Origin of the sequence: Streptomyces sp. NPDC091371 (assembly GCF_040684275.1) — a bacterium.
Lineage (GTDB): Bacteria > Actinomycetota > Actinomycetes > Streptomycetales > Streptomycetaceae > Streptomyces.
Window position 1 is genome coordinate 1 of the sequence record NZ_JBFBFP010000036.1, and the last position, 55,238, is coordinate 55,238.

General features: G+C 74.0%; 49 protein-coding genes and 1 pseudogene (1 of these 50 running past the window's edge). 26 read left to right on the forward strand and 24 right to left on the reverse strand.

What is annotated here, in order from left to right:
• Positions 1-105 precede the first annotated feature (105 nt).
• Complete coding sequence (locus AB0O21_RS29465) at positions 106-1,224, reverse strand: DUF3533 domain-containing protein (protein ID WP_365175892.1); 1,119 nt, start codon at positions 1,222-1,224, stop codon at positions 106-108.
• A 200-nt stretch (positions 1,225-1,424) separates the two neighbouring features.
• On the opposite strand from AB0O21_RS29465, the gene dnaE reads away from it, so the two are divergent.
• From dnaE to AB0O21_RS29485, 4 genes are all read left to right on the forward strand, one after another.
• Positions 1,425-5,195 carry a DNA polymerase III subunit alpha gene (gene dnaE / locus AB0O21_RS29470; protein ID WP_365175893.1) on the forward strand — a complete coding sequence of 1,257 codons (3,771 nt, stop codon included), beginning with the start codon at positions 1,425-1,427 and terminating at the stop codon, positions 5,193-5,195.
• A gap of 60 nt (positions 5,196-5,255) precedes the next feature.
• The gene (locus AB0O21_RS29475) at positions 5,256-7,289 is read left to right on the forward strand and encodes a HEAT repeat domain-containing protein (protein WP_365175894.1); all 2,034 of its coding nucleotides are present in this window, start codon (positions 5,256-5,258) and stop codon (positions 7,287-7,289) included.
• Between the two features lie 299 nt (positions 7,290-7,588).
• On the forward strand, positions 7,589-8,575 hold the full coding sequence (locus AB0O21_RS29480; protein ID WP_365175895.1) for a hypothetical protein: 987 nt from the start codon (positions 7,589-7,591) through the stop codon (positions 8,573-8,575).
• 179 nt (positions 8,576-8,754) lie between these two features.
• The gene (locus AB0O21_RS29485; RefSeq protein ID WP_365175896.1) at positions 8,755-9,615 is read left to right on the forward strand and encodes an alpha/beta fold hydrolase; all 861 of its coding nucleotides are present in this window, start codon (positions 8,755-8,757) and stop codon (positions 9,613-9,615) included.
• Positions 9,616-9,619: 4 nt separating this feature from the next.
• Here AB0O21_RS29485 and AB0O21_RS29490 read toward each other — a convergent pair whose 3' ends face one another.
• From AB0O21_RS29490 to AB0O21_RS29500, 3 genes are all read right to left on the reverse strand, one after another.
• Positions 9,620-10,642, reverse strand: coding sequence for a lytic polysaccharide monooxygenase (locus AB0O21_RS29490; protein WP_365175897.1), 1,023 nt, complete (start codon positions 10,640-10,642; stop codon positions 9,620-9,622).
• A 241-nt stretch (positions 10,643-10,883) separates the two neighbouring features.
• Positions 10,884-11,369: a DUF402 domain-containing protein gene (locus AB0O21_RS29495; protein ID WP_365175898.1), complete on the reverse strand. Its 486-nt coding sequence runs from the start codon at positions 11,367-11,369 to the stop codon at positions 10,884-10,886.
• Complete coding sequence (locus AB0O21_RS29500; protein WP_365175899.1) at positions 11,366-12,304, reverse strand: GNAT family N-acetyltransferase; 939 nt, start codon at positions 12,302-12,304, stop codon at positions 11,366-11,368. The genes AB0O21_RS29495 and AB0O21_RS29500 overlap by 4 nt, the downstream gene beginning before the upstream one ends.
• 71 nt (positions 12,305-12,375) lie before the next feature.
• Between AB0O21_RS29500 and AB0O21_RS29505 the strand changes: the two genes are divergently transcribed.
• Positions 12,376-12,762 (forward strand): GntR family transcriptional regulator, encoded by a 387-nt coding sequence (locus tag AB0O21_RS29505; protein WP_365175900.1) that lies wholly within the window; start codon positions 12,376-12,378, stop codon positions 12,760-12,762.
• A 169-nt stretch (positions 12,763-12,931) separates the two neighbouring features.
• On the opposite strand, the pseudogene AB0O21_RS29510 reads toward AB0O21_RS29505, so the two are convergent.
• Positions 12,932-14,025: pseudogene (locus AB0O21_RS29510) on the reverse strand (DUF5925 domain-containing protein).
• Positions 14,026-14,244: 219 nt separating this feature from the next.
• Here AB0O21_RS29510 and AB0O21_RS29515 point away from each other — a divergent pair.
• Positions 14,245-15,048: an SGNH/GDSL hydrolase family protein gene (locus tag AB0O21_RS29515; RefSeq protein WP_365175955.1), complete on the forward strand. Its 804-nt coding sequence runs from the start codon at positions 14,245-14,247 to the stop codon at positions 15,046-15,048.
• Between the two features lie 8 nt (positions 15,049-15,056).
• On the opposite strand, the gene AB0O21_RS29520 is transcribed toward AB0O21_RS29515, so the two are convergent.
• Positions 15,057-16,721, reverse strand: coding sequence for a serine/threonine-protein kinase (locus AB0O21_RS29520; RefSeq protein WP_365175901.1), 1,665 nt, complete (start codon positions 16,719-16,721; stop codon positions 15,057-15,059).
• Positions 16,722-16,982: 261 nt separating this feature from the next.
• On the opposite strand from AB0O21_RS29520, the gene AB0O21_RS29525 reads away from it, so the two are divergent.
• Positions 16,983-17,252 carry a hypothetical protein gene (locus tag AB0O21_RS29525; RefSeq protein ID WP_076046471.1) on the forward strand — a complete coding sequence of 90 codons (270 nt, stop codon included), beginning with the start codon at positions 16,983-16,985 and terminating at the stop codon, positions 17,250-17,252.
• A gap of 95 nt (positions 17,253-17,347) precedes the next feature.
• Here AB0O21_RS29525 and AB0O21_RS29530 read toward each other — a convergent pair whose 3' ends face one another.
• From AB0O21_RS29530 to AB0O21_RS29540, 3 genes are read right to left on the reverse strand one after another with little or no spacing between them, the layout of a single operon-like run.
• A complete protein-coding gene (locus AB0O21_RS29530; protein WP_365175902.1) occupies positions 17,348-18,559 on the reverse strand; it encodes a CaiB/BaiF CoA-transferase family protein in 1,212 nt (403 codons plus the stop codon).
• Between the two features lie 51 nt (positions 18,560-18,610).
• Positions 18,611-19,411 (reverse strand): ABC transporter permease, encoded by an 801-nt coding sequence (locus AB0O21_RS29535; protein ID WP_365175903.1) that lies wholly within the window; start codon positions 19,409-19,411, stop codon positions 18,611-18,613.
• Positions 19,408-20,370 (reverse strand): ATP-binding cassette domain-containing protein, encoded by a 963-nt coding sequence (locus tag AB0O21_RS29540; protein WP_365175904.1) that lies wholly within the window; start codon positions 20,368-20,370, stop codon positions 19,408-19,410. Before AB0O21_RS29540 ends, AB0O21_RS29535 begins: the two co-directional genes overlap by 4 nt.
• A 74-nt stretch (positions 20,371-20,444) precedes the next feature.
• Between AB0O21_RS29540 and AB0O21_RS29545 the strand changes: the two genes are divergently transcribed.
• Positions 20,445-21,173, forward strand: coding sequence for a TetR/AcrR family transcriptional regulator (locus AB0O21_RS29545; protein ID WP_365175905.1), 729 nt, complete (start codon positions 20,445-20,447; stop codon positions 21,171-21,173).
• A gap of 12 nt (positions 21,174-21,185) precedes the next feature.
• Here the strand turns inward: AB0O21_RS29545 and AB0O21_RS29550 are convergent, their stop codons facing one another.
• Positions 21,186-22,310 (reverse strand): type ISP restriction/modification enzyme, encoded by a 1,125-nt coding sequence (locus AB0O21_RS29550; protein ID WP_365175956.1) that lies wholly within the window; start codon positions 22,308-22,310, stop codon positions 21,186-21,188.
• Positions 22,311-22,454: 144 nt separating this feature from the next.
• On the opposite strand from AB0O21_RS29550, the gene AB0O21_RS29555 reads away from it, so the two are divergent.
• On the forward strand, positions 22,455-22,619 hold the full coding sequence (locus AB0O21_RS29555) for a hypothetical protein (protein WP_365175906.1): 165 nt from the start codon (positions 22,455-22,457) through the stop codon (positions 22,617-22,619).
• A 19-nt stretch (positions 22,620-22,638) separates the two neighbouring features.
• On the opposite strand, the gene AB0O21_RS29560 is transcribed toward AB0O21_RS29555, so the two are convergent.
• Together AB0O21_RS29560 and hmgA are read right to left on the reverse strand one after the other, a co-directional pair.
• Positions 22,639-23,388 (reverse strand): GntR family transcriptional regulator, encoded by a 750-nt coding sequence (locus tag AB0O21_RS29560; RefSeq protein WP_365175957.1) that lies wholly within the window; start codon positions 23,386-23,388, stop codon positions 22,639-22,641.
• Positions 23,389-23,442: 54 nt separating this feature from the next.
• Positions 23,443-24,756, reverse strand: coding sequence for a homogentisate 1,2-dioxygenase (hmgA, locus tag AB0O21_RS29565; protein ID WP_365175907.1), 1,314 nt, complete (start codon positions 24,754-24,756; stop codon positions 23,443-23,445).
• Positions 24,757-24,958: 202 nt separating this feature from the next.
• Here hmgA and AB0O21_RS29570 point away from each other — a divergent pair, with 202 nt between their 5' ends.
• From AB0O21_RS29570 to AB0O21_RS29610, 9 genes are all read left to right on the forward strand, one after another.
• A complete protein-coding gene (locus AB0O21_RS29570; RefSeq protein WP_365175908.1) occupies positions 24,959-27,097 on the forward strand; it encodes a right-handed parallel beta-helix repeat-containing protein in 2,139 nt (712 codons plus the stop codon).
• The gene (locus tag AB0O21_RS29575; RefSeq protein WP_365175909.1) at positions 27,094-28,017 is read left to right on the forward strand and encodes a hypothetical protein; all 924 of its coding nucleotides are present in this window, start codon (positions 27,094-27,096) and stop codon (positions 28,015-28,017) included. Before AB0O21_RS29570 ends, AB0O21_RS29575 begins: the two co-directional genes overlap by 4 nt.
• A gap of 178 nt (positions 28,018-28,195) precedes the next feature.
• Positions 28,196-29,497 carry a hypothetical protein gene (locus AB0O21_RS29580; RefSeq protein ID WP_365175910.1) on the forward strand — a complete coding sequence of 434 codons (1,302 nt, stop codon included), beginning with the start codon at positions 28,196-28,198 and terminating at the stop codon, positions 29,495-29,497.
• Between the two features lie 55 nt (positions 29,498-29,552).
• Positions 29,553-30,173: a TetR/AcrR family transcriptional regulator gene (locus AB0O21_RS29585; RefSeq protein ID WP_365175958.1), complete on the forward strand. Its 621-nt coding sequence runs from the start codon at positions 29,553-29,555 to the stop codon at positions 30,171-30,173.
• A 188-nt stretch (positions 30,174-30,361) separates the two neighbouring features.
• Entirely contained in the window at positions 30,362-32,596 is a 2,235-nt protein-coding gene (locus tag AB0O21_RS29590) for a molybdopterin oxidoreductase family protein (protein WP_365175911.1), read from the forward strand.
• Positions 32,597-32,669: 73 nt separating this feature from the next.
• Positions 32,670-34,121: a citrate:proton symporter gene (locus AB0O21_RS29595; RefSeq protein WP_365175912.1), complete on the forward strand. Its 1,452-nt coding sequence runs from the start codon at positions 32,670-32,672 to the stop codon at positions 34,119-34,121.
• Between the two features lie 98 nt (positions 34,122-34,219).
• Complete coding sequence (locus AB0O21_RS29600) at positions 34,220-35,632, forward strand: aldehyde dehydrogenase family protein (RefSeq protein ID WP_365175913.1); 1,413 nt, start codon at positions 34,220-34,222, stop codon at positions 35,630-35,632.
• A 17-nt stretch (positions 35,633-35,649) separates the two neighbouring features.
• Positions 35,650-36,729: a Zn-dependent alcohol dehydrogenase gene (locus AB0O21_RS29605; protein ID WP_365175914.1), complete on the forward strand. Its 1,080-nt coding sequence runs from the start codon at positions 35,650-35,652 to the stop codon at positions 36,727-36,729.
• A 24-nt stretch (positions 36,730-36,753) separates the two neighbouring features.
• Positions 36,754-37,428: a TIGR04222 domain-containing membrane protein gene (locus AB0O21_RS29610; RefSeq protein ID WP_365175959.1), complete on the forward strand. Its 675-nt coding sequence runs from the start codon at positions 36,754-36,756 to the stop codon at positions 37,426-37,428.
• A gap of 361 nt (positions 37,429-37,789) precedes the next feature.
• Here AB0O21_RS29610 and AB0O21_RS29615 read toward each other — a convergent pair whose 3' ends face one another.
• Entirely contained in the window at positions 37,790-38,449 is a 660-nt protein-coding gene (locus AB0O21_RS29615; RefSeq protein WP_365175915.1) for a TetR/AcrR family transcriptional regulator, read from the reverse strand.
• 78 nt (positions 38,450-38,527) lie between these two features.
• On the opposite strand from AB0O21_RS29615, the gene AB0O21_RS29620 reads away from it, so the two are divergent.
• Positions 38,528-39,679, forward strand: a complete 1,152-nt coding sequence (locus AB0O21_RS29620; RefSeq protein WP_365175916.1) for an acyl-CoA dehydrogenase family protein — start codon at positions 38,528-38,530, stop codon at positions 39,677-39,679.
• 40 nt (positions 39,680-39,719) lie between these two features.
• Here AB0O21_RS29620 and AB0O21_RS29625 read toward each other — a convergent pair whose 3' ends face one another.
• Complete coding sequence (locus AB0O21_RS29625) at positions 39,720-40,412, reverse strand: HAD-IA family hydrolase (RefSeq protein ID WP_365175917.1); 693 nt, start codon at positions 40,410-40,412, stop codon at positions 39,720-39,722.
• Positions 40,413-40,528: 116 nt separating this feature from the next.
• Here AB0O21_RS29625 and AB0O21_RS29630 point away from each other — a divergent pair, with 116 nt between their 5' ends.
• Positions 40,529-40,846: a YiaA/YiaB family inner membrane protein gene (locus AB0O21_RS29630; protein ID WP_365175918.1), complete on the forward strand. Its 318-nt coding sequence runs from the start codon at positions 40,529-40,531 to the stop codon at positions 40,844-40,846.
• Positions 40,847-40,907: 61 nt separating this feature from the next.
• Positions 40,908-41,543: a TetR/AcrR family transcriptional regulator gene (locus AB0O21_RS29635; protein WP_365175919.1), complete on the forward strand. Its 636-nt coding sequence runs from the start codon at positions 40,908-40,910 to the stop codon at positions 41,541-41,543.
• On the opposite strand, the gene AB0O21_RS29640 is transcribed toward AB0O21_RS29635, so the two are convergent.
• The gene (locus AB0O21_RS29640; RefSeq protein WP_365175960.1) at positions 41,534-41,995 is read right to left on the reverse strand and encodes a MaoC family dehydratase; all 462 of its coding nucleotides are present in this window, start codon (positions 41,993-41,995) and stop codon (positions 41,534-41,536) included. The genes AB0O21_RS29635 and AB0O21_RS29640 overlap by 10 nt on opposite strands.
• Positions 41,996-42,090: 95 nt before the next feature.
• Between AB0O21_RS29640 and soxR the strand changes: the two genes are divergently transcribed.
• Positions 42,091-42,534 carry a redox-sensitive transcriptional activator SoxR gene (gene soxR / locus AB0O21_RS29645; RefSeq protein WP_365175920.1) on the forward strand — a complete coding sequence of 148 codons (444 nt, stop codon included), beginning with the start codon at positions 42,091-42,093 and terminating at the stop codon, positions 42,532-42,534.
• On the opposite strand, the gene AB0O21_RS29650 is transcribed toward soxR, so the two are convergent.
• The 4 genes from AB0O21_RS29650 to AB0O21_RS29665 all read right to left on the reverse strand — a co-directional run bounded on the left by AB0O21_RS29650 (position 42,515) and on the right by AB0O21_RS29665 (position 46,671).
• A complete protein-coding gene (locus tag AB0O21_RS29650) occupies positions 42,515-43,288 on the reverse strand; it encodes a 3-keto-5-aminohexanoate cleavage protein (RefSeq protein WP_365175921.1) in 774 nt (257 codons plus the stop codon). The genes soxR and AB0O21_RS29650 overlap by 20 nt on opposite strands.
• The gene (locus AB0O21_RS29655; RefSeq protein ID WP_365175922.1) at positions 43,285-43,878 is read right to left on the reverse strand and encodes a hypothetical protein; all 594 of its coding nucleotides are present in this window, start codon (positions 43,876-43,878) and stop codon (positions 43,285-43,287) included. The genes AB0O21_RS29650 and AB0O21_RS29655 overlap by 4 nt, the downstream gene beginning before the upstream one ends.
• Before the next feature lie 100 nt (positions 43,879-43,978).
• Complete coding sequence (locus AB0O21_RS29660) at positions 43,979-45,301, reverse strand: serine-threonine protein kinase (RefSeq protein WP_365175923.1); 1,323 nt, start codon at positions 45,299-45,301, stop codon at positions 43,979-43,981.
• A 134-nt stretch (positions 45,302-45,435) separates the two neighbouring features.
• A complete protein-coding gene (locus AB0O21_RS29665) occupies positions 45,436-46,671 on the reverse strand; it encodes a DUF1343 domain-containing protein (RefSeq protein ID WP_365175924.1) in 1,236 nt (411 codons plus the stop codon).
• A gap of 98 nt (positions 46,672-46,769) precedes the next feature.
• Here AB0O21_RS29665 and AB0O21_RS29670 point away from each other — a divergent pair, with 98 nt between their 5' ends.
• The 3 genes from AB0O21_RS29670 to AB0O21_RS29680 are packed head-to-tail and all read left to right on the forward strand — an operon-like array spanning position 46,770 to position 50,158.
• On the forward strand, positions 46,770-47,534 hold the full coding sequence (locus tag AB0O21_RS29670) for an SDR family NAD(P)-dependent oxidoreductase (RefSeq protein ID WP_365175925.1): 765 nt from the start codon (positions 46,770-46,772) through the stop codon (positions 47,532-47,534).
• Positions 47,519-49,501: an AMP-binding protein gene (locus tag AB0O21_RS29675; RefSeq protein WP_365175926.1), complete on the forward strand. Its 1,983-nt coding sequence runs from the start codon at positions 47,519-47,521 to the stop codon at positions 49,499-49,501. The genes AB0O21_RS29670 and AB0O21_RS29675 overlap by 16 nt, the downstream gene beginning before the upstream one ends.
• 48 nt (positions 49,502-49,549) lie before the next feature.
• On the forward strand, positions 49,550-50,158 hold the full coding sequence (locus tag AB0O21_RS29680) for a TetR/AcrR family transcriptional regulator (RefSeq protein ID WP_365175927.1): 609 nt from the start codon (positions 49,550-49,552) through the stop codon (positions 50,156-50,158).
• Here AB0O21_RS29680 and AB0O21_RS29685 read toward each other — a convergent pair.
• Positions 50,097-51,269 (reverse strand): alkene reductase, encoded by a 1,173-nt coding sequence (locus AB0O21_RS29685; protein WP_365175928.1) that lies wholly within the window; start codon positions 51,267-51,269, stop codon positions 50,097-50,099. The two genes, AB0O21_RS29680 and AB0O21_RS29685, sit on opposite strands and share 62 nt — an antisense overlap.
• Positions 51,270-51,322: 53 nt before the next feature.
• Here AB0O21_RS29685 and AB0O21_RS29690 point away from each other — a divergent pair, with 53 nt between their 5' ends.
• A complete protein-coding gene (locus AB0O21_RS29690) occupies positions 51,323-51,679 on the forward strand; it encodes a MerR family transcriptional regulator (RefSeq protein ID WP_365175929.1) in 357 nt (118 codons plus the stop codon).
• On the opposite strand, the gene AB0O21_RS29695 is transcribed toward AB0O21_RS29690, so the two are convergent.
• From AB0O21_RS29695 to AB0O21_RS29710, 4 genes are all read right to left on the reverse strand, one after another.
• Positions 51,657-52,289, reverse strand: coding sequence for an acetate uptake transporter (locus AB0O21_RS29695; RefSeq protein WP_365175930.1), 633 nt, complete (start codon positions 52,287-52,289; stop codon positions 51,657-51,659). The genes AB0O21_RS29690 and AB0O21_RS29695 overlap by 23 nt on opposite strands.
• Positions 52,290-52,756: 467 nt before the next feature.
• A complete protein-coding gene (locus AB0O21_RS29700) occupies positions 52,757-53,989 on the reverse strand; it encodes an acyl-CoA dehydrogenase family protein (protein ID WP_365175931.1) in 1,233 nt (410 codons plus the stop codon).
• A gap of 13 nt (positions 53,990-54,002) precedes the next feature.
• On the reverse strand, positions 54,003-55,055 hold the full coding sequence (locus AB0O21_RS29705; protein WP_365175932.1) for a phosphotransferase family protein: 1,053 nt from the start codon (positions 55,053-55,055) through the stop codon (positions 54,003-54,005).
• A 132-nt stretch (positions 55,056-55,187) separates the two neighbouring features.
• Positions 55,188-55,238 carry the 3' portion of an MBL fold metallo-hydrolase gene (locus AB0O21_RS29710; protein WP_365175933.1) on the reverse strand. The gene runs 861 nt beyond the window's last position, so the window shows 51 of its 912 coding nt (coding positions 862-912); its start codon lies off the right edge, out of view — the gene reads right to left on this strand; it ends in the stop codon at positions 55,188-55,190.

Sequence of the window (55,238 nt, forward strand, 5' to 3'; positions counted from 1 at the left end):
CCGGGCTGGTCTCAACCCGGCTAGTGCTGATCTTGTAAGACCTGCCACCTGCTAGGTGCCAGGCAAAGTGAGCTAGGAATCCCCTCCCTTCAGGGAGGGGAGGCTTCAACGGGCGTCCGTTCCCTCGCCGGCGAAGCGGGGGACGGAGGGCGCGTCATCGGGGAGCCCGCTGCCCACCGCGGCTCCCGGCCGGCCCTTGCGGAAGACCGCGCAGGCCAGGGTGACGGCCGAGCCGAGCACCGCCCAGCCGGCCAGCACCAGCATCGGGCCGCCCGCGCCGTTGCCCTGGAAGTACGAGATGGAGCGCGCGGCGTACGTACCGGCCCCCGGCGGCAGGGCCGGGCCGATGGCGCTCCAGAACGGCGGCAGCAGCGGGTACGGGTAGGCGCCGCCCGCGCTCGGGTTGCCGAGCACCACGACCAGCAGGATCGCGAGGCCGATGCCGACCACGCCCGCCAGCCCTTGGAAGGCGAGGGTGATCGCGCCGACCGCGAAGACGACCAGGGTGCCCAGTCCCCACAGGGGCATGATGCCGCCGGGCAGCGCGTCCAGGACCGGGCCCGCGATGACCGTGCCGAGCAGTCCGGCGGCGATGGAGTACAGGAGCAGCGCGCCGAGCCGGATGACGGCGCGGGCGGAGTTCGCGGGCCGGGCGCCGGCGCTGATCGCGAGGATCGCGGCGCACAGGTAGCCGCCCACGCACCAGCCGATGACCAGGTAGAAGGAGCTCAGGCCGCGGGCGTCGCCCTTGTCGGCCGGGGCCACGTCGGTGACCTTGAGGGAGCGCCCCTGGGCCTTCTCGACGAGGCCCACGACCTCCGTCAGGGCCTGGGAGAGCGAGGCGCCGGCGCCGGAGGCGACCAGCAGCTCGTCGGTGGTGCCGGCCGGGTTGACGATCAGCGCGCCGTCCACGTCCCGGTTCTGGATCTGCTCGGTCGCGGCCGCCTTGTCCGCGGCCGCACGGGCGTCCAGCGGCTTGCCGGGCAGGGCGTCGAGCTGCTGCACGGTCCGGTCGGTGAGCTGCTCGACCGGGGCGGCCACGGCGATCGGGATCTCGCTGGGTTCGGGGTGGTGGAAGGCCCCGATGTACGAGGTGATGAAGGCGAGCTGGAGGGCCAGCACTCCCAGGACCAGCAGGGCTGCCCGGGTGGTGACGGCGTCCTTGATCTCGGCGAGGAAGCCGCCGGACGGGCCTGCGTCGCTGTTCTCGGTGCGCTGGGTCATGCCCCCACGCTCTGTGTGGCGGGGGTGGGTCGCAGCAGGGGTGGGCCGAACGGATGACCTCCGCTTGGAGAGTCGAACAAGTGTTTCGCACGGATATTCGAATTGCTCTATGGTGGAGACGGGGGAGGTGTTCAAACGATCGAAGCTGGAGGCCGCGGGTGCCTGGTTTTACGCATCTGCACACCGTTTCGGGGTTCTCCATGCGTTACGGAGGCTCGCACCCGGAACGGCTGGCGGCACGTGCCGCCGAGCGGGGCATGGACGCCCTCGCCCTGACGGACCGCGACACCCTGGCGGGTGCGGTGCGGTTCGCGAAGGCGTGCGCGAAGGAGGGGATCCGGCCGCTGTTCGGCGCGGACCTGGCCGTGTCGCCTGCGGCGGGCTCGGCAGGTCTGGGTGGGGGCGGTACGGGTGGCTTCCGCCGTGCGGGCTCGCCTGCGGCGGGCTCGGGCGGGCCCGGTGCTGCGGGGCCGGCCGGGTCGGGGGGCTCGGCCGGCTTCCGGCCGGGCGGGTCGGGCTTCGGCTCGGGCTCGGGCGGGTCCGGTGCGGCCGGCTTCGGTGAGGCCTCGTACCGGCGGCGGACCCCCGTCAAGGGCGGGGCCTTCGTCGACGAGTCCGCCGCGCGGGCCGTCTTCCTCGCCCGGGACGGGGCCGCCGGGTGGGCCGAGCTGTGCCGGATGATCACCGCCGCCCACGCGGGGCCCTTCGGGGGCGCGGGCGGAGACGGCGCCGCGGGCGCGGCCGGTCCGGGCGGCGGCCTGGCCGGGTCCGGGGGTGCCGGTGGCCCGGGCCGGTCACCGCTCGCGCTCGGGGCCGACGGCTCCGGGTGGGCCGGGGGCGGGCCTTTCGTACGGGACGCGGGCCGGCAGCCCGTGGTGCCCTGGGAGGCGCTCCGCGGGGAGGGGCTCTTCGTGCTGCTCGGGCCCGGGTCCGACGTGGGGCGGGCCCTTGCGGCCGGGCGGCCCGACCGGGCCGCGCGGCTGCTCGCGCCCTGGCGGGAGGTGTTCGGGGACGCGGTCCGCCTGGAGGCCGTCCACCACGGCCGCACCGGCACCGGCTCCGGCTCGCTGCGGCTGGCCGCCCGTACGGTCGGCTTCGCCGCCGAGCACGGCGTCCCGGCCGTGCTGACCAACGCCGTCCGCTACGCCGACCCCGGCCAGGGACCGGTCGCAGACGTCCTCGACGCGGCCCGCCGGCTGGTCCCCATCGACCCCCGCGGGCCCCTCGACACCGGCGAGCGCTGGCTCAAGGACCCCGCCGCCATGGCCGAGGCCGCCGACCGGATCGCCCAGGCCGCCGGGCAGCGCCCCGCCGACGCCCGGCGGCTCCTCGCTGAGACCCGGCGCACCGCGGACGCCTGCTTCGTGGACCCCGAGGACGACCTCGGCATCGGCTCCGTGCACTTCCCCGAGGCCCGGCTCGTCGGCGCCGCCCACCGCACCGCCCAGCGGGTCCTCGCCTCCCGCGCCTCGGCCGGCATGGTGCTGCGCGGCTACGCCGACGACCCCGCGTACTGGGAGCGGATGCACCACGAGCTCGACATCATCGCCCACCACGGCTACGCCTCGTACTTCCTGACGGTCGCCCAGGTCGTGGACGACGTACGGGAGATGGGCATCCGCGTGGCCGCCCGCGGCTCCGGCGCCGGCTCCCTCGTCAACCACCTCCTCGGCATCGCGCACGCGGACCCCGTCGAGAACGGCCTGCTGATGGAGCGGTTCCTGTCCAAGCGCCGCCGCGTCCTGCCCGACATCGACATCGACGTGGAGTCCGCCCGCCGGCTGGAGGTCTACCGGCGGATCATCGGACGGTTCGGCGCCGAGCGCGTCGCCACCGTCTCCATGCCCGAGACCTACCGGGTCCGGCACGCCATCCGCGACGTCGGCGCCGCCCTGTCCATGGACCCGGCCGCCGTCGACCGGCTCGCCAAGGCCTTCCCGCACATCCGGGCCCGCGACGCCCGCGCCGCACTGGAAGAACTCCCCGAACTGCGCGACGTACGCGGGGAGTCGTACGGGCGGCTGTGGGAGCTCGTCGAAGCGCTGGACGCGCTGCCGCGCGGGATCGCCATGCACCCGTGCGGGGTGCTGCTCTCCGACGCCTCCCTGCTCGCCCGCACGCCCGTCGTCCCCACCAGCGGCGAGGGCTTCCCCATGTCCCAGTTCGACAAGGACGACGTGGAGGCGCTCGGGCTGCTCAAGCTCGACGTGCTGGGCGTGCGGATGCAGTCCGCGATGGCGCACGCGGTCGCCGAGATCCGGCGCGGCACGGGGCGGGAACTCGACCTGGACGACCCGGCGCAGGTCCCGCCGGGGGACCGGGCCACGTACGAACTGATCCGCTCGGCCGAGACGCTGGGCTGCTTCCAGATCGAATCCCCGGGCCAGCGGGACCTGGTCGGGCGGCTCCAGCCGTCGACCTTCCACGACCTGGTCGTCGACATCTCCCTCTTCCGGCCCGGGCCGGTGGCCGCCGACATGGTGCGGCCGTTCATCGAGGCCCGGCACGGGCGGGCGCCGGTGCGCTTCCCGCACGAGGACCTCACGGACGCACTGCGCGAGACGTACGGGGTGGTGGTCTTCCACGAGCAGATCATCGAGATCGTGCACGTCATGACCGGCTGCGGGCGGGGCGAGGCCGACCGCGTGCGGCGCGGGCTGTCCGACCCCGATTCGCAGGGGCGGATCAAGGCCTGGTTCGCGGCGACGGCGCGGGAGCGCGGCTACCCGGCGGAGGTGATCGCCCGGACCTGGGAGATCGTGGAGGCCTTCGGCTCGTACGGCTTCTGCAAGGCGCACGCGGTGGCCTTCGCCGTGCCCACGTACCAGTCGGCGTGGCTCAAGGCGCACCACCCGGCGGCCTTCTACGCCGGGCTGCTCACGCACGACCCGGGCATGTACCCGAAGCGGCTGCTGCTGGCGGACGCGCGGCGGCGGGGCGTGCCGGTGCTGCCGCTGGACGTGAACCGGTCCGCGGTCGCCCATCGCATCGAACTGGTGTCCGATGGGTCGTCCCGCGAGGTGTGGGGGCTGCGCCTCGGCCTGTCCGACGTCCACGGCATCAGCGGCGCCGAGGCGGGCCGGATCGAGTCCGGGCAGCCGTACGCCTCCCTGCGCGACTTCTGGGAGCGGGCGCATCCTGGACGTCCGATCGCCGAACGGCTCGCGCAGGTCGGTGCGTTGGACGCGTTCGGCGCCAACCGCCGTGACCTGCTGCTGCACTTGACGGAACTGCACGGCGCGCAGCGGGCCGCCAGGGTGCGCGGCGGGGGCCGTGGCGGAGCCCAACTCCCGCTGGAGGGCGGCCGGTCCACGGCCTCCGTCGGGCTGCCGGACCTCTCCGACGCGGAACGGCTCAGCGCCGAGCTGGGCGTCCTCGGCATGGACGCCTCGAGGCACCTGATGGCGGACCACCACGCCTTCCTGGCCGAACTGGGAGCGATCCCGGCGCGGCGGCTGCGGGACACCCGGCACGGGCAGACCGTCCTGGTCGCGGGCGCCAAGGCGGCCACCCAGACCCCGCCGATCCGGTCCGGGAAGCGGGTCATCTTCACGACCCTGGACGACGGCACGGGCCTGGTCGACCTGGCCTTCTTCGACGACAGCCACGAGCGCTGCGCGCACACCGTCTTCCACTCCTTCCTGCTGCTGGTGCGGGGCGTCGTGCAGCGGCGCGGCCCGCAGAGCCTGAGCGTGGTCGGGTCGGCGGCGTGGAACCTGGCCGAACTGGTCGAACTGCGGGCCGCGGGCGGCCTGGACGCGGTGGCGGCCCGCCTGGCCGCCGCTGCCTCCGGCGGGGACGGCGACGGGGACGGCGGCGGTGGCGGTGCGGCGGACGAGCAGGGCTCCGGCCGCCGGATCCGCATGTCCACGGGGTACGAGATGAACGCCTGGGCCGACCTCCAGCCGCCGGGCGAGGGCCCCGCGACCGGCCGCAAGCTGTGGCACTCCAGCCCCGGTTCAGCGGGCTGAGCCGTAACCGGAGGGAGGTGGAAGGAATTTCGGGCGACAGGACGGCCGCCGTCGCCGACGATGGCGGCCGGTGACGAGCGGGACGACGTACGGGTGAACGGGATGACGATGACGGGGATGTCGCTGGAAGCGCTGGACGCCGTGGTGTGGGACGGACTCGAGACGTGCGACCCGTCCCTGCCGGTCGAGGACGTGCCACGGGCGCTGCGCCGGCTCGCCCGCGCGGGCGCGAGGGCGACGGAGGGCGACTGCGACCCGCTGTACTCCCTCGTCGCGCGGGACGGGCGCGAGACCCCGTCCGCGATGGCGGTCGCCCTGCCGTTCGTCGTCGCGCTCGCCGCCGACCCCGGCATGGGCGCGCGGGTCACCCTGGTCGAGCTGCTCGTGGCCCTGGACGCGCCGGGCCGGGTGGGGGAGGACTGGGACCGGGCGCGGTCCCTGCTCGCGGATCCGGATCCGGCGGTGCGGCGGGCGGCGATTCCGCTCGCGCGCGGCGTCGACCGGCTGCTGGGCCGGTGGCGGGTGGAGACCGACCTGACGGTGCGGTTGCCGGTGCTGCTCGCGCTCGGTGAAGCCGCGGCCGATCCGGCGGCGGACCGGGACGCCGTCGAGGCGGTGCGGGCCGTGCTGGCGGACGTGCTGGGCGGGGACGATCCGGTGATGTGGGTCGGCGCCGTCCACGCCTCCCGGGACAGTGAACTGGCGATCCGTCACCTCGACCGGCTGGTCGAGGTGTTCTCGGACCTCGCGGTGCGGCCGCGGTTCGCGGAAATGTGGTTCGTTCCGACCGTCGACGGCCCCTGTGAGCGCGAGGACGTGCTTTGGTGGATCGAGCGGGGGTTCGAGAGCGACCCGGAGGTGCGGCTGTCCTTCGTCACCCGGCTGATCGAGGCGGCGAGGTGGGCCGGGGACGCCCTGCTGTGCCGGGAGGCGATGGACCTGGCGTGGCGGATGCTCCTCGAACGACGCTCCGTGGCAGCCGTGTTGCTGCCGCTTGCGGGCGGGCTGCTGGACGATCCGGACGGGGCCGTCCGGCTCCGGGCGGCGAACATGCTCGCGGCGCTGGGCCCCGCGGCGGCCCCGTACGCCGACCGGCTCGCGGAGCTGCTCGACGACGACGGAGCCGACGCGTACCTGGACGGAACGGTCCGCGAGATCGCCCGGTGGGCGCTGGCCCGGATCGGCGACCCGCGTGCGCTCCCGGGCCTGGTCGAGCAGCTCCGGGCGCAAGAGGAGGAGCAGGGCCGCGGCTACGGCAATGCCGACCCGAGGCGGCCGGACGTCACGGACGTGCTGATCCCGCTGCGGGCGCACACGGACGTCCTGCTGCCCGCGCTGCGGGAGGCGATCCGGCAGGGCGGGGCCCGGGGCGGCGCCACCCGGGCGTTCATCGCGGTGCTGGAGGCATGGGGGGAGGCTGCGTTGCCGGCCCTGCCGGACCTCCTGCCCCTGCTCGCCGACACCTGGACCTCCATGCACGTGGTCGGTGTGCTGCGCACGCTGGGCCCGGCCGCCCGCGCGGCCGGGCCGGCCCTGCGCACCTGTGAGGTGCTGGATTACCCGGGGAACCATTGGGCGGTGACCTGGACCGCCATGTGCATCAGCGGGGACCGTGCGGCGGAGCTCCGGCTCGTCGGCGACGCGGTCCTGGCCGCGGAGGAACGTGGGTTCGGGCCGTCCGTCGGCGGGCTGGCCCAGTTCGGCCGCGACGCCGCGCCGTACGCCGAGCGGGCCCGGTCCGCCATGGAGAACGGCACGGGGTGGCCGCGGCTCGAAGCGGCGATCACGCTCTGGTCGATCACGGGCCGGGTGGAGCCGACCATGCGGGTCCTGGAGGAGTTCGTGTTGCCGGTCGCCGCCGGTGGTGACGGCTTCAGGTTCTTCCACGAGGCGCTCCGGACCCTGATCCGCATCGGCGCGATCAGCCCGGCGATCCGGGCCGCACTGCAGGCGGTGCGGGAGTCGGACCACCGCCTGTCCGGCCTCAGCGGCTACCAGGGGATCCTCCAGGACGAGGAACTGCGCGCGCTGATCGAGCAGGCCCTCGCCTGCGCCGTGGCCGCGCCCGGACGGGACCCGGGGAGCACGGGATGACCTCCGGTCGGGGTACGGGCGGGCGGGGCGGGTCCGGCACGGCCGCAGCCGCGGGAGCCGGCGCCGGCGACGGCCTGCGCGGGCCGGGCTCCGGACCTGCCCTCCTCGGCCCTGCGGCACCGGGCTCGCGCGGGGCGGGGGCCGGGACTGGGCTTACCGGCCCGGATGCGCCGGGCCCGCGCGGGGCGGCTTCGGGGGCCGGGGTTGCCGGTCCGGGCACGGCCGGGGGTTTCCCGGCTTCCCCGCGGGCGGCGGCAGGGCGGGCGGCGGCAGGGCGGGCGGCGGCGGGGCGGGCCGTGATGTGCCTGCGGCTGTATCCCGTCGGCGGGGGGCCGCTCGGGGCCGAGGCGTACGCCGGGGTGCTCGCGCTGCTCGGCGGACTGACCCCGGCCGTGCAGGCGCTGGCGCCCGACGCCGCCCTCGCCGATGTCCGGGGCGCGCTGCGGTACTTCGGCTGTGACGCCGTGCAGCTGGCCGCCGTGATCCGGGTGCGGGCCCTCGCCCTGTACGGGGTGGACGCCGCCGTCGGCGTGGCCGGCAACCCCATGCTGGCCCGGGCGGCGGCCCGCGAGGCCCGCCCCGGGGGAACCCTGCTGATCCCCGACGAGCCCGCCGCGGTACGGGAGTTCCTCGCCGGCAAACCCGTCGGCACCCTCGACGGGGTCGGCGCCAAGGCCGCCCGCACGCTGTGCTCCTACGGTCTCGACTCCGTCGGCCGGGTCGCCGCCGCACCGCCCGCGGCACTGCGGCGGATCCTCGGGGCCCGGCTCGGCCGGGAGGTGCACGAACGCGCCCTGGGCATCGACCGCACCCCCGTCCGGCCGGGATCCGCCGCCCGGACCATCGCCGCCGAGCGCGCCTTCGACCTGGACGAACTGGATCCGGCACGGCACCGGCGGGCGCTGCTCTCGCTGACCGAGGAACTCGGCGCGCGGCTTCGTACACAGGAACAGGGCCGGGGCCAGGTCTGCCGCACCCTCTCGCTCACCGTGCGCTGCGCCGACCGCACCACCCTCACGCGGACCCGCACGCTCGGCGAACCCACCGCGCACACCCCCACCCTGACCGCCACGGCCTACGCCCTGTACGAGGGCCTCGGCCTCCAGCGGGCCAGGGTCCGCGCGCTGTCCCTGCGGGCCGAGGACCTGGGCCCGGCCGAAGGGGCCGCGCGGCAGCTCAGCCTCGACCCCGACGACGAGAAGGCCCGCAGGCTGGAGGCCGTCACGGACCGGGTCCGCGCGCGCTTCGGGCCGCACGTCATCGCGCGGGGCACGCTCGCGGCGTGACGGGACGCCCGCCGGAGGCCGGCCGTGCGCCGCTCGACACGCGATTTTTTACCGACGCGTAACTTCCAAGTTTTGCTACTCGCCCGTAATTTGACGGCAGCAGCGCCCCCTTGTGATCCGGATCACGGGACGAACCCCCACGCCCATCCCCTTGAGTCGAACCGCAAGGAGATCACACGATGCTGCCCTGGAGACGACTGCTCCGCCAGCTGGCCGTCCTCGCCCTCACTGCCGCCGCGCTCGTCGCCCCCACCGGCGCCGCGCAGGCCTCGACGGCCCCCACCAGCGGCTGGAACGACTGGTCCTGCAAGCCGTCCGCCGCGCACCCGCGCCCCGTCGTGCTCGTGCACGGCACCTTCGGCAACTCCTGGGACAACTGGCTCGGCCTCGCGCCGTACCTCGTGCACCGCGGCTACTGCGTCTACTCCCTCGACTACGGCCAACTGCCGGGCGTGCCCCTCTTCAACGGACTCGGGCCGATCGACAAGTCCGCCGAGCAGCTCGACGTCTTCGTCGACAAGGTGCTCGCCGCCACCGGCGCGGCGAAGACCGACATCATCGGGCACTCGCAGGGCGGCATGATGCCGCGCTACTACCTGAAGTTCCTCGGCGGAGCCGAGAAGGTCAACGCCCTGGTGGGGCTCGCCCCCGACAACCACGGCACCGACCTGCTCGGCTTCACCAAGCTCCTCCCGTACTTCCCCGGCGCCGAGAACCTGGTCAGCACCGCCACGCCGGGCCTCGCCGACCAGATCGCCGGATCCGCCTTCCAGCAGAAGCTGAACGCGGGCGGGGACACCGTCCCCGGCGTGAAGTACACGGTGATCGCGACCAAGTACGACGAGGTGGTGACCCCGTACCGGAGCGCCTTCCTCGACGGCCCGAACGTCCGCAACGTCGTGCTCCAGGACCTGTGCTTCCTGGACCTCTCGGAGCACGTCGCCATCGGACTCACCGACCGGATCGCCTGGCACGAGGCGCTCAACGCCCTCGACCCGGCACACGCCGAACGGACCACCTGCGCCTCGGTCTTCGACTGAGCGACTAGCGTCCGTGGCGGCCCGTCGTCGACGTACGGCGGCGGGCCAGTCCGAACAGCACGGCCGCGCCCACGGCGAGGACGCCGGCCCCGGCGATCGCGATCGTCGGGGTGGCGCTGTTGCCGCCGGTCTCCGCGAGGTTGTTCGTGCCGCGCGTCGGGGCCGGGGTGGTGGCGGTGGGAAGCGTGCTCGCCTTCCCGTTCGTCTTCGGGTCGTTGTCGCCGTGGCCGTTGTGCTCCACCGTGGACTTGTCCGCCCCGGCGGCGATCTGCTGGTCGGTCGGCGCCGACGGGGCGGAACTCGCCTCGGCCTTCGCGGTCGGCTTGGTGCTGGGCTTCGCACTGGGCGTGCTGCCGTTGCCGGCGTTGCCGGCGTTACCGCCGTCGTCCTTGCCGAAGACCACGTCCGAGCAGGTGTAGAAGGCCTCCGGGCTGTCGGAGCGCTGCCAGATGCTGTAGATCAGGTGGCGGCCGGACTTGTTCGGGACGGTGCCCGAGAACACGTAGTCGCCGTTCTGCATGCCGGGGTCCGTGGCCTTCGCGAACGGCGCCGGCTCCAGGTCGGACCACTTCAGCGGCTTCGAGGGGTCGTAGCCGTCCTTCGTCACGTACAGCTCGAAGGAGCCCTTGTGCGGGGCGGTCCCCTTGTAGCGGAAGGTGTGCGCGCCCGCCGTCATCGGGCTCGCCGGCCAGTCGGCCCGCGCCAGGTCCAGGCCCTGGTACTTGTCGTTGCCGGCCGAGCACAGCTGGCCGTTCGGGATCAACGCCCGGTGGTTCCCGGCCGCGTTGGCGATGTTCACCGCGTTCCAGTCGTAGAACGCCTGCGCCCCGCTCGCCGCGACGGCCGCCTTGCACGCCGCGGACTTCGGGGACTCCGGCCCCTCCGCGTAGCACGCCGCCACCCGGCTGACCGGGTCCGTCATCGAGCCGTGCGCGGCCGCGGGAGCGGCGGCGTACGCGGCCACCGCGAGCGGGGCCAGGGCGACGCCGGCGATACGGGTCACGGTACGGCGACTGGGTGCGGGCATGGCTGGGTCTCCTTAGGGCACAAGGCAGGGTGCGCCAGGGACAAGGGCCCGGGCTGAGCGGCGTCGCCCCCCGGCGACGCCGCTTCCGGCCCTCCCTGGCCCAGCCAAACTAACGGCCCGCACACCGCGTTCCGCCGCCTTCGGGCCCCTGGAGGGGATCCTTAGGGTCCGCTTAAGGAAGCACTAAGCGGGGCCACAGAAAGGGCCCCCTCGGGCCTCCCCGCGCGGCTTCCGGGCGCCGCTAGGAGAGGAGCCCGGGCAGGCCGGCCGGGGTGCGGGCCTGCTCGTCCAGGGTGTCGAGGGCGCGGACGGCCTCGGCCGCCGCCTCCGGGTCGGTGGCGGCCAGGCCGCTCTCGGCGAACTCGTCCTCGTCCAGGCGCAGTACGGAGGCTCCGTCCGCGGAGACCCACAGGTCGAGGTCCAGGTCCTCCACCGTGATCTCCCCGTCGCGCACCACGGCCGGGCGCGTGACGTCGCAGTACCAGCCCTTGAGGACGCCGTCGCCCGTCCACACCTCCTTGACCGCGTACCAGCGGGTGCGCCAGAAGTGCTCGACGAACACGTCGCCCGGCTCGAAGCGCACGAACCCGAAGTCCCGTACGCCCTCGGCCGCCCAGGGTGCGCGCACCGAGACCCGGTCGCCGTCGTCGGCCACCCGCGCCGCCGGGTAGCGGATCTTCTCCCGTCCGCCCTTGACCAGGACCACGGTCAGCTCCTGCACGCTCACTCTGACTCCAGCTTCTTCACGTGGCGCGTCTCGGTCGCGCAGATCTCGTATCCGAACCACCTGTTGACGGCGAGCATTGGGCCGTTGCCGGTGTCGTTGCCGGTGACGGCCTCCGTGAACCCCGCCGCGCGGGCCCGGTGCAAGGAAACGAGCTTGGCGAGCTTGGCCAGCCCGCGGCCGCGGAAGGCCCGCCGGGTGCCGGTCATCATCGTGCCGTAGCGGGTGGCGCCGTCGGTCCGGGCGGCGGTGAAGGTGGCCACCTCGCCGTCGACGAGGACGACGGTGGTCAGCTCCTTGTCGAGGCAGGGGTAGTGCCAGGTGTGCGCGAGCCAGTCCTCGTAGTCGTCGAACTCGGCGCTCACGTCGCCCGGCTCGTCGGAGGTCGTCTCCGCGTCGGCGAGGAACAGCGGACGCGGGTCCGCGGCGAAGGCGGAGGCCGGGCGGATCTCGACTCCGGCCGGGAGGGCCTCGGGGAGCGGCGGCAGGGCGGCCGCCGCCAGGTCCAGGCGCAGGAAGTGCGCGGAGCGGCTCGGGCGGTAGCCGCGCCGCTCGGCGAAGCCGCGGTGTGCGGGCTCGTCGAGCACCCAGGCGTACGTCTCCACCGCCCCCTGGGCGGCGAGGTGCTCCTCGGCCGCGCGCAGCAGCCGGCCGCCGGCGCCGAGGCCGCGGTGGGCGGGGTCGACGTAGGCGTTGACGGACGACCGGCCGGGCTCGGGGCTGTCGTGGGCGATGCCGACCTGGGCGGTGCCGACGATGCCTGCGGCGGTTTCGGCGACCAGGATCCGGTAGTGCTGGGCGGGGTGGGCGGAGGAGAGCTCGTGGGCCACGCTGTCGACGGTGGAGATCATGAAGGGCATCGCGCGGTGGCGTACCCGTACGACGGACTCCGCGTCGGAACGGTCGTCGGGGCGGAGGTCGCGGATCAGGACGGTCATACGGCCGACGCTACGTGCGGGCCGGGTGCGGACGCCCCCCAATTAACCGGCGATGGGGGACAATCACCCGCGTGACCTCGACGAACCTGAAGATCACCATCGACGTACGGACCGGCTCGGCCGCCCCGTACGAACAGCTGCGCACGCAGATCGCCGACCGGGCCCGGTCCGGGAAGCTCCCGGCCGGCTTCAAACTGCCGACCGTGCGGGGGCTGGCGGAGGAGCTGGGGCTGGCCGCGAACACCGTCGCGAAGGCGTACCGGGTGCTGGAGGCGGACGGGGTGATCGAGACGCGGGGGCGGAACGGGACGTTCGTCGCGGCGGCGGGCGAGGGAGCCTCCCGCGAAGCGGCGTCCGCCGCGCAGGCCTATGCGGAGCGGGCGCACCGGCTGGGCCTGACCGAGGCCGAAGCCGTCGCGGCCGCCGCGGAAGCCCTCCGGGCCAGGTACGCCCAGTAGTTCGCGGGTGCGGCACCGTTGCCGCCGCCAGGTGCGGCTGGATCGCCCGCAGGCGCGCACTTGCAAGCCGACGCGAGCGAAACTCAGCCCCTCCGGCGTTTGAGGAGCGGGGTACGGGGCGGAGCCCCGGATCCTTGAGCCGCGCCACCGATCGCCCGCCCGCCGGAAGCTAGAGGTACAGCCCCGCCTCCGAGTGGGCCTGCGGCGGCAGCATGGCCGGGCCGCCCGTTCCGCGCCGCAGGGCGAAGAGTTCCGCCAGGCTCGCCCCCTCGCGGGACACGCCCTCGTCCGTGCCCAGCCAGTCCACGGCCTCGCGGTGCGTCAGCCGGCCGACCTCGATGCGGGCCAGGCAGCGGCCCGGGCGGACCACCGCGGGGTGGAGGCGTTCGAGGTCCTCGTTGGTCGTGACGCCGACCAGGACGTTGCGGCCCTGCCCCAGCAGCCCGTCCGTCAGGTTGAGAAGGCGGGACAGGGCCTGGCCCGCCGTGTGCCGGGCCTCGCCGCGGATCAGCTCGTCGCAGTCCTCCAGCAGCAGCAGCCGCCAACGGCCCTTCGCCGTGCCCTCGTCCTCGCCGATCGCGATGTCCATCAGGTAGCCGACGTCGTTGAACAGCCGCTCCGGGTCCAGGACGCAGTCCACCTGGCACCAGTCCCGCCATGACCGGGCGAGGGTGCGCAGTGCGGAGGTCTTGCCCGTCCCCGGCGGCCCGTGGAGCAGCAGCAGCCGGCCCGCGATGTCGTCCGGGTCACCTTCATCAGCCGGTCCATCGCCCCCGCCACCGGCGCCGTGTAGTTCGGGCGCACCTCCGCCCAGGTCCCGGCGGCGATCTGGCGGGTCGTCCGGTACGGGCCGCGGCGCGGGGAGACGTACCAGAAGCCCATCGTGACGTTGTCCGGCTGCGGTTCGGGCTCGTCCTGCGCGCCCTCCGTGGCCTCGCCCAGCACGCTCTGCGCGAGCTCGTCGCTGACCGCCGTCACCGTGACGTCCGCGCCCCGGCTCCAGCGGGAGACGAGCATGGTCCAGCCCTCGCCCTCCGCGAGGGTGGCGCTGCGGTCGCTGTCGCGCGCCGAGCGCAGGACGGTGGCGCCGGGCGGCAGCAGGGTCGCCTCCGCCTTCACCCGTTCGATCGACAGGCTGTGCGAGTACGGCTGTTCGCCGGTCGCGAACCGGCCGAGGAACAACGCGTCCACGACATCCGACGGCGAATCGCTGTCGTCGACATTGAGCCGGATCGGCAGCGCGTCATGCGGGTTGGCTGGCATGGCGCCCATGATCCGGCACACCGTGCCCTCATGCACCCGTGTTTCGCCGGTTCGGGTGCCCAAGTTCCCTCTTCAAACGCATCGGAGGTGAAGATTCGGCCCGCAACTCTGCTCCGAAAATTCTTGGCATGAACACTTCCAGCAGACCTCGGCTCCTTGTACCACGGACTCAGCAGTAACTCCGGAGTAACCCCCACAAGGAGCCGCATCTCCATGAGCATGAGAATGACGCGTTTCGCCGCCTTGACGTCCTCGCTGTTACTCGCGGCGGGCGCCGCCCTGTTCGGCGCGGGCCAGGCGGCCGCCGCCCAGGCCGACTTCGGCTACGTCGCCCTCGGCGACTCGTACTCCTCCGGTGTCGGCGCCGGCAACTACGACAGCGCCAGCGGCAACTGCAAGCGCACCACCCGCGCCTACCCGGCCCTCTGGGCCGCCTCCCACGCCCCGCAGACCTTCTCCTTCGCCGCTTGCTCGGGCGCTCGTACGGGTGACGTCCTGTCCGGCCAGCTCGCCCCCCTCAACTCCGGCACCGACCTGGTCAGCATCACCATCGGCGGCAACGACGCCGGATTCTCGGACGTCATGACGACCTGTGTGCTCCAGTCCGAGGCCACCTGCGTCGCCCGCGTCAACCAGGCCAAGGCGTACGTGGACTCCACCCTCCCCGGCCAGCTCGACCAGGTGTACAGCGCCATCTCCGGACGGGCGCCCGCCGCGCACGTCGTCGTCCTCGGCTACCCCCGCTTCTACAAGCTGAACGGCACCTGCACCACGGGCCTGACCGAGGGCGAACGCTCCGCCATCAACGGCGCGGCCGACCACCTCAACGCCGCCATCGCCAAGCGCGCCGCCGACCACGGCTTCACCTTCGCCTCGGTCGCCGGAGCCTTCACGGGCCACGAGATCTGCTCGGGCAGCGCATGGCTCCACAGCGTCAACTGGCTCAACATAGGCGAGTCCTACCACCCGACCGCCGCCGGACAGTCCAGCGGCTACCTGCCCGTCTTCACGAACGCCGCCTGACCGGCCGCTCAGGGGCTCGGCGTCGGACCCGGTGACACCGGCGACGGGCTCGCACCGGGGGAGGAGGCCCCGCTCGTCGGGGTCTCCTCCTTCTCGCACGTCACGGAGATGTCCACCCACTGCGTGGCCACCTCCGCAGGGCCCCGCACCTCCAGCCGCACCGCGTCGTCCCGGTCCGCGCCCGGTACGTGCGTGAGCTCGGTGTGCTCCAGCCGCCGGTTCCGCGGCCCGCCCTCCTCGTACATGACGGACTGCCAGCCGGGACCGGAGCTCTTCCCGCTCCGCGTGGCCCACCGGTACTCCAGCGTCACCGGGGTGCGCTCCACCTCGACCGTGGCGGTGAAGGCGGGCGCCCGCTCCGCGGGCGGCGGGCAGGGGCCGGTGTAGGAGGAGCGCACGGTGTCCACGTACGCGACCACGTGCTGGCCCGCCGCCCCCGACGGCGATGCCGACCCGGACGCCGGGCCCGAAGCGGACGGCCCCGCCGAGGGCTTCCCCGTGGCGGTCGGCGCGGTGGTCGCCGGGCCCGTCGGGCCCGCGCCCCCGCTGCCGCCGCCCGAGTCCTCGCGATCCTTCAGCACCAGCCACCCCAGCAGGGCGATCGCCGCGAGCAGCAGCACGATTCCGGCGGCCAGCACGGCCCCCGCGGCCGTGCTGCGCGGCGCCGGTTCGGGTTCGGGGCGGGGCAGCGGCGCGGTGGGGGGCTGCTGCGGAGCGTGGGGGTGCCGGTGCTGCTGGTCGTGGTCGTGCGCGTGGTGCGCGACGGCCGTCGGCGAGTCCGGCCCCGACACCGGCCCGCCCGAGGCCCGTACGGTCCCGCCCGCGCCCACCACCCGCAGCATCCGGGCGGCCTCCGCCGCGGGCAGCCTGACGGCCGGGTCCTTGCGCAGCAGCCCCTCCAGTACGGGCTCCAGCGGCCCCGCCCGGCGCGGGGCCGGCAACTCCCCGTCCACCACGGCCCGCAGGGTGTCCAGCGGGGTCTCGCCCCGGAACGGGGACACGCCCTCGACGGCCGCGTACAGCATGACCCCGAGCGACCACAGGTCCGACTCCGGGCCGGGCTCCTGCCCGAGGGCCCGTTCCGGGGCCAGGAACTCGGGGGAGCCGACCACCTCGCCCGTCATCGTGATCGCCGAGGAGCCCTCCAGGCTGGCGATCCCGAAGTCGCTCAGCACCACCCGGCCGTCATTGGCGATCAGCACGTTGCCCGGTTTGACGTCCCGGTGCAGCACTCCGGCCTCGTGCGCGGACCGCAGCGCGGCCAGCACCTGCTCCCCGATGTGCGCGGCGCGCTGCGGGGGCATCGGCCCCTCGGCCTCCAGTACGTCGGCCAGCGAGAGGCCCCGCACCAGCTCCATCACGATCCAGGGCCGGCCGTCCTCGGAGGCCACGTCGTAGACGGTGACGACCCCGCGGTGCGCGACGCGGGCCGCCGCCCAGGCCTCGCGCTCCAGGCGCCGGTACATCCGCCCGAGTTCGGCGGCCTCCATCCAGGCCGGCGCGCGTACCTCCTTGACGGCGACGTCCCGGGCCAGTACCTCGTCCCGGGCGCGCCACACGACGCCCATCCCGCCCCGGCCGATGGGTTCCAGCAGCCGGTACCGCCCGGAGATGACACGATCGGAGTGCGATTCCCCACCCACGTCAGCCGGTTCACCCACGTTCCCACTCACGCGAGCCTCCCAAGTGTCATCAGGCGATCACTCCAAGTTAGCGCAGAGCGTGCGAAGTGGCCCCTGTTGTGACGTGACTCGCGGCTGGGCGCCCCCAACCCGGCCAGCCAGTGCGGAGAGTGACGGTCGACTCCGCTGAGTAATCGTCAACTCCCCGTCGCCACAGGGGTAATTCACACCACCGGGATACCCGAGGGCGTTGCGGGGGCGATAGGGTTAACCTGCCCGGGCCGGGTGCCCTCGTACGGGTGGGGAGAGATCATGGAACAGATAGCAATGCGCAGCAGGCCGCCACGCGTGCCTGCCATCACCTGCGGCAGCAGCGCGACCAGCTCGCGCCTCGACCGTCACCTCGCCGTGCTGGGCGGACCCGCCGTCCCGCACCGGGAGACCGCCGAGGCGACCCTGCTGATGCGCGAGCTCACGTCCCGCGACCACACGCACCGCCTGCGGAGCCGGAGCGCGCGCGTCTCGCTCTTCGCGCCGCTGCGCCGCCTGCGTCGCACGCTCTTCGGCAGCCGCCGCTCGTAACCGTCCCCACCCGCACCGCGGCCGTCCGCCGTCCAGGCCTCGGCTTCCCGGCCCTACGCGGGCACGCTCCACCCGGGCGTGCCCGACGCGAGCACCTACGCGACCACGCCGTCCCGGCGCAGTTCCGAGATCTGCGCGTCCGCCATCCCCAGGGCGCGCAGCAGGGGGCCGGTGTGTTCGCCCAGCGCGGGCACCGCACCCATGTGCGGTGCCGCGCCGCCCGGCAGCCCGATCGGCGGCAACAGGGCCCGCAGCGGACCGGCCGGTGACCCCACCTCCCGCCAGCGGTCCCGGGCGGCCAGCTGCGGATGCCGGGCGAGCTGCGCCACCGAGTTCAGCCGCGCGCAGGCGATGCCCGCCGCCTCCAGCCGTCCGATCGCCTCGTCCGCGCCCAGCCGGCCCAGCGCCTCGGCCACCACCGCGTCGGTCTTCTCCCGGTTCCCGGTCCGCGCCGCGTTCGTCGCGTACGCCGGGTCCTCGGCCAACTCGGGCCGCTCCAGCACCTGCCCGGCCAGCCGCCGCCACTCGCGGTCGTTCTGCACGGACAGCAGCACCCGGTCCCCGTCGGCCGTCGCATAGGCGTCGTAGGGCGCGATCACCGCGTGCGCGAGCCCGGTCCGTACGGGCTGCTCCCCGCCGTGCATCGTGTGGTGCAGCGGGTGCCCCATCCACTCGGCGAGCGCGTCCAGCATGGACACCTCCACCCGGCCGCCGCGCCCGGTGACCCCGCGGCGCAGCAGGGCGGCGAGCACCCCCGAGAAGGCGTACATGGCCGCCGCGATGTCGGCCGCCGGGATGCCCGCCTTGACGGGCTGCTCCGGGGTGCCGGTCACCGAGACCAGTCCCGCCTCGCACTGGACGAGCATGTCGTAGGCGCGCTTGTGGGCGTACGGTCCCTCCGCGCCGTAGCCGGAGACGTCCACGGCGACCAGCCGCGGGTAACGCGCGCACAGTGCGGCGGAGTCGATCCCGAGCCGGGCGGCGGCCCCCTGCGCGAGGTTCTGCACGAACACGTCCGCGCCGGCGAGCAGCCCGTGCAGGATCTCCAGGCCGCGCGGGTCCTTCAGGTCGAGCGCGAGGGACTCCTTGCCGCGGTTCGCCCACACGAAGTGCGAGGCGAGGCCCCGCGCGGTGGTGTCGTAGGCACGCGCGAAGTCGCCGCCGTCGGGGCGCTCGACCTTGATCACCCGTGCGCCGAGGTCGGCGAGCTGGCGGGTGGCGAAGGGGGCCGAGACGGCCTGTTCGACGGCGACGACGGTGACGCCGTCCAGCGGGAGGGGTTCGGGTGCGGCGCTTTCGGAGTCCATGGCACCGATGCCTATCCCGTACGACCCCGCCCTGTCACCCCCCGGGGGCGGTCAGCCCGCCGTACCCCGGGCGAACCTCCGGGTCGCGAGCGGCGCGAACACCGCGAGCAGCAGCGCCGACCAGGCCAGCGCCCCCGCCACCGGGTGCGCGGCCGGCCAGGCGGCGCCCGCCGCGGCATCGGTTGCTGCGCCTCCGGCGTTTCCGCACAGTTCGCGTACGGCGGTGGCGACGGCGCTGATCGGGTTCCACTCGGCGACCGTGCGCAGCCAGCCCGGCAGCCCGGCTGTCGGCAGGTACGCGCTCGACAGCATGGGCAGGACGAAGGTGGCACCGCCGAGCTGGCCCGCGGCCTCCTCGCTCTTGCTGAGCAGGCCGAGGTAGGTGCCGACCCAGGCGGAGGCGAAACGGAACAGCAGGAGCACGCCCAGGGCCCCCAGCGCGCCCGGCAGGCCGTTCTCGACCCGCCAGCCCATCGCCAGCCCCACCAGCATCAGCGGCACCATCGAGGCCGCCGTGGTGAGGAGGTCGGCGGCGGTCTGCCCGAGCGGGACGGCGGCGCGGCTCATCGGCAGGGTCCGGAAGCGGTCCATCACCCCGCGGTGGGCGTCCTGCGCCGCCGTGAACAAGCCGGTCATCAGGCCGTTCGCGGCGGTGGCGGCGAGCAGCCCGGGGACCAGGAACTCGCGGTACTCGGCGCCCGGCATGGCCAGCGCGCTGCCGAAGACGTAGCCGAAGAACAGCAGCATCGTGATCGGCATGGTCTGCGTGAGGATCAGCAGCGCGGGGGCGTGCCGGGCCTTCTGCAGCTGGCGGGTCAGGACGGCGCCGCCGTCGGACAGCAGGGTGCTCATGCGGCGTTCTCCTTCAGGGTCGAGGCGGTGCCGGTGAGGCGCAGGAACACCTCGTCGAGGGTGGGCGGGCGCAGGCTCGCGTCGGTGACGGGGACCGCGGCGGTGTCGAGCTCGCGGATGATCCGCGGCAGGGTCAGCCCGGAGTCGAGGACGGTCACCCCGACGGTGAGGCGCTCCTCGTCCAGGACGGGCCGGCCTCCGGTGACCCGGTCGAGCACGGCGGCCGCGCCCGCGAGGGCCCGCGGTTCCGCGACGGTCACCTCGGCGTGGGAGCCGATCCGGACCTTGAGCTCGGCGGGGGTGCCGTGCGCGACGGCGCGGCCGCGGTCGACGACCACGACGTCGTCGGCGAGCCGGTCGGCCTCCTCCAGGTACTGGGTGGTGAGCAGCACGGTGGTGCCCTGCCCGGCGAGTTCTCGTACGGCGGTCCAGATCCCCTCGCGGGCGGCCGGGTCCAGGCCGGTGGTGGGCTCGTCGAGGAACAGCACGCGGGGGCGGGTGATCAGGCCGGCGGCCAGGTCGAGGCGCCTGCGCATGCCGCCGGACCAGGTGGAGGCCACCCGGTCCGCGGCCTCGTCGAGCCCGAAGCGCTCCAGCAGCCCGTCGGCGCGGGTCCGGCCGGCGGCGCCGCGCAGTCCGGCGAGGCGGGCGAAGAGCCGCAGGTTCTCGCGGCCGGTCAGGTCCCCGTCGACGGAGGCGTACTGCCCGGTCACCCCGATGGCGCGGCGGACGGCGGCGGGCTCGCGGGCCACGTCGTGACCGGCGACGAGGGCGCGGCCGCCGGTGGGTGCGGTGAGGGTGGTCAGGATCCGCACGGCGGTGGTCTTGCCCGCGGCGTTGGGGCCGAGCAGACCGCAGACCGCGCCCCCGGGCACGGCGAGGTCGAGGCCGCGCAGGGCATGGACCTTCCCGTAGCTCTTCTCCAGACCCTCACTAAGTACAGCGTACGTAGTAGTCATGTGCGGCACCCTACCCCACTACGTACGGCGTACGTAACTAAGATGGTGGGCGAGACGACGAGGTGATCCGAGAGATGACAGCCGGCGGCCGACCCGCTGAACCCGAAGTGATCTGGTCCCGCCCGCAGCGGGCCGGACGCGGCCCCCGGCCCGCGCACAGCCGCGAGTCGATCGCGGCCGAAGCGGTGCGCATCGCCGACGCGGAGGGGATCGAGGCCGTCTCCATGCGGCGCGTCGCCGCCGGGATCGGCGCCGGGACGATGTCCCTGTACAACTACGTGCCGCGCAAGGACGACCTGTACGAGCTGATGGTCGACGCGGTCAGCGGCGAGTACGCGTTCACGGAGCCGACCGGCGACTGGCGGGCCGACCTGCTCGCGCTGGCCCGCCAGACGCGGGCCCTGATGCACCGCCACCCCTGGCTGCCGCGGCTGCTCAGCCCCGTCCACGGCTTCAGCCCGAACGCGCTGGCGTACCTGGAGCACAGCCTGGGCTGCCTGGCTCCGCTGGACGCGCCGGACGGCGAGAAGCTGGAGCTCGTCGCCGCGGTCAACGGCATGGTCTCCGCGTACGTGGCGAGCGAGCTGGCGCTGGCCGAACGGGCCCGCTCGCTGCCCTGGAGCGAGGCCGCGGAGGCGGGCGTACGGGCCGCCTGGCTCGGCTCCCGGCTGGCCACCGGGCAGTACCCGCGGCTGGCGGCGGCCCTCACGGGCGGCCCCGCACCGGTGCCGGACGCGGGGCTGGACATGGCCGCCGTCTTCGACCGGTCGGTGTCGCGGCTGCTGGGGGCGTGGGGTGCGTAACCCCCGCACCCCCTAGAGCAGCGCGAACTGCCCGCCCGGGCCCTCCTCCTGGTGGTCCAGCACCGAGGCGGGCCGGCGGGACCAGCGCGGCGGCGGCAGCACCCCGGCCGCCCGCAGCTCCGCCGCGGACGGGCCCCGGCCCGGCTCGAAGGCGGCCCGCTCCGGCGCCAGCCCGGCCAGCAGCGACAGGGTCGTCACCAGCGCCAGCAGCTCCGAGGTCCAGGCCTGCGGCCACTCGGCCGGGCCCAGCGCCGCCAGCCCCTCGGCGTCCGGAGCGCGGTGCGCGACACGGGCCGCGAACCAGGCCTCCAGCACCCGGACGCCCTGGGCCTCGTACTCCCAGGCCCCGGCGGGCACGGGGGAGACCGTGCCCGTCCCGAGGCTCAGGGTCTCGCTCTCCGCGTCGTACGCCAGCCCGTGCGGCCACGCCCCGACCGCCGAGCGCACGTACGGGCGGCGCCCGCCCGGCAGCCGGGGCGGCTCCCCGCCGCGCGCGCCGCGCAGCTGGACGGTGAGCAGCCGGTGCCCCAGCTCCAGGCCGGCCCGCCAGCGCTCGGGGTCGGCCGCCAGGGGCACCTCGTACCCCCGCGGCCCCGGGCGGCCCGCCGCCAGGATCCAGCACAGCAGGTCCTCGGGGGTGACCCAGCCGCCGTAGCGTTCGCCGAGCAGGGGGAGCAGGCCGGGGGCGACGTTGGGCTCCGCGCCGCCGGGGCGCCGGTGCAGGGGGCGGATCCGGCCGAGCCGGCCGGCCGGGAGGTGCGCGCTGACCAGCAGCCCGGGGGTCTCGACGGCGAACAGCTGGTGCTCGTCCAGGACCCGCCACAGCTCCGGGCGGGCCGAGTCGATGAGCCGCTGGTCGGGCAGCAGCCACTGCTCGTCGAAGGGCTCGCGGAGCACCCGTACGGGCTCGGGGCACGGGCCCGGCTCGTCCGCGAAACGGGCCGTGGCCGCCGAGCGCTGACCCGGCAGCGCGGCCGCCCCGGCGGCGGGCGTACGCAGCCGGCTCGGGCGGAACAGCCGTTCCCGGTCGGCGCCTTCGGCACCGGTCAGGGCCGCCCAGCGGGCCCGCAGGGCGGCGGCATCGGGCGCGGCCACCCAGTCCCGGCCCAGCCGCAGGCCGCCCACGGACCAGGGCATCAGATCGTCCAGCAGCGGTACGTCTTCGCTCACGCCGCCGATGGTAGCGACGGGGCCCGGCGGCCGGGCTGCGCCCAGGCCGACGAGCTACGCTCCTTATGTACGCGCATGACGGCTATGCGCCGAATCGACCGAGGAGACGTCATGAGCCAGTACGACGAGTACTCGACTCCGTCGCAGGCCGAGGGAGAGCGGCTCGACGAGGACATGGACGAGAGCCAGATGAAGCAGACCCACCACCCGCAGACCATGCGCACCACGCCCTCCCAGGCCGAGGGCGAGCGGTCCGCGGAGGACGACGAGAAGTAGCGGGCACCCGGCGCCGTGCTCAGTGCGCGTCGACCGTCACCGTGAAGGAGAACCGGTCGCCGCGGTAGCGGATCCGCGCCACGTCCACCACCCGGCCGTCCTCGTCGTACGTCACGCCCGTGTAGTGCAGGATCGGGCTGAGCAGCGGGACCTGGAGCAGCTCGGCCGTCTCCGGGTCGGCGAGCCGCGCCTCGACCGTGTCCGTGATCCGGCTGATGCGCACCCCGACGACGTCCCGCAGCACCTTCGTCATCGGCCACCGTTCGAGGTCGGCGAGCTCCACGGACTCGGCGAACTCCGGAAGGACCGCGTTCTCGACCCAGTTGCTCGGCTCGCCGCTCTCGCGGTCGTGGCGCAGCCTGCGGTACGTGACCACCTCCGGGGTGTCCGGGAAGTGCTCCAGCAGCTCCCCGGACACGGCCGTCCGCCCGTGCCCGAGGATCGTCGTCCGCTCACCCGACTGCTGGGCCACGATCGCGTCGACCGAACCCAGCAGCCGCACCGGGGCGGCCCGCAGCGCCCCCGGCTCGATGAAGGTGCCGCGCCGCCGGTGCCGGCTGATGAGCCCCTCGCCCTCCAGCTCCTTGAGCGCCTGCCGCATGGTCAGCACGCTCACCCCGTAGTGCTCGGCGAGCTGCTCCTCGGTGGGCAGCCGCAGCGAGGCGTCCGGTGTGCGCCCGAGTATCGAGGCGCGCAGCGACTGCGACACCTGGTACCAGAGCGGCAGTTTCCGGTTCAGGACCAGCGAGTCGGGGGCGAAGGCGGTCACGGGGGTCACGGGTGCGGTCTCCGTAGGGCTGACAGGGGCGGTGTCCTGCGCATATTAGGCGCGGAAGTGGCGCTGGAGACCCTCCCAGACGTCGTCGTATCCGCGCTGGAGGTGGTCCGCGCCGGCCGCCTGGGCGGTGGCGGTGATCGGCCAGCGGGTCTCGAACATGAAGGCCAGGCCGTCGTCGATCTTCTGCGGCTTCAGCTCGGCGGCGCTCGCCCGGTCGAAGGTCTCCCGGTCCGGACCGTGCGCGGACATCATGTTGTGGAGCGAGCCGCCGCCGGGGACGAAGCCTTCGGCCTTGGCGTCGTAGGCGCCCTCGATCAGGCCCATGTACTCGCTCATCACGTTGCGGTGGAAGTAGGGCGGGCGGAAGGTGTCCTCGCCGACCAGCCAGCGCGGGGCGAAGACCACGAAGTCCACGCCGGCCAGCCCCGGGGTGTCGGTGGGCGCGGTCAGCACGGTGAAGATCGACGGGTCCGGGTGGTCGTAGCTGATGGTCCCGATCACATTGAAACGGCGCAGGTCGTAGACGTACGGAACGTGCGTGCCGTGCCAGGCGACCACGTCCAGCGGGGAGTGGTCGTAGGTGGCCGACCAGAGGTTGCCGCAGAACTTGTTGACCACCTCGGTCGGGCGCTCGACGTCCTCGTACGCGGCGACGGGGGCCCGGAAGTCCCGTGCGGCGGCGAGGCCGTTGGCACCGATCGGGCCCAGGTTCGGCAGCTCGAAGGGCTGGCCGTAGTTCTCGCAGACGTAGCCGCGGGCGTCGTCCCCGAGGAGCTCCACGCGGAAGCGCACGCCGCGCGGGATCAGGGCCATCTCGCCGGGGCCGGCACTGAGCAGGCCGAGCTCGGTGCGCAGCAGCAGCCCGCCGCGCTCGGGGACGATCAGCAGCTCGCCGTCGGAGTCGCTGAACACCCGGTCGGTCATGTCGGCGTTGGCGGAGTAGAGGTGGACGGCCATGCCCGTGCGCTGGGCCGCGTCGCCGTTGCCGCCCAGGGTCCACAGGCCGGCCAGGAAGTCGGTGCCGGGGGCCGGGTCGGGCAGCGGGTTCCAGCGCAGCCGGTTGGGGTCCGGGACGGCCTCGGTGAAGGGCGCGGTGCGCACGGCCCCGTTGTCCACGCGGGTGAAGGGCGGGTGCGCGGCCGAGGGGCGGATCCGGTACAGCCAGGAGCGGCGGTTGTGGGTGCGCGGCTCGGTGAAGGCGCTGCCGCTGAGCTGCTCGGCGTACAGGCCGAGCGGGGCCCGCTGGGGCGAGTTCCGCCCGAGCGGCAGTGCGCCGGGCACGGCCTCCGAGCTGTGCTCGTTCCCGAAGCCGGTGAGGTACTCCAGCGCCTCCGCCGTCTTCCTGGCCTGCTCGCTCATCTGCTGCTCCCGCTCCGTCGAAGGAATCCTATGGTCGACAGTAGGATTCCGCGGCCCGCGCGTCAACGGCGGACGGGGGGAGACCGGATCCGCGAGGCAGGAGACCGGATCCGCGCGGACGGGGACCGGATTCGCGCGGAGGGGGATCGGATTGGCGCGGAGGGGGCTCCCAAAAGATGAACAATGCTCTACTCTCACGCGCATGTCGTGGACCCGCAGGTTTCCTGCCGTGCCGGCGGCGTTCCTCGCCGCCCTCCTCGCTCTCCTGTCCCTCCTCGTCGCCGCGCCCGCCGCCAGCGCACACGAGGAGCGCCCCGTCACCTTCCCCGACGGCACCGGATCCGTACCCGAATACCGCAAGGCGGAGCCCGACCTGGTGGTCTGCAAGACCGACCGGCCCGACTTCGAACGCCGGATATCCGGCTTCCCGCAGGAGCTCAAGCAGCGCAACCTCGCCCTCTTCGAGCGGTGCGAGAAGAGCGGGTACCGCCACCTCCAGCAGGCCGTCGACGCCGTCGACCGGCCGGGCATGAACATCGCGATCCTGCCCGGCCTGTACGAGGAGGAGCCCTCACTGGGCAAGCCCACGGGGGAGTGCGCCGCGCTCAAGGCCCCGAACTCCTCGCTCGGCTACCAGATCCTCAGCTACGAGCAGCAGCTGGCCTGCCGCCACAACCAGAACCTCGTCGCCATCCTCGGCAAGACGAACCTGCAGATCGAGGGCACCGGCGCCTCCCGCATGGACGTCGTCATCGACGCCAAGTACCAGAAGCTGAACGGCATCCGCGCCGACAAGTCCAACGGCATCTACTTCCGCAACTTCACCGCCCAGCGCACCACCTTCAACTCGCTGTACGTCCTCGCGGGCGACGGCTTCGTCATCGACGACGTGCTGACCCGCTGGAACGACGAGTACGGCTTCCTGACCTTCGCCAGCGACCACGGGCTCTACAAGAACTGCGAGTCGTACGGGAACGGCGACTCCGGCATCTACCCCGGCAGCGCCTCCAACATCAACGACGGCCGCGGCTACGACGTCCCCCGGTACTCCATCGAGATCACCGGCTGCCACAGCCACCACAACATGGTCGGCTACTCCGGCACCGCGGGCGACTCCGTGTGGGTGCACGACAACGAGTTCGACCAGAACATGGGCGGCGCCTCGATGGACAGCGCCTTCCCCGGCCACCCCGGACTCCCGCAGAACCACGCCAAGTTCGAGCGGAACCTGATCCACGACAACAACCAGGACTACTACGGCCACGTCGCCGACGGCACCTGCGCCAAGCCGCCGATCGAGCGGGGCTACGAGCGGGGCGTGGTCTGCCCGCAGATCTCCATGCCGCCGGGCACCGGCATCATCACCGCGGGCGGCAACTGGAACCTCTACGAGAACAACTGGGTGTACGGGCACCAGCGCGCCGGCTTCTTCCTCAGCGCCGTCCCCGCCTTCATCCGGGGCGAGGAGGAGTGGTCCAAGCAGGCCGACACCTCCCACCACAACCGGTACGCGGGCAACGTCCTCGGCAAGGACAAGACCGGCGCCGCCCGCCCCAACGGCATGGACGTGTGGTGGGACGGCCAGGGCCGGGGCAACTGCTGGCAGGACGGCCCCGACGGCTCCACCCCCGGCACCGTCCCGCAGTGCGGCGGGACGCGCGGCGATCTCTCGGGGGCCTCGGCCCGGCTCGTCGGCGAACCGGTCAAGCTGGTCCAGCTCCTCGTCTGCGCGGACTACAACGTCCAGGCCCGCAAGCTCCCGGCCGGCTGCGACTGGTACGGCGCACGCGGCCTGGAGCGGGTCGAGACCCAGATCGCGCTGGCCGTGGCGGCGGTCCTGCTCCTGGTCGGCGGGGTCCTGTGGTGGCGCCGCCTGCGCACCTCCCGCCTGGGCACGGTCGCCTCCCTCCTCGGCCTGGCGGGCCTGGCCCTGGACGTGGCCGGCTCCACCATGCCGCTGACCGCGACCTTCGTCCCCGCCCTCGCCCTCCTCCTGCTCGGCCTGTGGTGGACGGGCGTGGGCATCGCCCTGCGCCCCACCCGCCCCTGGCTGGCCCGCCTGACCCTGCTGCTGGCCGGGCTGACCCTGCTGGACGCCTTCGACAAGGCGGTCCTGATGATCCCCTGGACCCCCCTGAGCCCCGCCTGGATACGGGCCCTGGTGGCCGTGGTCTGGGTCCTCTGGGCGGTCGTCGCCTCGGCCCGCCCCGGCACCCCGGCCCACCCCGCCGGCCCGGGCGGCGACCCGGCCGGCGACCGAGCCCCGGTCCCGGTGGGCCCCTCCCCGTCCCTGGGCGCGACAGCCCCCGAACCCCCGTCCACCCCGGAGGCCACCGCATGACCCACCACGCCACCGGCACCCCCGCCGAGCGCGAGTGGATCCGGTGCGACGTCTGCGCGGCCCCGCCCAGCGGGCCGCGCAGGCGCGGCCGGACCGCCCGGACCGCGGCCCTGCTCGCCCTCGTCCTGCTCCTGGCCGGCGGCGCGGCGACGGGCTGCGGCGGGCGGGCGACCACCCACCACAAGCCCGGCACCAGCCACGAACAGGCCTCCGGCAGCGCGGGCACCCTGCTCACCGCCGACGACGGCGCGGGCCACCGCCTCCGGGAGGTCCCCGCCGAGGGCGCGCCGGAGGTCCAGCTCACCGCCCGGCCGGACTCCGAGGACGGCTGGAACCTCCAACTCGCGGTGAAGAACTACCGCTTCACCCCCGACAGCACCGGCGGCGCAGCCCTCCCGGGCGCCGGCCACGCACACCTGGAGCTCGACGGACGCAAGATCGCCCGGCTGTACGGCCCCTGGTTCCACCTGCCCGCAGCGCAGGTCCCCGAGGGCGCGCACACCCTGACCGTCCGCCTCTACGCGGACGACCACACCGCCTGGGCGGTGTCCGGCAAGCCGGTCCAGGGCGCGCTCCAGCTCACCGCCGCCGCCCCGGGGCAGCCCGGCGGCCACAGCCACACCCCGCCGCCGTCCCCGGCGCAGCCGGAGCCGGCAGCGGACCGCACGGTCACCGTCACCGTCCGGGACGGCAAGGTCAGCCCCGCCCCCGCCCGCACCGAGCTGCGGCGCGGCGAGCGAGTCACCCTGCGCGTCACCAGCGACCGCGCGGACACCCTGCACGTCCACGGCTACGACAAGGAACTCACCCTGCCCGCGGGCCAGGAGGCCACCCTGACCCTGACGGTCGACCGTACGGGCCTCTTCGAGGTCGAGACCCACGAGTCCGGCCTCGTCCTGACCCAGCTCCTCGTCCGATGAGCCGGCACCCGCACTCGCACCGGCACCCGCACCCGCAGCCGCCGCTCCCCGGACTCGGGCCCGAGTCCGGGACGCCCGGCCGCGCCTGCGGTGCACCACCGACCCCGGCCGGCCGGTGGTGAGCCCCGCCGGGCCGGGACCCGTCCCGGGCGCGGGTGGCGGTGGCGCCGGCCAGGGCGTGGTCCTCCACCCGGCCGATCCGCTCACCGCACTCGCGCACGGCATCGGCTCCCAGCACGACCTGCCGATCTCTCCCTTCTACGCGTTCGCAGGTGCCTTCGCCGCACTCTTCGTCTCCTTCCTCGCACTCGGCCTGCTCTGGTCGACCTCCCGCTTCCGCGGAGACCGGTCGGGGCTCGCCCTCCCCGCCGCCCTCCAGCGGGCCGTCGACGCGCCGGCCACCCGTACCGCACTGCGCGCACTCGGCCTCGCCGCCGCACTCGCCGTCCTGCTCCACCTCCTCCTCGGCCCCGACGACCCCGCGCGCAACCCCGCTCCCGGCGCCGTCTACGTACTGCTCTGGGTCGGACTCGTCCCCGCCTCCCTCCTCCTCGGCCCCGTCTGGCGCCCGCTCAACCCGCTCCGCACCCTGCACCGCCTGCTCTCCCGGGCCCTGCGCCGCCCGGGCCCCGGCCGCCCCCTTCCCGCCCGGCTGGGCCAATGGCCCGCCGCCGCCGGACTGTTCGCGTTCACCTGGCTCGAACTCGTCGCTCCCGATCCCGCATCCACCACCACCCTCCTGATCGCCCTCGCCCTGTACTCCACCGCACAGCTGCTGCTCGCCGCCCGCTACGGCGAGCGCTGGTTCGACGACGGAGACGCCTTCGAGGCGTACTCCGCCCTCCTCGGCCGGCTCTCCCCCCTCGGCCGCCGCACCGACGGCCGCCTCGTCCTGCGCAACCCCTTCCACGGACTCGACGCGACACCCGAGCGGCCCGGACTCGTCGCCACCGTCTGCGTCCTCCTCGGATCCACCGCCTACGACGGCTTCTCCGACAACCCCTCATGGATCGACACCCTGCAGACCTCCCCCCTCGGCCGTACCCCCACGGCCACACTCGGACTACTCGCTTCCATCGCCCTCGTCGCCACCCTGTACTGCCTGTGCGCGGCGGCCACCCGACTCGTCAGCGGCCCGCACCCCGGCCCGCTGACCGCCTTCGCGCACTCACTCGTGCCGATCGCGCTCGGCTATCTCATCGCCCACTACTTCTCCCTCCTGGTAGTCGAAGGACCACGCACGGTAAGCATGGCACTGGGCACTGACAACGCCCCAGAACCCTTGCCGCCACTGGGTCCCGGCGGCCTCGCCGCCCTCCAGGTCATCGCCGTCGTCACCGGCCACGTGCTCGGTGTCGTCGCCGCCCACGACCGCTCCGTACGCCTCTTCCCACCCGCCAAAGCGGTCGCCGGACAACTCCCGCTGCTCGCGCTGATGATCACGTACACCGTCGGAGGGCTGAGCCTCCTGCTGAACTAGCCGAACCAGCCGAGAGCCCGGGCCCCCGCCGGACCGAGGAACGAGGAGCGGCATGATGGACCCCGTGCCTCCTGCCCACCCCATGCGCCGTACGCCGATCCAGCAGCGCAGCGCCGACCGGCTCGCCCGGATCCTCGACGCCTGCGCGGAACTCCTGGACGAAACCGGGTACGAGAACCTCAGCACCCGGGCCGTCGCCCTGCGCGCCGGCGTGCCCATCGGCTCGGTCTACCGCTTCTTCGGCAACAAGCGGGCCATGGCCACGGCCCTCGCCCACCGCAACCTCGACACCTACGCGGACGGCATCGCGGCCCGCCTCGACGACCTTCCCGCGACCGACTGGCGGCCCGTCGTCGACGCCGTGCTGGACGAGTACCTCGCCATGAAGCGCACCGTCCCCGGGTTCGCGCTCGTCGACTTCGGCGTGCCCGCGCCGCCGGCCGAGGGCCCGGCCTCCGACCCCAACCACCTGGTCGCCGCCCGCCTGACCGAACTGCTCTGCGCGCACCTCGGCCTGACCCCGGACGCCGCCCTGGGGCGGGCGGTCCTCGTCGCCGTCGAAGCCACGGACGCCCTGGTCCAACTGGCTTTCCGCGCGGACCCGGCGGGCGACCCCGCCATCGTCGCCGAGACCCGCGCGATGATGCACGCCTACCTCGCCCGCGTACTGGACTGAAGCCCCCCGCGCCACCCGGCACCGCCTCGGTCGCGCAAGCCGTCCCCACCCGGAGCGACCTCGGTCACGCATGCCGTCCGCCCTCCATGCGACCTCGGTCGCGCAGGACCCTCCCCACCGTGCCTACCGGTCGGTATGCTCGGTGCGCCCGCGTGTCCGTGCCGCAGCCTGCCGCCCCTGGAGGGCCCATGCCCCGCACCGCCCTGCGCATCTGCCCCCTCTGTGAAGCCACCTGCGGACTCACCCTCACCATCGCCGGCACCGCCGTCACCGGCGCCCGCGGCGACCGCGAGGACGTCTTCAGCCGCGGGTTCATCTGCCCCAAGGGCGCCGCCTTCGGGCAGCTCGACGCCGACCCGGACCGGCTGCGCGGCCCCCTCGTCCGCCGCGGCGGCCGACTCCGGGAGGCCACCTGGGAGGAGGCATTCGACGCCATCGCCGCCGCCGTCCCCGCACTCGTCGAGGAGCACGGGGCCCAGTCGGTCGGCGTCGTCCTCGGCAACCCGAACGTCCACACCATGGCCGGCGCCCTCTACCCGCCGCTGCTCCTCAAGGCCCTCGGCACCCGCAACCTCTTCACCGCCAGCACCCTCGACCAGATGCCCAAGCACGTCTCCAGCGGCCTGCTCTACGGAGACCCCTTCGCCATCCCCGTCCCCGACCTCGACCGGACCGACTTCCTGCTGCTCCTGGGCGCGAACCCGGTCGAGTCCAACGGCTCCCTGTGCACCGCCCCCGATTTCCCGGGCCGCCTCAAGGCCCTGCGCGCCCGCGGCGGCACCCTGGTCGTCGTCGACCCGCGCCGCACCCGCACCGCCGCCCTCGCCGACCGCCACCTCGCACCGCGCCCCGGCAGCGACGCCCTGCTCCTCGCCGCCCTCGCGCACACCCTGCTCGCCGAGAAACTCGCCGCCCCCAGCGTGCTGGAGGAACTGACCGAGGGGATCGGGGAACTCACCGCCGCACTCGGGAGTTTCACTCCTGAGGCCGTAGCACCCGCATGCGACCTCCCGGCCGACGAGATCCGCGCCCTCGCCCGCGAGCTCGCGGCCGCGCCCACCGCAGCCGTCTACGGGCGGATCGGCAGCTGCACCGTCGAGTACGGCACCCTCGCCAGCTGGCTGGTCGACGTCCTGAACATCGTCACCGGCAACCTGGACCGGCCGGGCGGAGCCCTCTTCCCGCTCCCGGCCGCCGGCCCGCGACCGCGCCCCGCGGGGCCGGGCAGGGGCTTCGCGCTCGGCCGCTGGCACAGCCGGGTCAGCGGCCACCCCGAGGTCAAGAGCGAACTGCCCACCGCCGCCCTGGCCGAGGAGATCGAGACGCCGGGGGACGGGCGGATCCGCGCCCTGATCGCCATCGCCGCCAACCCGGTCCTGTCCGCACCCGACGGCGACCGGCTCGACCGGGCCCTGGCCGGCCTCGACTTCATGGTCTCGATCGACCCCTACCTGAACGAGACCTCCCGCCACGCGCACGTCGTGCTGCCTCCGCCGCCGCCCTCGCAGAGCGCCCACCACGACTTCGCCTTCAACGGCTTCGCCATCCGCAACCAGGTGCGCTACACCCGCGCCGCCGTCCCCCTCGAAGCGGGCCGGCTCGACGAGTGCGAGATCCACGCGCGCCTCGTCCTGGCCGTCTCCGGCATGCACGGCACCGCGGGCCCGGACGCGGTCGACGAACTCGCCATCCAGAGCACCCTCGCCAAGGAGACCGCAGACCCGCGCTCCCCGCTGCACGGACAGGACCCGGCCCGCCTCGCCGGCCTGCTCACCGGGGAGAACGGCCCCGAGCGCCGCCTCGACCTGATGCTCCGACTCGGGCCGTACGGAGACATGTTCGGCACCGCGACCGAGGGTGAGGGGCTCCGCCTGGAGCGGCTGCTCGCACACCCGCACGGCATCGACCTGGGCCCGCTGCAACCCCGGCTCCCGGGCGTGCTGAGGACCCGCAGCGGCAGGATCGAGCTGCTCCCGGACCCGATCGCGGCCGAGCTCCCCAGGCTGCGCACGGCGCTCGCCGACCGGCCCGCCGGCCTGGTGCTCGTGGGCCGCCGCCATCTGCGGTCGAACAACAGCTGGTTGCACAACGTCCCGGCCCTCACCGGAGGTTCCAACCGCTGCACCCTCCAGGTCCACCCGGAGGACGCCGACCGGCTGGGCCTCGCCGACGGGGGCCGGGCCCGAATCACCGCCGACGGCGGGAGCCTGGAGGTTCCCGTCGAGATCACCGACGCCGTCCGCACGGGAGTGGTGAGCCTCCCGCACGGCTGGGGGCACGACCGGCCCGGGTCCCGGCTGTCGGTGGCCTCCGCCGTGCCCGGAGTCAACGTCAACCAGCTGCTCGACGGCACCCTGCTCGACCCGCTGTCCGGCACCGCCGTGCTCAATGGCTTCCCCGTCGCGCTCACACCCCTGCCCTGAGCTGGGGTTTTGCTCGTATTGCTCACGGCCGGACGTCTTGTTGGCGTAAGGAGGCGGCACCTACCTTCCCCCCATGCTGACCTTCCTCGGCTTCGCCATGATCGCGACGTTCCTGGTCCTGATCATGATGAAGAAAATGTCGCCCATCGCGGCGCTCGTCCTCATCCCCGCGCTGTTCTGCGTCTTCGCCGGACAGGGCGCGCACCTCGGCGACTACGTCATCGAAGGCGTCGGAAAGCTCGCCCCGACCGCCGCCATGCTGATGTTCGCCATCGTCTACTTCGGCGTGATGATCGACGTCGGCCTCTTCGACCCGATCGTCCGGGGCATCCTGCGCTTCTGCAAGGCCGACCCCGTCCGGGTCGTGGTCGGCACCGCCGTCCTCGCCGCGATCGTCTCGCTCGACGGCGACGGATCGACCACCTTCATGATCACCGTCTCGGCCATGTACCCGCTCTACAAGCGGCTCGGCCTGAGCCTGGTGGTCATGACCGGGGTCGCGGCCACCGCGAACGGCGTCATGAACACCCTGCCCTGGGGCGGCCCCACGGCCCGCGCCGCCACGGCCCTCAAGCTCGACGCCGGAGACATCTTCGTCCCGATGATCCCGGCCCTCGCGGTGGGACTGATCTTCGTCTTCGTCCTCGCGTACGTGCTCGGACTGAAGGAACGCCGCCGCGTCGGCCTCCTCTCGCTGCCGGAGACCGCGGAGCGGCAGGAGCGGGACCAGGAGCCGGAGCGGGAGCAGGACCATGAGCTGGTCATGGCCTCCGCGGGCGCGGAGGCGACCCCCGCCGGAACCGGCGCGCCGGCCGGACCGGGCACGGGTACCTCCGAGGGCTCCCCGGCGGGCTCCGGTTCCGGTTCCGGGTCCGACGACGGCTTCCAGGGCCTCGACCCCCGCCGCCCCACCCTGCGGCCGAAGCTGTACTGGTTCAACGCCGGCCTCACCGTCGCCCTCCTCACCGCGATGATCATGGAGCTGCTGCCCATCCCGGTGCTGTTCCTGCTCGGAGCGGCCCTCGCGCTGACCGTGAACTTCCCGCACATGCCCGACCAGAAGGCCCGGATCGCCGCCCACGCCGACAACGTCCTGAACGTCGCCGGCATGGTCTTCGCCGCCGCCGTCTTCACAGGCGTCCTCACCGGGACCGGCATGGTCAAGCACATGGCCGACTGGCTCGTCGGCGCCATCCCCGAGGGCATGGGCCCGCACATGGCGCTGGTCACCGGCCTGCTGAGCCTGCCGCTCACCTACTTCATGTCCAACGACGGCTTCTACTTCGGCGTCCTGCCCGTCCTCGCCGAAGCCGGCGCCGCCCACGGGGTCTCCCCGCTCGAAATCGCCCGAGCCTCCCTAGTCGGCCAGGCCCTGCACATGTCCAGCCCGCTGGTTCCGGCCGTCTACGTCCTCGTCGGCATGGCGAAGGTCGAGTTCGGCGACCACACCCGGTTCACCGTGAAATGGGCCGCGCTGACCTCCCTGGTCGTCCTCGCGGCGGGGATGCTTTTCGGCATCATCTGACCCCCTCCGCCCCTGGCGCCGGGAAAACTACCGGCGCTAGTTTGTAGGGTGTCCGCGAGGTCTGGTCTACGCGCTCGTGCGTGCTCGGGAGGAATGGCATGAAGGCCCACGACGGGATGTACATCGGCGGCGCGTGGCGGCCCGCCGCCGGAAGCGACCGCATCGAGGTCGTCAACCCGGCCGACGAGCAGGTCATCGCCTCGGTGCCGGCCGGCATCGAGGAGGACGTGGACGCGGCGGTACGGGCGGCCCGCGCGGCCCTCCCCGGCTGGGCGGCCACGCCCGCCGCGGAGCGGGCCGCCCTGATCGGCGCCCTGCGCGACGTACTGATCGCCCGCAAGAGCGAGATCGCCGAGACCGTCACCGCCGAACTGGGCTCCCCGCTCGGCTTCGCGGAAATGGTCCACGTCGGGTCGCCGATCGCCGTGGCCTCCTCCTATGCCGAGCTGGGGGCCTCGTACGCCTTCGAGGAGCGGATCGGGAACTCCACCGTGCTGATGGAGCCGGTCGGCGTGGTCGGCGCCATCACCCCCTGGAACTACCCGCTGCACCAAGTCGTTGCAAAGGTGGCACCCGCTCTCGCCGCCGGCTGCACCCTCGTCCTCAAGCCGGCCGAGGACACCCCGCTGACCGCACGGCTCTTCGCCGAAGCCGTGCACGAGGCGGGCATCCCGGCCGGCGTCTTCAACCTGGTGACCGGCACCGGCCCGGTCGCCGGGCAGGCCCTGGCCGCCCACGAGGGAGTCGACCTCGTCTCCTTCACCGGCTCCACCGCCGTGGGCAAGAAGATCGGCGCCACGGCCGGCGCCGCCGTCAAGCGGGTCGCCCTCGAACTCGGCGGCAAATCGGCCAACGTCATCCTGCCCGGGGCGGACCTGGCCAAGGCCGTCGCGGCAGGCGTGGGACACGTCATGAACAACGCGGGCCAGAGCTGCAACGCGCTCACCCGGATGCTCGTCCACCGGGACCACTACGAGGAGGCCGTCTCGCTCGCGGCCGACGCCGTGGCCAAGTACCCCACGGGCGACCCCCGCACGCCGGACACCCGCCTCGGCCCGGTGGTCAACGCCAAGCAGCACGAACGCGTCCGCGGTTACATCGCCAAGGGCATCGAGGAAGGCGCGCGCCTCGTCGCCGGCGGCCCCGACGCCCCGCACGAGCAGGGGTACTTCGTCGCCCCGACCGTGTTCGCCGACGTGACGCCCGACATGACCATCGCCCAGGAGGAGATCTTCGGCCCGGTGCTGTCGATCCTCTCCTACGAGGACGAGGAGGAGGCCCTGCGCATCGCCAACGGCACCGTCTACGGCCTCGGCGGCGCCGTCTGGGCGGCGGACGAGGAGACGGCCGTGGCGTTCGCCCGCCGCATGGACACCGGGCAGGTGGACATCAACGGCGGCCGCTTCAACGTGCTCGCGCCCTTCGGCGGCTACAAGCAGTCGGGCGTCGGCCGCGAGCTGGGCCCGCACGGTCTGGCCGAGTACCTCCAGACCAAGTCCCTGCAGTTCTGAACACGGAGACGACGACCATGGTCCGCGCCGCCATCCTGCCCGCCGTCGGAGCCCCGCTGGAGATACGGGAGATCGTGCTGCCCGATCCCGGCCCCGGGCAGGTCCGGGTGCGGCTCGCCGCAGCCGGGGTCTGCCACTCCGACCTCTCCCTCACCAACGGCACCATGAAGGTGCCCGTCCCCGCCGTCCTCGGCCACGAGGGCGCGGGTACGGTCCTCGCGGTGGGCGAGGGCGTCACCCACGTCGCGCCCGGCGACGGGGTGGTGCTCAACTGGGCCCCCTCCTGCGGGGAGTGCCACCACTGCGCCATCGGCGAGGTGTGGCTCTGCGTCAACGCGCTCACCGGGGTCGGGGCCGTCTACGCGCACGACGCGCAGGGCGCCCCGCTGCACCCCGGGCTGAACGTGGCCGCGTTCGCCGAGGAGACCGTCGTCGCGGCCGACTGCGTGCTGCCCGCGCCCGCCGGGATCCCGCTCGCCGAGGCCGCCCTGCTCGGCTGCGCCGTGCTCACCGGCTACGGCGCCGTGCACCACAGCGCCCAGGTCCGCCCGGGCGAGTCCGTCGCCGTCTTCGGCGTCGGCGGGGTCGGCCTGGCCGCCCTCCAGGCCGCCCGCATCGCCCAGGCGGGCCCGATCGTGGCCGTCGACGTCTCCCCGGCCAAGGAGGAACTGGCGCGGGCGGCCGGGGCGACCGAGTTCGTGCTCGCCTCCGACACCACCGCGAAGGAGATCCGGGGCCTCACCGGCGGCCGGGGCACGGACGTCGCCGTGGAGTGCGTCGGCCGGGCCGAGACCATTCGCGGAGCCTGGGAGTCCACCCGGCGCGGCGGCCGCACCACGGTCGTCGGCATCGGCGGCAAGGAGCAGCAGGTCACCTTCCACGCCCTGGAGGTCTTCCACTTCGCCCGCACCCTCACCGGCTGCGTCTACGGCAGCAGCGACCCCGCCCGCGACCTCCCGGTGATCGCCGAACACGTCCGGGCCGGCCGCCTCGACCTGGGCTCCCTCATCACCGACCGCATCACCCTCGACGGCATCCCGGCGGCCTTCGACGCGATGCTGGCGGGCAAGGGAGGCCGTTCGCTGGTCGTGTTCTAGCCGCCCACGGGCCCTGCGGGGTCCATTGCACGGCGGCGGCCCGCCCCGCCGCCCGGGCGGGCGGCGGCGCGGCCGTCCGAACCTCCGGCCGTTCGTGACATCGACGCCTACGAGGCGTCCTACCTGTGCGGCGGGCGGACCGCGGTGGCCGAGACCGCGATGGCGGCGCTGTACCTGGCCGGACGCCTCTCCGCCGTCACCGGCACCGACCGGGTGACGGTGGAGCCGTCCGGTGAGGACGGCGCCGGCCACGCGCTCCAGGCCGCCGTGGTCGCCTGCACGGCGGACGCGGCGAGCCGGGCGGCCCTGGAGCTGCGGGACGACACCGCGTACCACCCCGCCGTGGGGCGGCTGGTCGAGCGGCTCATCGCGGACGGCCTGGTCGTGGCGGCCGGATCCAAGAACCCGATGAACCGCCAGTACCCCACCGAGGCGGGTGTCGCCGCGCTGCGCCGCCTCTCCGAGCAGCCGCCGCCGGCCGACCCGGACGAGGCCAAGGTCCTCGAAGTGGCCCTGTACGGCCTGACCCGCCTTCCGCCGGGTGCGGTCCTGCCCGTTGCCGGGGCGGGGCCCAAGCCGAAGCCGTCCGGGAGGCACTGGCCCGGAACCGGCGGCATGGGCGGCGTCTCGCCCGAGTCCCCCGCGCGCCCGCACCGCGGCCGCGACAAGTACGACACCAGCTGCGGCGGCGGCATCTGACCCGGCCGCGGCCGGCCGAGCACCTCCGGGTCCGCCCGCACCTCCCGCCGGAGGGGCCCTGCGGCGCGCGCACGCAGGCCTGCCCACCAAGGCGCCACCGCAGACTCCAGGCGCCGGCCTCGGCCCGGCCCCGGCACGGGCCGGCGTCCGCGAGCCCGTCCGAGGCGCCTCCCCGATCCGCACCCCGACGCCCCCCCGCCACCCCCGAGCCGAGGGACCGACCGCCCCCGGCACCCCGACCGCCGCACGGGCGGACGGCCCCGCCAGCGGCGTCGGGCCCGCGCCGACCGGCGCCCCGGCCGCGGGAGGGACGCGGCTGCCCGGTGGGTCGCGGCGGCTCGCAATGCCGCACCGCGCCGCCTCACCTCGCGGACGCGCCCCCGTGCGCCAGCGCCTCGTACTGCAGGGACAGCCCGTCCAGCAGGGCCGTCAGGCCCGTCTCGAAGGCGCCCTCGTCGACCTCGCGGCGGCGTTCCGCCAGGAGGTGGGCCTGGCCCAGGTGGGGGTAGTCCGCCGGGTCGTACGCCGTCTCGTCGTCCACGAAACCCCCGGCGAAGGAGGCCACCGCCGAGCCCAGGATGAAGTACCGCATCAGCGCGCCGATCCGGGTCGCGTGCCCCGGCGGCCAGCCCGCCTCCGTCATCGCGCCGAACACCGCGTCCGCCAGCCGCAGGCCCGCCGGGCGGCGGCCCGGACCCCGTGCCAGTACCGGGACGATGTTCGGGTGGTCGGACAGGGCGTCCCGGTACGAGTGCGCCCACGCGTGCAGCGCTCCCCGCCAGTCCCGGCCCGCCTCCGGCTCGAACATCGACAAGTCGACCCGCGCGCTCACCGCGTCCGCGACCGCCTCCAGGATCTCGTCCTTCGTCCGGAAGTGGTTGTACAGCGACGGCCCGCTGACCCCCAGCGCCGCCGCCAGCCGACGCGTCGACACCGCGTCCAGCCCCTGCGCGTCCACCAGTGCGCCGGCCGCCTCGACGATGCGGGTTCTGCTGAGGAGGGGCTTGCGCGGTCTGGCCATGCGCCACATAGTAGGGCCTGCCCGCCATAAACTACCGGTGCTAGTTAAAGCCCGGGACGAGACGCCCGGAGGTGCCCGGTGGACATGGAGCTGAGCGAGGAGCAGGCCGCCGTACGCAGGATCGCCCGCGAGTTCACCGAGCGCGAGGTCGTCCCGTACGCCGCCGACTGGGACCGCGCCGAGAGCGTGGACCGGGCCATCGTGAAGAAGCTCGGCGCCCTCGGCTTCCTCGGCCTGACCGTCCCCGAGGAGTACGGCGGCTCCGGCGGGGACCACCTCGCCTACGTCCTGGTCACCGAGGAGCTCGGCCGCGGGGACTCCTCGGTGCGCGGCATCGTGTCCGTCTCCCTCGGCCTGGTCGCCAAGACCATCGCCGCCTGGGGGACCGAGGAGCAGAGGCGCGACTGGCTGCCCCGCCTCTGCTCCGGCGACGCGCTCGGCTGCTTCGGCCTGACCGAGCCCGGCACCGGCTCCGACGCCGGCAACCTCACCACCCGCGCCGTGCGCGACGGGGACGCGTACGTCGTCACCGGGGCCAAGACCTTCATCACCAACGGCACCTGGGCCGACGTGGTGCTGCTCTTCGCCCGCACCAACGACACGCCCGGCCACCGAGGGATCTCCGCCTTCCTCGTGCCCGCCGACACCCCCGGCCTCACCCGCCGCGAGATCCACGGCAAGCTCGGCCTGCGCGGACAGGCCACCGCCGAACTCGCCTTCGACGGCGCCCGCGTGCCCGCCTCCGCGATGCTCGGGCCCGAGGGCAAGGGCTTCTCGGTGGCCATGTCCGCGCTCGCCAAGGGGCGGATGTCGGTCGCGGCCGGCTGCGTCGGCATCGCGCAGGCGGCCCTCGACGCCGCCGTCTCCTACGCCGCCCAGCGCGAGCAGTTCGGCAAGCCGATCGCCCACCACCAGCTGGTCCAGGAGCTGATCGCCGACATCTCCGTCGACGTGGACGCGGCCCGGCTGCTCACCTGGCGGGTCGCCGACCTCATCGACCGCGGGCAGCCCTTCGCCACCGAGTCCTCCACCGCCAAGCTGTTCGCCTCCGAGGCCGCGGTCCGCGCCGCGAGCAACGCCCTCCAGGTCCACGGCGGTTACGGCTACGTCGACGAGTACCCGGCGGGCAAGCTCCTGCGCGACGCCCGCGTGATGACCCTGTACGAGGGCACGAGCCAGATCCAGAAGCTGCTCATCGGCCGCGCCCGCACCGGGGTTTCGGCCTTCTGAGCCCGCGCTCCACCCCTCGCGGGGAGGGAGGCGCGGCGCCTCAGCCGAGCAGGTCCAGGACGGGGGCGAGCCCGGCCGGGCGCCGGTCGACCGGCAGGTGCTCGACGAAGTGCACCGGGCAGCCCAGTGCGCCCGCACCGCCGTCCGCGGCGGGATCGTCACCAACCATCAGCACGTCGGAGGGTGCCAGGCCGAGCGCGTCACAGGCGGCCCGGAAGATCCTGGGATCGGGCTTCTGCACCCCCAGTTCGAAGGAGAGCACGTACGCGTCGACCAGCGTGTCGAGCCCGTGCGCCCGGAAGACCGGCCGCAGGTCCCAGCCGATGTTGCTGACCACGGCCACCGGGATCCCGCGCCTGCGCAGTTCCCGCAACGTCGTTTCGGTGTCGGCGTAGGGCCGCCAGGCGGCGGGCGTCCGGTGGCGTTCGTAGAGCGCCTCGACCAGTTCCGTCCCCGGGAGCCCGGCTTCCGCGGCCAGCGCGGTGTAGGCCGCTCGATGCAGGTCGGCGCTGATGTCCCGCTCCCGCCAGAGCCCCTCGATGTGCGGGGGGATGTGCAGCGGGTTCGACCCGCCCGGCAGGGCGCCGTACTCGGTCAACCGCCGCACCCAGTCCGCGAACTCCTCTTCCTCCACGGAGACGGCCGTCTGCGCCAACACCGCGCGAAGCCACTCCTCCGTCGACTCGATGCGCATCAGCGTGCCGGAGAAGTCGAACATCATTCCTTTGATCATGCCGGTGATGGTAAGCCGCCGAATCCGCCCTGGGGCAAGGGTCGGTGAACGAGCTGAGTACGTACGTGAGTACGCGCGCCCATGCGCCGACGGCGGTCCCGCCCGAAGCTGGACCCATGAACGAGACACCGGTCAAGCAGCAGAACACGGGGGCCTTCTACGGCCAGGCCGTCGCCTCCTTCGGCGTCGCCGCCGCCGCCGTGGCGCTGGGGATCTACAACCTGGACACGAACGGCTGGGTCCGCGCCTTCCTGGGCATCGCGGTGCTCTACCTGACGACCTCGGCCTTCACCCTCGCCAAGGTGATCCGCGACCGCCAGGAGGTCACCCAGATCGTCAGCCGGGTCGACCAGGCCAGGATGGAGAAGCTCATGACGAACTACGACCCCTTCGCTCCGAAGCCTCCGAAGCAGCCCACCGCCCAGGATCGCTAAGCGCTTGCTCACCCTCCGGTAAGGTGTTCATTTCCTACAGGGCGAAGAGGGTGAGCGAGCGATGGACAGCGCGGAGACCGGAGGCTACGTGCCGTGGTCGGAGGTCACCCCCGACGCAGCCAGGCGGCTCCTCGTGGCCGCCGTCGACGCCTTCGCCGAGCGCGGCTACCACGCCACCACCACGCGTGACATCGCCGGCCGTGCGGGCATGAGCCCGGCCGCGCTGTACATCCACTACAAGACCAAGGAAGAGCTGCTCCACCGGATCAGCCGGATCGGCCACGACAAGGCCCTGGAGATCCTGACCCTGGCCGCGGACGCCCCCGGCTCCGCCGCCGAGCGGCTCGACGCCGCCGTGCGGTCCTTCGTGGGATGGCACGCGGCCCATCACACCACCGCGCGCGTGGTCCAGTACGAGCTCGATGCTCTCGCTCCGGAGCACCGCTCCGAAATCGTGACCCTGCGCCGGCAGAGCGACGCCGCCGTGCGCCGGATCCTGGCCGACGGGGTCGCGGCCGGGGAGTTCGACGTCCCCGACGTGCCCGGCACCACCCTCGCCGTCCTGTCCCTGTGCATCGACGTGGCCCGCTGGTTCAGCGTCACCGGGCACCGCACGCCCGACGAGGTCGGCGCGCTCTACGCCGACCTCGTGCTCCGCATGGTGGCCGCCCGTTCCGGGCCCGCGGCTCAGAAGTAGTAGCGGGACACCGACTCCGCCACGCACACCGGCTTGTCGCCGCCCTCCCGCTCGACCGTGACGGTCGCCGTGACCTGCACGCCGCCGCCCGCCTCCGCGACCTCCGTGATCACGGCGGTGGAGCGCAGCCGCGAGCCGACGGGCACCGGCGCCGGGAAGCGCACCTTGTTCGTCCCGTAGTTGATGCCCATCTTCATGCCCTCGACCCGCATGATCTGCGGCACCAGACTGGGCAGCAGCGACAGGGTCAGGTAGCCGTGCGCGATGGTGGAGCCGAAGGGCCCGTCCGCCGCACGCACCGGGTCCACGTGGATCCACTGGTGATCGCCCGTGGCGTCCGCGAAGAGGTCGATCCGCTTCTGGTCCACCTCCAGCCACCCGCTCGGGCCGAGCGGTTCGCCGACCCCGGCGCGCAGTTCCTCGGCGGACGTGAACACCCTCGGCTCGGCCATGCCCTGCTCCCAGCTCTCGCAGACGAATAAGCGTTTGCTCAGCATGCTGGGACCGTGATGTGTATGTCAACGGACCTCCGGCTACCCTCGGCCGGGTGCCGCAGATTCCCGAGAACGTCCACGAACTCACCGTCGGCCAGCTGTCCGCCCGTAGCGGCGCGGCCGTCTCCGCGCTCCACTTCTACGAGGCCAAGGGCCTGATCAGCAGCCGCCGCACCACCGGAAACCAGCGCCGCTACACCCGCGACGCCCTGCGCCGGGTCGCCTTTGTCCGGGCCGCCCAGCGCGTGGGCATCCCGCTCGCCAGCATCCGCGAGGCGCTGTCCGAGCTCCCAGAGGAGCGCACCCCCAACCGCGAGGACTGGGCCCGGCTCTCGGAGGCCTGGCGCAAGGAGCTCGACGACCGGATCAGCCGGCTCGGCCGACTGCGCGACCACCTGACGGACTGCATCGGCTGCGGCTGCCTCTCGATGGAGACCTGCGCGCTGTCCAACCCGGACGACGCCATCGGAGCACGGGTCACCGGCTCCCGGCTGTAGCCGCGGGAGGCGGCGGCCCGGCGCCCACCGCGGCCGCCGCCTCCCGCACCAACACCCGGGCCGCCGCGACCAGTTCGGCGTTCGACCGCGCCCGCCGCCCGTCCGGGAGGTGCAGTACGTCCCCCACGCCGATCCGCGTGCCCGTACCGCACCGCGCGGCCAGCCGCAGCACCGGCCACGCGGCGGCCTCCCGCCCGAACAGCAGCACCGCCACCGGAGGCAGCCCGCGCAACCCGGCCACCAGCGCCGGATCGGCCGACGCGAGCTCGGCCGCGAGCCGCACCCGGCCCGGCTCGCGCACCGGCCAGGCCAAGAAGCGCGCCATCGGATCCGGCCCGGCGGCGCCGCCCAGCGGAACCACCGCGTCCACCGCCACACCCCGCCCCAGCAGCGCCCCCGCCAGCTCCTCGGCCCCCGGCTCCGCGAAGTGCACCACCGCCCGGTCCGGCAGCACCGCCCACGAGCGCACCCGCTCCAGCCGCCCCGCCGGATCGGGCTCGGCCCCGACGCCCGCCGGCACCACGAGGGGTACGCCGACCCCCGCGCCCCGCAGCGCCTCCAGCACCGGCCCCACCACCCGGGGCGAGAGGCTCTCCCGCCCGCACGGGGTCCGCGGGTGCACCAGTACCTCCCCGGCCCCCGCGGCGACCGCCGCCAGCGCCGACCCGGCCAGATCGGCCGGGGACAGAGGTACGGCCGCCCCGTCGGCGGCGCCGCGCGCACCGTTCACCGAAGCCAGCAGCAGCGGTCTCACGCGGCCCCCGCCCGGAGCGAATCCGAGGGAGCCTCCGCCAGCGCCGGTCTCGGCACCACGATCCCGCAGCCCGCGCACACCGGCCCGTCCCAGGCCCAGGCCCCCTCCCAGGCGCCGACCCGGACCACCGACGGCCACCGCAGCTCGACCTCCCCGCAGACCGGACACGCGGTGCCCGGCTCCGACTCCAGCGCCCTCACCAGCCGCCGCAGCACCTCGCCCAGCGTCCCGTCGGGCCGCACCCCCGGATCCGCGCACCGCACCACCGCATCCCCGCTGCCGCCCCACGCCCACTCGGGCCGGCGCAGCCCGTGGTGCTTCTCGCGCCGCCGCCGCTCCGCGAACTGCCGCTCGTACTCCAGCCACACCGCCCGGGCGTCCTCCAGCTCCTCCAGTGCGGCGACCAGCCGCAGCGGATCGGCCCCCCGGTCCTCGGGGGCGATCCCGTGCCGGTCGCACAGGTGCCACCACGTCGCCCGGTGCCCGTACGGAGCGAACCGTTCCAGGCAGCGGCGCAGCGAATGGCGCCGCAGGGCCCGGTCGTTGCGCGCGTCGCGCACCTGATAGGCCAGACTCCGGAAACCCGCCATCACACCTTCACCTCCACCTGTCCCGATGTGCCCAACATGCCCGGCCAGCCGAGGGCGCATGCGGGGCGGACGAGGCGTGCGGGTGTCACATGGCCGGAACTCAGCGCCCCATGCGCCCCGCGGTGACCACGAGTTCGGCCAGCTCGGCGTGGCAGATGTCGCTGTGCGCCCCCGAGGGGGCCCCGCCGCGGCGCACCACGGAACCGGCGTCCACGCTCACGCACCCGGACGACGGCACCCCCTCGCGCAGGGCCGCGTCCAGCGCGAGCCGCGGCGCGCCGGGCACCGCCTGCACCCCGTCGTGCCCGATGGCGCCCCACCGCCCGTCGAAGCCGAGCAGACCGGCCGAATCCCCGGCCATCCGGGAGGCCAGCGGGTAGAACACCTTCAGCGCCGAGTCGTGCGGGGAATGGCAGGCGACCACCGGTCCGTCGACCCGGCGCTGGAGGCCGCGCAGGGCGCCCCCGTGCCCCTTGTCGTGCGGGAGCCGGTCGCAGAACGCGTAGTGGGAGAAGGCTCCCTGGAGCAGGGTCAGGGAGCCGACGTACCGGGCGCCGTCCGGCAGCGCGCGCAGCGAGAAGGAGACCAGACGGGCCCCGAAGCTGTGCCCGATCAGATGGATCCGCAGAGCCGGGCGGGCAGCCGCCAGCTCCGTCAGGAAGGGGCCCAGGCCGCGCTCGCCGACCACCCCGGCCCGCCTTTTCATCTGGTAGTACGAGGCCTGCCGCAGCAGCTCCTTCGCGCCGCCCCACAGCCCGCGCAGCCCACCGCCCGCGGTGAGGCCCCGCTCGTCCCCGGCCCCCGGCGGCGGCGCGGCCCCCGCCTCCACCAGTGCGAGGGAGAGGGACCGGCACACCTCCACGGCCTCCTCGGTGAAGATCGCCGGAACCTCCTGGGCCGCCACGGCGGACAGCCCGTCCACCCCGACCAGCCGTCCCACGAGCGCCCCGAACTCCGCGAAGGCCGCCTCCGACCCGGGCCGCTCCTCCAGGAGCTCCGCGATCCGCTCCAACTCCGCGTCACGGCCCGGCCAGAACCCGCCGAGGGCCTGCCGGGTGCCCGGATCCAGCGCCGTGCCGAAGCCGGGCTCCGCGAGCGCGCCGGGCGCGTCGAAGTCCGGAATCGGCTCGTCCGAGAACCGGATCGAGGGCCATACGACCCCCACGTACCCCAGCCGCACCCCCGGCCCCACCAGCCCCGGGAAGGGGGCGAAGAACCGGTCGTAGAGCCGGGTCGAGGTGGACCGGTCGCTGTTCCAGCCGTGCGCGAAGACCAGCAGGTCCGTGGCCTCCATCCGCTGCACCGGCCCGTACGTGGACCGGTCCGCGTCCCCTTCGGAGTCGAAGGTCAGCTCCGCGTACGGCCCGACACCGATCCCGGCGCCGATCCCGGCCACGCTCTCCGCCATGAGGTCCCCCTCCATGCCGTGCATCCGCGAACCCGTGCATCCCGTCGATCCAGCATCCTGCCGACGCCCCCGCCCGGCCAGACCCGTGACGCCACCGGCCTGGGGGGTGTCCGGCGGATCAGGGCCGGGTCCGCGCCGTCGGACACCCCCTACCCGTAGAGCAGGTACTCCCCGCGCACCGCCTCGAACCGCGCCAGCCCCGCCGCCCAGTCGCCCGCGATCTCCTCCACCCCCGCCCCCGCGTCCACCATCGTCCGCACCCGGTCCGAGCCGGTCAGCCGGTCGATCCAGTGGTCCGCGCGCCAGCCGAAGCCGCTCCACACCCGGCGGGCCGTCACCAGCAGCCCGATCCCCGCCCGCACCGGGTCGAAGGCCTCCCGGTCGTGCACGATCAGCCGGACCCCGCCGCACACCTTCCCCAGGTGCTTCGAGAAGGTCGGCGTGAAGTACGCCTCCCGGAACCACACCCCCGGCAGCCCCAGCGCGTTCGCCGCTTCCGCCCACCGCCGGTCGATCCCCTCGGCGCCGACCACCTCGAAGGGCGTGGTCGTCCCGCGGCCCTCGGACAGGTTCGTCCCCTCGAACAGGCAGGTGCCGGCGTACGCGAGGGCCGTGTCCGGGGTCGGCATGTTCGGGCTCGGCGGCACCCACGGCAGCCCGGTCTCCCCGAAGAACGATCCCCGCCGCCAGCCGGCCATCGCCACCGTCCGGAGCCTGACCGGCCGGTCCGCCAGGAACTCCCCGTTGAACAGCCGCGCCAGCTCGGCCGCCGTCATCCCGTGCGCGAGCGCGATCGGCTCCCGGCCGACGAAGCTGGCGTACGCCCGCTCCAGCACGGGCCCCGCCGCCCGCCGGCCGCCCACCGGGTTGGGCCGGTCCAGCACCACCATCGCCTTGCCGGCGAGGGCGGCCGCGCGCATGCAGTCGTACAGGGTCCAGATGTAGGTGTAGAAGCGCGCCCCGACGTCCTGGATGTCGAAGACGACGGTGTCCACGCCGGCCGCCGTGAACACGTCCGCGAGCCGCTGCCCGCTCTTGTCGTACGTGTCGTACACCGGCAGCCCCGTCGCCGGATCCCGCCCGGCTCCCTCCGAACCGCCCGCCTGGGCCGTCCCGCGGAACCCGTGCTCGGGCCCGAACACCGCGACCAGGTCCACCCGCTCGTCCGCGTGCAGTACGTCGACCAGGTGGCGGGCGTCGGCGGTGATCCCGGTGGGGTTCGTGACCACGCCCACCCGCTGCCCGGCCAGCGCCGCGTACCCGTCCGCGGCGAGCCGCTCGAAGCCGGTCCGCACCCGCTCCGCCCTCGGCGCCGCTGCCCCGACCGCCCCCACGGCCCCAGCCGCCCCCGCCAGTCCCAACAACCCCCGTCGCGACAGAGTCATCCGGCCACGCTAGGCGTCGGCCCTCTTCCGCCCCGACATACCGACTGGTTAGTCTGCCCGCATCCGGCAGTCGGCCCCGTCCCCCGAAGGGTGTTCCCGTGAGCGCGTACCAGGACCAGCGAGTCGTCGTCACCGGCGCGGGCGGCGGCATCGGCGCCGCCCTCGCCCACCGCTTCGCCGCCGAGGGCGCCACGGTGGTGGTCAACGACCTCGACCCCGCCAAGGCGGCCGCGGTGGCCGGGGAGATCGGCGCCCGGGCGATCGCGGTACCCGGCGACGCCTCGGAGATCGTCGCCGAGGCCCGGGAAGCGCTGGGCGGGACGGTCGACGTCTACTGCGCCAACGCCGGACTCGCCTCCGGCGGAGACGCGTTCGCCGACGAGGCCGTCTGGGGGGCGGCCTGGGACACCAACGTCATGGCACACGTCCGCGCGGCCCGGCTGCTGCTGCCCCAGTGGCTGGAGCGGGGGAGCGGCCGCTTCGTGTCCACCGTCTCGGCCGCAGGGCTGCTGACCATGATCGGAGCGGCCCCGTACAGTGTCACCAAGCACGGGGCGCTCGCCTTCGCCGAATGGCTCTCGCTGACCTACCGCCACCGCGGTGTGCAGGTCCACGCCATTTGCCCGCAGGGAGTGCGCACCGACATGCTGACCGCCGCGGGCTCGGCGGGCGAACTCGTCCTCGCGCCGACCGCGATCGAGCCGGACGCGGTCGCGGACGCGCTGTTCGACGGCATGGAGAAGGGCCGGTTCTTGATCCTCCCGCACCCCGAGGTGGCCGACTTCTACGCCGCCCGGGCCACCGACCCGGACCGCTGGCTGGGCGGCATGAACCACCTCCAGCGGAAATGGGAAACCCCGTGACCTCCCCGTACGCGGCCAAGCCCTGGCTCGCGCTGCTCAGCCCGGCCCAGCGAGCGCCGCTCGCGCCGCCGCCCACCGTGCTGCACGCCTTCCGGGCGGCCGCCGCCCGGGCCCCCGAGCGCACCGCGCTGGCCTACTTCGACGGCCGGATCGGCTACGCGCACGCCGACGCGCTCTCCGACTCGGTCGCCGGCCACCTCGCCGCGCGGGGGATCCGCCGCGGGGACCGGGTCGCGGTCATGCTCCAGAACACCCCGCACTTCGTGCTCGCCGTCCTCGGCGCGTGGAAGGCCGGGGCGGTGGTCGTCCCGCTCAACCCGATGTACAAGTCCGGCGAGCTCGGGCACATCCTGCGCGACTCGGGGGCGGGCGGGCTGGTGTGCGAGGCCGGTGCGTGGGAGGGGTACGTCCGGGAGGCGGTGCGGGGGAGTGGCGTGCGGGTCGTCCTGACCGCGCGGGACCAGGACTTCCAGACCCGGAACGACCCCCGGGTCTTCCCCGGGCCCGCCGCGGGTTCCCGCTGCGCGGAGCCGTCCCCTCCCCGCCCTTCCACCGTTCCCGCCTCAAACGCCGACGCGGCTCCCAACGACCGGGGGCTCCGCCCCCAGGCCCCCGCGCCTCAAACGCCGGCGGGGCTGGCGGTTGCCCGGACGCCGGCCGGGCTGGGCGTCGATCGAGCGCCGGCGGGACCGGGTTCGCCCACCCCCGGCGCCGGGCCTGCGTCCGAAGGCGCCACCGTTGCCCGGCCTGCGGCCGAAGCCGTTCCCGCGCCTGGCGGGATGCCCGCGGCAGTGCCCGGGCAGGGCGGGAAGCCCGCGGCAGCGGCCGGGTCGGGCGGCCCGGAGGTGGCCGACATGCTCACCGTGGCCCGGCAGGGCCACCCCGCTCCGGCCGACCCGCGGCTCACCGCCGCCGACACCGCCCTCATCAGCTACACCTCCGGCACCAGCGGCACCCCCAAGGGTGCGATGAACCCGCACGGCGCGCTCACCCACAACGCCGTCCGCCAGGTCACCGGCCACCCCCTCCCCGAGGGCGCCACCTACTTCGCCCTCGCGCCCCTCTTCCACATCACCGGCATGGTCTGCGAGCTCTCCGCCTGCTTCGCCAACGCCGGCACCCTCGCCCTCGCCCACCGCTTCGACGCCGGAACCGTCCTCGACGCCTTCCTCGAGCACCGCCCCGCCTACACCGTCGGTCCCGCCACCGCCTTCATGGCCCTGGCCGCCCACCCCGCCGTCACCCCGGACCACTTCGCCTCCTTCCAGGTGGTCTCCTCCGGCGGCGCCCCCCTTCCGCCCGCGCTCGTCGACCGCCTGCGCGACACCTTCGGGTTCTACCTCCGCAACGGCTACGGCCTCACCGAGACCACCGCCGCCTCCGCCTCCGTGCCCGCACACCTCGAAGCCCCCGTCGACCCGGCCTCCGGCACCCTCTCCGTGGGCCTGCCCGGAGCCGACACCGTCGTCCGCGTCCTGGACGAGCAGGGCGCCGAGGTCCCGTTCGGCGAGACCGGGGAGATAGCCGTCCGCGGCCCCCAGGTCGTTCCCGGCTACTGGGGGCTGCCCGCCGACACCGCCACGGCCTTCCCGGACGGCGAACTGCGCACCGGGGACGTCGGGTTCATGGACCCCGACGGCTGGCTCTACGTCGTCGACCGCAAGAAGGACATGATCAACGCCTCCGGCTTCAAGGTCTGGCCGCGCGAGGTCGAGGACGTGCTCTACACCCACCCCGCCGTCCGCGAGGCGGCCGTCGTCGGCGTCCCCGACCCCTACCGCGGGGAGAGCGTGAAGGCGTACGTGAGCCTGCGCCCCGGGGCCTCGGCCGAGCCGGAGGAACTCGCCGCCCACTGCGCCGAGCGCCTGGCCGCGTACAAGTACCCGCGCCAGGTGGAGATCCTGCCTGTCCTTCCGAAGACGACCAGTGGCAAGATCCTGCGACGGGAACTGCGCGACCGCGGCTGAAAAGAGTCGGACGGTCGTACGAAGTACAGCGAAGGGAAGGTCAGCGCCATGGCGGCTGCCAAGACGACGGAGCCCGAGGGCACGCACGAAGCGCCGGTACCGCAGCGGCTGCTGGCCGTCGCCACCCGGCTGTTCGCCGAGCGCGGCTACGACCGTACCTCCGTCCAGGAGATCGTCGAGGCGGCCGGGGTCACCAAGGGCGCCCTCTACCACTACTTCGGTTCCAAGGACGACCTGCTGCACGAGGTGTACGCGCGCATGCTGCGCCTCCAGCAGCAGCGCCTCGACGCCGTGGCCGAATCCGACGCCCCCGTCGAGGACCGGCTGCGCGCCGCCGCGGCCGACGTGGTGGTCACCACCATCGAGAACCTCGACGACGCGATGATCTTCTTCCGGTCGATGCACCAGCTCAGCCCGGAGAAGTTCAAGCAGGTCCGGGCGGAGCGCCGGCGCTACCACGAGCGGTTCCGGGCGCTGATCGAGGAGGGCCAGCGCACGGGCGTGTTCTCCACCGCCACCCCCGCCGACCTGGTGGTGGACTACCACTTCGGGTCCGTACACCACCTGTCGACCTGGTACCGGGCGGACGGCCCGCTCACACCGCAGCAGGTCGCCGATCACCTCGCGGACCTGCTGCTGCGCGCACTGCGTCCGTAGGGAGCGTCCCGTCGAGCACGGGGTAGTCGGTGTAACCCTCCGCGCCGTGCACGTGCATCAGGAACTCGGGGCGGAGCTCGTTGAGCGGCGCGCCCGTGCGCAGCCGCTCCACGAAATCGGGGTTGGCGAGGAAGCCCCTGCCCAGCGCGATCAGATCGGCGCCCGCGGCCAGCAGGCGTTCGCCCCGCAGCTTGCCGCCGTCGGCCACGACCTCTTCGCGGGAGGTCACCGGGTTGGCGATCAGCGTGCCGGGCCACGCCTTGCGGATCTCCGCGAAGAGGGGCAGGTCCGGGTTCGCGTGGACCTGGTGCAGGTAGACCGGCCCGATCTCCGCGAGGGCCCTGACCAGCACCGGGTAGATCTCCTCGGTGTCGCCCTCCTCGACGCCGTTGACGTTCACCCCGGGCGAGATCCGTACGCCGACCCGCTCCGGCCCGATGGCCTCGGCGACGGCCCGCACCACCTCGACGGTGAAGCGGACGCGCCCCTCCACCGAACTGCCCCACTCGTCGGTGCGCAGGTTGGTGTTCCGCGAGAGGAACTGGTGGAGCAGGTACCCGTTGGCGGAGTGCACCTCCACCCCGGCGAAGCCCGCCTCGACGGCGGCCCGGGCGGCGCTCGCGAAGTCGGCGATCGTGGCCCGGATGTCCTCGGCCGTCATCTCGCGCGGCGTCACGGCGTCCTGGAGCCCGCCGGGGGTCTGCATCGGCTCGGGGAACGGCACCGGGGAGGGGGCGAGCGGGACCTGCCCGCCGGTGTCGGGGTGGCCGACCCGGCCGCCGTGCTGGATCTGGACGAACATCCGCCCGCCCGCTTCGCGCACGGCCTCGGTGACCCGGCGCCACCCGGCGGCCTGGGCGGGGGTGTGGATGCCCGGGATGTGCGGGTAGGTCCGGCCGACGGCGTTCGGAGTGGTGGCCTCGGCGATGATCAGCCCGGCCGAGGCGCGCTGTGCGTAGTACGTGGCCATGAGCTCGCCGGGGACCCCGTCGGCCCCGGCGCGGTTGCGCGTCAGCGGCGCCATCACCAGGCGGTTGGGGAGGTCCAGGCCGCCGAGGCGGGCGGATTCGAAGAGTCGGGATGCGGCGGATTCCTGCTGTGTGATCTTCATGCCGGTACCGTAGAACCTGACACCAGTGTCAGATTCAACACCAGGGGTGGAGCATGCGGATCGGGGAACTGGCGGCGCGGACCGGTGTCGGTGAGCGTTCGCTGCGCTACTACGAGACCCAGGGCCTGCTGGCCTCCGACCGGACGCCCGGCGGCCACCGGGACTTCCCGGAGCGGGCCGTGGACCGGGTGATCCGCATCCAGGAACTCTATGCGGCCGGCCTGAACAGTGCGAAGATCGCGCGGATCCTGCCCTGCCTGCGGGACGAGGACGGCGGCCCGACGGTCCGCACCACCCCGGCGCTGGTGGCCGAACTCAACGCCGAGCGGGAGCGGATCGACCGGCTGATCGGCGATCTCGTCCGCTCCCGCGAAGTATTGGACGAGGTCATCGCCACGGTCGCGGCCTAGGGAGGACCTTGCGGCCCCAGGTCTCCTCGGCCACCCCGGCGAAGGAGACGTACCAGGCGATGCCGGCGCACAGCAGTCCGAGGAAGCCGCCGACCCGGCCGAGGGCGGTGACCTCGGAGAGGTCGCCCAGCGCCAGGAAGAGGAAGGTCAGGGCCAGCACCGCGAACAGCAGCCGGTGCGCGAGGTCCAGCTTCATGGCCGCGACGGACATGTAGGCGGTGAACACGAACCAGGCCACGAGGAACCAGCCCGTGGCGACGTGCGCCTGGTCCGCCGGCAGCGTCGGGACGACGAACTTCACGTAGCCCGCGAACGACATCCAAAAGGATCCGTACGAGACGAACGCGGTGGTCCCGAAGGTGTTGCCGCGGCGGAACTCCATCACACCGGCGACGAACTGCGCGAGCCCGCCGTAGAACAGCGCGACCGGCAGCACGACGGCGCTGAGGGCCGCGTTCTCGATCAGGCCCGAATTGAACAGGCTGAGCACGAAGGTGGTCAGCGCGAACGCGGCCAAGCCGAGCGGCCCGGGGTTGGCCGGCGCCGGTGCCGGCGGCGCGGTCGCGGGGTGTGTGGCCTGCGGAGGGGCGGCCAGGGCGGAGCTGGGCATGACGAGGTACACCTTCACTGGGGGATGACCCGAACATATCGGACGGCCCGCCCGGCCTGGACCACCAAAAGTCCACTATCCGAGGCCAGAAGGCCCGCCCCGCCGGGGTCGGGTGTGCGGTGGGGCGCCCCCGCAGGGCGTCGAGCACAACCCCCCTCGGCCCTCCGACCCCTGGAAACGTTCGACGTCCGAGGAGGTGCCCCGGCGCGCGCCCGTCCCCGGCGGCCCCCTGTGTGCGGGCCGGGGGTGGGGGCCGCTGCGCGGAGCTGTCCCCCACCCCGCCCCTTCCCGAAACTGCGGGCTCCGCCCCCAGACCCCCGGTCCTCAAACGCCGGACGGGCTGAAAGGGCGCCTCAAGCGCCGGCGGGGCTGAAAGCGCGCCTCAAGCGCCGGCGGGGCTGGATCCGCTGCCGGGGTCCGACGCCCGGCCGGCCGCAGCCCCGTCCCGACCCGACCCCGCCGGGAGGCTAGCGGTACCGCTGAAGCTCCCGCCGCGCCAGCGACCGCTGGTGCACCTCGTCCGGCCCGTCCGCCAGCCGCAGCGTCCGCGCCGCCGCCCACAGCTCCGCCAGCGGCGTGTCCTGGCTCACCCCGCCCGCGCCGTGCAGCTGCACCGCGTCGTCCAGGATCCGCACCACCGCCCGCGGCGTCGCGATCTTGATCGCCTGGATCTCCGTGTGCGCGCCCCGGTTCCCGACCGTGTCCATCAGCCAGGCCGTCTTCAGCACCAGCAGCCGCAGCTGCTCCACCGTCACCCGGGCGTCCGCGATCCAGTTCTGCACGACGCCCTGCGCGGCCAGCGGCTTGCCGAAGGCGGTACGCGAAACCGCGCGCCGGCACATCAACTCGATGGCCCGCTCCGCCATGCCGATCAGCCGCATGCAGTGGTGGATGCGGCCCGGGCCGAGCCGGGCCTGGGCGATGGCGAAGCCGCTGCCCTCCTCGCCGATCAGGTTCGCCGCCGGCACCCGCACCCCGTCGAAGACCACCTCGGCGTGCCCGCCGTGGTCGTGGTCCTCGTACCCGTACACCGTCATCGCGCGGCGCACCTCCACGCCCGGCGTGTCCCGCGGGACCAGGATCATCGACTGCTGGCGGCGCGGATCGGCGCCCTCCGGATCGGTCTTGCCCATCACGATGAAGATCCGGCAATCCGGGTTCATCGCCCCGGAGATGAACCACTTGCGCCCGGTGACCACGTACTCGTCACCCACGCGCTCGATCCGGGTCTCGATGTTCGTCGCGTCCGAGGAGGCCACCTCGGGCTCGGTCATCGCGAAGGCGGACCGGATCTCCCCGGCCAGCAGCGGCTCCAGCCACTGCTTCTTCTGCTCCTCGTTCCCGAACTGCGCGAGCAGCTCCATGTTCCCGGTGTCCGGAGCCGCGCAGTTGGTCGCCATCGGCGCCAGGTGCGGGCTGCGGCCGGTGATCTCGGCGAGCGGCGCGTACTGGAGGTTCGTGAGCCCGGCGCCGTGCTCCGCGTCCGGCAGGCTGTGCTGGTCTACAAAGAAAAGGTTCCACAGCCCCTGGCGGCGCGCCTCGGCCTTCAGTTCACCGAACACGGCCGGGGTGTCCCAGGGCGAGGCCAGCCGCGCGCGCTGCCCGGCGGCGACGGGCTCCGCCGGGTAGACGTACTCCTCCATGAACGCGAGCAGCCGCTCACGGAGTTCCTCGGTCCGGGCGTCGAATGCGAAGTCCATGCTGATCGGCTCCTCAGCCTTCCTGGAGTTCTTGCAGGGTGGTCAGTCCGTGCTCGATGAAGACCGGCACCAGCTCGCCGATCCGGTCGAAGCCCGCCCCGACGGTCTGCCCGAGCGTGTAGCGGTAGTGGATGCCTTCGAGGATCACCGCGAGCTTGAACCAGGCGAAGGCCGTGTACCAGGCGATCGCCCCGGTGTCCCGGCCGGAGCGGGCGGCGTACCGCTCGATCAGCTCGGCGGGCGCCGGATGCCCCGGTGCCCCGCTCGTCGTACTGACCGGGGACTCGGCCAGCCCCAGGTCCGAGCTGTACATCACCAGCAGCCCGAGGTCGGTCAGCGGATCCCCGAGCGTGGACATCTCCCAGTCCAGCACCGCCCGGATCGTGTCGTCCGGACCGCCGATCAGTACGTTGTCCAGCCGGAAGTCCCCGTGCACCACGGCCGGCGCGGGGGAGTCGGGCAGCGCCCGCCCGAGCGCGCCGTGCAGCTCGTCGATCCCGGCGAGCTCCCGCCCCCGCGAGGCCGCGAGCTGCTTGCCCCAGCGGCGCAGCTGCCGGTCCAGGAAGCCCTCCGGCCGGCCGAAGTCGCCCAGCCCCACCGCCTCCGGATCCACGGCGTGCAGCTCGACCAGGGTGTCGACCAGGCCCAGCACCGCGCGCCGGGTGCGCTCGGGGCCGATCGCGGCAAGCTGTCCGGCCGTCCGGTAGGGCACGCCGTCCACGTACTCCATCACGTAGAACGGCGCCCCGAGCACGGACTCGTCCTCACACAGCAGCAGCGGCTCGGGCACCGGCACGGCCGTGCCGTGCAGCGCGGCGATGACCCGGTGCTCGCGCCGCATGTCGTGCGCGGTGGCCAGCACGTGGCCGAGCGGGGGCCGGCGCACCACCCAGCGGGCGGCCCCGTCCGTGACCTCGTACGTGAGGTTCGAGCGGCCGCCCTCGATCAGCCGGCCGCGCAGCGCCCCGGCCACGAGTCCCGGCCGGGCCCGGTCGAGATGACCGCGCAGCCGCTCCAGATCGAGGCCTCGCGGATCGGCTGGCGCTGAGGCCGATGCTGACGTCATGCTGCGCACCTCCGTGCGGAGTCGGCGACGGGTATCCGTGTGTCCGGGTTTCCCGAGCCATCATGCCGACCAGTCGGTATGCCGTCCAGAGTGCGGCCGAAAGAACTCCCCCGGCCGCCCCGCGCGAGCGGATCAGGCGTGGCAGAGGATCGGCGTCCCGCCGTTCATCACCGTCATGTCCCT

What these genes read in the sequence shown, in the direction of transcription:
- AB0O21_RS29615 (WP_365175915.1), bottom strand. Translation starts at nt 38,449, where the DNA reads ATGGCCAGACCGCGCAAGCCCCTCCTCAGCAGAACCCGCATCGTCGAG.
- AB0O21_RS29545 (WP_365175905.1), top strand. Translation starts at nt 20,445, where the DNA reads ATGACAGCCGGCGGCCGACCCGCTGAACCCGAAGTGATCTGGTCCCGC.
- AB0O21_RS29660 (WP_365175923.1), bottom strand. Translation starts at nt 45,301, where the DNA reads ATGGAGGGGGACCTCATGGCGGAGAGCGTGGCCGGGATCGGCGCCGGG.
- AB0O21_RS29595 (WP_365175912.1), top strand. Translation starts at nt 32,670, where the DNA reads ATGCTGACCTTCCTCGGCTTCGCCATGATCGCGACGTTCCTGGTCCTG.
- AB0O21_RS29690 (WP_365175929.1), top strand. Translation starts at nt 51,323, where the DNA reads ATGCGGATCGGGGAACTGGCGGCGCGGACCGGTGTCGGTGAGCGTTCG.
- AB0O21_RS29630 (WP_365175918.1), top strand. Translation starts at nt 40,529, where the DNA reads ATGAACGAGACACCGGTCAAGCAGCAGAACACGGGGGCCTTCTACGGC.
- AB0O21_RS29535 (WP_365175903.1), bottom strand. Translation starts at nt 19,411, where the DNA reads ATGAGCACCCTGCTGTCCGACGGCGGCGCCGTCCTGACCCGCCAGCTG.
- AB0O21_RS29500 (WP_365175899.1), bottom strand. Translation starts at nt 12,304, where the DNA reads ATGACCGTCCTGATCCGCGACCTCCGCCCCGACGACCGTTCCGACGCG.
- AB0O21_RS29490 (WP_365175897.1), bottom strand. Translation starts at nt 10,642, where the DNA reads ATGCCCGCACCCAGTCGCCGTACCGTGACCCGTATCGCCGGCGTCGCC.
- AB0O21_RS29625 (WP_365175917.1), bottom strand. Translation starts at nt 40,412, where the DNA reads ATGATCAAAGGAATGATGTTCGACTTCTCCGGCACGCTGATGCGCATC.
- AB0O21_RS29695 (WP_365175930.1), bottom strand. Translation starts at nt 52,289, where the DNA reads ATGCCCAGCTCCGCCCTGGCCGCCCCTCCGCAGGCCACACACCCCGCG.
- AB0O21_RS29515 (WP_365175955.1), top strand. Translation starts at nt 14,245, where the DNA reads ATGAGAATGACGCGTTTCGCCGCCTTGACGTCCTCGCTGTTACTCGCG.
- AB0O21_RS29640 (WP_365175960.1), bottom strand. Translation starts at nt 41,995, where the DNA reads ATGGCCGAGCCGAGGGTGTTCACGTCCGCCGAGGAACTGCGCGCCGGG.
- AB0O21_RS29550 (WP_365175956.1), bottom strand. Translation starts at nt 22,310, where the DNA reads ATGCCCTGGTCCGTGGGCGGCCTGCGGCTGGGCCGGGACTGGGTGGCC.
- AB0O21_RS29555 (WP_365175906.1), top strand. Translation starts at nt 22,455, where the DNA reads ATGAGCCAGTACGACGAGTACTCGACTCCGTCGCAGGCCGAGGGAGAG.
- AB0O21_RS29465 (WP_365175892.1), bottom strand. Translation starts at nt 1,224, where the DNA reads ATGACCCAGCGCACCGAGAACAGCGACGCAGGCCCGTCCGGCGGCTTC.
- AB0O21_RS29600 (WP_365175913.1), top strand. Translation starts at nt 34,220, where the DNA reads ATGAAGGCCCACGACGGGATGTACATCGGCGGCGCGTGGCGGCCCGCC.
- AB0O21_RS29680 (WP_365175927.1), top strand. Translation starts at nt 49,550, where the DNA reads ATGGCGGCTGCCAAGACGACGGAGCCCGAGGGCACGCACGAAGCGCCG.
- AB0O21_RS29570 (WP_365175908.1), top strand. Translation starts at nt 24,959, where the DNA reads ATGTCGTGGACCCGCAGGTTTCCTGCCGTGCCGGCGGCGTTCCTCGCC.
- AB0O21_RS29525 (WP_076046471.1), top strand. Translation starts at nt 16,983, where the DNA reads ATGGAACAGATAGCAATGCGCAGCAGGCCGCCACGCGTGCCTGCCATC.
- AB0O21_RS29480 (WP_365175895.1), top strand. Translation starts at nt 7,589, where the DNA reads ATGTGCCTGCGGCTGTATCCCGTCGGCGGGGGGCCGCTCGGGGCCGAG.
- AB0O21_RS29485 (WP_365175896.1), top strand. Translation starts at nt 8,755, where the DNA reads ATGCTGCCCTGGAGACGACTGCTCCGCCAGCTGGCCGTCCTCGCCCTC.
- AB0O21_RS29635 (WP_365175919.1), top strand. Translation starts at nt 40,908, where the DNA reads ATGGACAGCGCGGAGACCGGAGGCTACGTGCCGTGGTCGGAGGTCACC.
- AB0O21_RS29585 (WP_365175958.1), top strand. Translation starts at nt 29,553, where the DNA reads ATGGACCCCGTGCCTCCTGCCCACCCCATGCGCCGTACGCCGATCCAG.
- AB0O21_RS29590 (WP_365175911.1), top strand. Translation starts at nt 30,362, where the DNA reads ATGCCCCGCACCGCCCTGCGCATCTGCCCCCTCTGTGAAGCCACCTGC.
- AB0O21_RS29475 (WP_365175894.1), top strand. Translation starts at nt 5,256, where the DNA reads ATGGCGGCCGGTGACGAGCGGGACGACGTACGGGTGAACGGGATGACG.
- AB0O21_RS29605 (WP_365175914.1), top strand. Translation starts at nt 35,650, where the DNA reads ATGGTCCGCGCCGCCATCCTGCCCGCCGTCGGAGCCCCGCTGGAGATA.
- AB0O21_RS29675 (WP_365175926.1), top strand. Translation starts at nt 47,519, where the DNA reads ATGGGAAACCCCGTGACCTCCCCGTACGCGGCCAAGCCCTGGCTCGCG.
- AB0O21_RS29685 (WP_365175928.1), bottom strand. Translation starts at nt 51,269, where the DNA reads ATGAAGATCACACAGCAGGAATCCGCCGCATCCCGACTCTTCGAATCC.
- AB0O21_RS29575 (WP_365175909.1), top strand. Translation starts at nt 27,094, where the DNA reads ATGACCCACCACGCCACCGGCACCCCCGCCGAGCGCGAGTGGATCCGG.
- dnaE (WP_365175893.1), top strand. Translation starts at nt 1,425, where the DNA reads ATGCGTTACGGAGGCTCGCACCCGGAACGGCTGGCGGCACGTGCCGCC.
- AB0O21_RS29700 (WP_365175931.1), bottom strand. Translation starts at nt 53,989, where the DNA reads ATGGACTTCGCATTCGACGCCCGGACCGAGGAACTCCGTGAGCGGCTG.
- AB0O21_RS29665 (WP_365175924.1), bottom strand. Translation starts at nt 46,671, where the DNA reads ATGACTCTGTCGCGACGGGGGTTGTTGGGACTGGCGGGGGCGGCTGGG.
- AB0O21_RS29655 (WP_365175922.1), bottom strand. Translation starts at nt 43,878, where the DNA reads ATGGCGGGTTTCCGGAGTCTGGCCTATCAGGTGCGCGACGCGCGCAAC.
- hmgA (WP_365175907.1), bottom strand. Translation starts at nt 24,756, where the DNA reads ATGAGCGAGCAGGCCAGGAAGACGGCGGAGGCGCTGGAGTACCTCACC.
- AB0O21_RS29705 (WP_365175932.1), bottom strand. Translation starts at nt 55,055, where the DNA reads ATGACGTCAGCATCGGCCTCAGCGCCAGCCGATCCGCGAGGCCTCGAT.
- AB0O21_RS29530 (WP_365175902.1), bottom strand. Translation starts at nt 18,559, where the DNA reads ATGGACTCCGAAAGCGCCGCACCCGAACCCCTCCCGCTGGACGGCGTC.
- AB0O21_RS29540 (WP_365175904.1), bottom strand. Translation starts at nt 20,370, where the DNA reads ATGACTACTACGTACGCTGTACTTAGTGAGGGTCTGGAGAAGAGCTAC.